The 54,556-nt window shown below is 72.0% G+C and carries 54 protein-coding genes, 1 tRNA gene and 1 pseudogene (1 of these 56 only partly in view); 27 read left to right on the top strand and 29 right to left on the bottom strand.

The window, feature by feature from the left end; genetic code table 11:
* Positions 1-206: the 3' portion of a HelD family protein gene (locus ACZ42A_RS12835; protein ID WP_468527208.1), read on the top strand. Its footprint begins 1,822 nt before the window's first position; only the last 206 of its 2,028 coding nucleotides appear in the window; the start codon falls outside the window, past its left edge; it ends in the stop codon at positions 204-206.
* 3 nt (positions 207-209) lie between these two features.
* Here ACZ42A_RS12835 and ACZ42A_RS12830 read toward each other — a convergent pair whose 3' ends face one another.
* A complete protein-coding gene (locus tag ACZ42A_RS12830; protein ID WP_468527207.1) occupies positions 210-1,052 on the bottom strand; it encodes a nitroreductase/quinone reductase family protein in 843 nt (280 codons plus the stop codon).
* Between the two features lie 191 nt (positions 1,053-1,243).
* On the opposite strand from ACZ42A_RS12830, the gene ACZ42A_RS12825 reads away from it, so the two are divergent.
* Entirely contained in the window at positions 1,244-1,759 is a 516-nt protein-coding gene (locus tag ACZ42A_RS12825; RefSeq protein WP_468527206.1) for an HAD domain-containing protein, read from the top strand.
* Here the strand turns inward: ACZ42A_RS12825 and ACZ42A_RS12820 are convergent.
* The gene (locus tag ACZ42A_RS12820; protein WP_468527205.1) at positions 1,716-2,621 is read right to left on the bottom strand and encodes an NAD(P)-dependent oxidoreductase; all 906 of its coding nucleotides are present in this window, start codon (positions 2,619-2,621) and stop codon (positions 1,716-1,718) included. The genes ACZ42A_RS12825 and ACZ42A_RS12820 overlap by 44 nt on opposite strands.
* A gap of 60 nt (positions 2,622-2,681) precedes the next feature.
* On the opposite strand from ACZ42A_RS12820, the gene ACZ42A_RS12815 reads away from it, so the two are divergent.
* From ACZ42A_RS12815 to ACZ42A_RS12795, 5 genes are all read left to right on the top strand, one after another.
* Complete coding sequence (locus ACZ42A_RS12815; protein WP_468527204.1) at positions 2,682-3,026, top strand: winged helix-turn-helix transcriptional regulator; 345 nt, start codon at positions 2,682-2,684, stop codon at positions 3,024-3,026.
* A 158-nt stretch (positions 3,027-3,184) separates the two neighbouring features.
* Positions 3,185-3,526, top strand: a complete 342-nt coding sequence (locus tag ACZ42A_RS12810; RefSeq protein WP_468527203.1) for a hypothetical protein — start codon at positions 3,185-3,187, stop codon at positions 3,524-3,526.
* Between the two features lie 79 nt (positions 3,527-3,605).
* On the top strand, positions 3,606-4,013 hold the full coding sequence (locus tag ACZ42A_RS12805) for a helix-turn-helix domain-containing protein (protein WP_468527202.1): 408 nt from the start codon (positions 3,606-3,608) through the stop codon (positions 4,011-4,013).
* An 87-nt stretch (positions 4,014-4,100) separates the two neighbouring features.
* The gene (locus tag ACZ42A_RS12800) at positions 4,101-4,700 is read left to right on the top strand and encodes a hypothetical protein (protein WP_468527201.1); all 600 of its coding nucleotides are present in this window, start codon (positions 4,101-4,103) and stop codon (positions 4,698-4,700) included.
* Between the two features lie 125 nt (positions 4,701-4,825).
* Entirely contained in the window at positions 4,826-5,158 is a 333-nt protein-coding gene (locus ACZ42A_RS12795; RefSeq protein WP_468527200.1) for a DUF2516 family protein, read from the top strand.
* An 18-nt stretch (positions 5,159-5,176) separates the two neighbouring features.
* On the opposite strand, the gene ACZ42A_RS12790 is transcribed toward ACZ42A_RS12795, so the two are convergent.
* From ACZ42A_RS12790 to mshA, 3 genes are all read right to left on the bottom strand, one after another.
* Positions 5,177-6,505, bottom strand: coding sequence for a PP2C family protein-serine/threonine phosphatase (locus ACZ42A_RS12790; RefSeq protein ID WP_468527199.1), 1,329 nt, complete (start codon positions 6,503-6,505; stop codon positions 5,177-5,179).
* A gap of 274 nt (positions 6,506-6,779) precedes the next feature.
* Positions 6,780-7,283 (bottom strand): type III secretion system chaperone family protein, encoded by a 504-nt coding sequence (locus ACZ42A_RS12785; RefSeq protein WP_468527198.1) that lies wholly within the window; start codon positions 7,281-7,283, stop codon positions 6,780-6,782.
* Positions 7,276-8,613 (bottom strand): D-inositol-3-phosphate glycosyltransferase, encoded by a 1,338-nt coding sequence (gene mshA, locus ACZ42A_RS12780; RefSeq protein ID WP_468527197.1) that lies wholly within the window; start codon positions 8,611-8,613, stop codon positions 7,276-7,278. Before mshA ends, ACZ42A_RS12785 begins: the two co-directional genes overlap by 8 nt.
* Positions 8,614-8,803: 190 nt before the next feature.
* On the opposite strand from mshA, the gene ACZ42A_RS12775 reads away from it, so the two are divergent.
* The 3 genes from ACZ42A_RS12775 (at position 8,804) to ACZ42A_RS12765 (ending at position 11,860) form a co-directional block, all read left to right on the top strand.
* Positions 8,804-9,655, top strand: a complete 852-nt coding sequence (locus tag ACZ42A_RS12775) for a class I SAM-dependent methyltransferase (RefSeq protein ID WP_468527196.1) — start codon at positions 8,804-8,806, stop codon at positions 9,653-9,655.
* A 178-nt stretch (positions 9,656-9,833) separates the two neighbouring features.
* The gene (locus ACZ42A_RS12770) at positions 9,834-10,925 is read left to right on the top strand and encodes a C40 family peptidase (RefSeq protein WP_468527195.1); all 1,092 of its coding nucleotides are present in this window, start codon (positions 9,834-9,836) and stop codon (positions 10,923-10,925) included.
* Between the two features lie 128 nt (positions 10,926-11,053).
* A complete protein-coding gene (locus ACZ42A_RS12765; protein WP_468527194.1) occupies positions 11,054-11,860 on the top strand; it encodes a hypothetical protein in 807 nt (268 codons plus the stop codon).
* Positions 11,861-11,928: 68 nt separating this feature from the next.
* Here the strand turns inward: ACZ42A_RS12765 and ACZ42A_RS12760 are convergent, their stop codons facing one another.
* Positions 11,929-12,438, bottom strand: coding sequence for a hypothetical protein (locus ACZ42A_RS12760; protein ID WP_468527193.1), 510 nt, complete (start codon positions 12,436-12,438; stop codon positions 11,929-11,931).
* 66 nt (positions 12,439-12,504) lie between these two features.
* The gene (locus ACZ42A_RS12755) at positions 12,505-13,164 is read right to left on the bottom strand and encodes a methyltransferase domain-containing protein (RefSeq protein ID WP_468527192.1); all 660 of its coding nucleotides are present in this window, start codon (positions 13,162-13,164) and stop codon (positions 12,505-12,507) included.
* Positions 13,165-13,343: 179 nt separating this feature from the next.
* Between ACZ42A_RS12755 and ACZ42A_RS12750 the strand changes: the two genes are divergently transcribed.
* Positions 13,344-15,029 carry a glycosyl hydrolase family 28-related protein gene (locus tag ACZ42A_RS12750; RefSeq protein ID WP_468527191.1) on the top strand — a complete coding sequence of 562 codons (1,686 nt, stop codon included), beginning with the start codon at positions 13,344-13,346 and terminating at the stop codon, positions 15,027-15,029.
* On the opposite strand, the gene fxsT is transcribed toward ACZ42A_RS12750, so the two are convergent.
* From fxsT to ACZ42A_RS12730, 4 genes are all read right to left on the bottom strand, one after another.
* A complete protein-coding gene (gene fxsT, locus ACZ42A_RS12745) occupies positions 15,026-17,773 on the bottom strand; it encodes an FxSxx-COOH system tetratricopeptide repeat protein (protein WP_468527190.1) in 2,748 nt (915 codons plus the stop codon). The genes ACZ42A_RS12750 and fxsT overlap by 4 nt on opposite strands.
* Before the next feature lie 361 nt (positions 17,774-18,134).
* Entirely contained in the window at positions 18,135-19,400 is a 1,266-nt protein-coding gene (locus ACZ42A_RS12740; protein ID WP_468527189.1) for an MDR family MFS transporter, read from the bottom strand.
* A 73-nt stretch (positions 19,401-19,473) separates the two neighbouring features.
* Positions 19,474-21,243, bottom strand: a complete 1,770-nt coding sequence (locus tag ACZ42A_RS12735; RefSeq protein ID WP_468527188.1) for a stealth family protein — start codon at positions 21,241-21,243, stop codon at positions 19,474-19,476.
* A gap of 16 nt (positions 21,244-21,259) precedes the next feature.
* Positions 21,260-22,957, bottom strand: a complete 1,698-nt coding sequence (locus ACZ42A_RS12730; RefSeq protein ID WP_468527187.1) for a stealth family protein — start codon at positions 22,955-22,957, stop codon at positions 21,260-21,262.
* A 171-nt stretch (positions 22,958-23,128) separates the two neighbouring features.
* On the opposite strand from ACZ42A_RS12730, the gene ACZ42A_RS12725 reads away from it, so the two are divergent.
* Complete coding sequence (locus ACZ42A_RS12725; RefSeq protein WP_468527186.1) at positions 23,129-23,890, top strand: phosphoglyceromutase; 762 nt, start codon at positions 23,129-23,131, stop codon at positions 23,888-23,890.
* Between the two features lie 80 nt (positions 23,891-23,970).
* Here the strand turns inward: ACZ42A_RS12725 and ACZ42A_RS12720 are convergent, their stop codons facing one another.
* The 6 genes from ACZ42A_RS12720 to phoU all read right to left on the bottom strand — a co-directional run bounded on the left by ACZ42A_RS12720 (position 23,971) and on the right by phoU (position 28,549).
* Positions 23,971-24,165 carry a hypothetical protein gene (locus ACZ42A_RS12720; protein ID WP_468527185.1) on the bottom strand — a complete coding sequence of 65 codons (195 nt, stop codon included), beginning with the start codon at positions 24,163-24,165 and terminating at the stop codon, positions 23,971-23,973.
* A 475-nt stretch (positions 24,166-24,640) separates the two neighbouring features.
* Complete coding sequence (locus ACZ42A_RS12715; RefSeq protein WP_468527184.1) at positions 24,641-25,429, bottom strand: calcium-binding protein; 789 nt, start codon at positions 25,427-25,429, stop codon at positions 24,641-24,643.
* Positions 25,430-25,571: 142 nt separating this feature from the next.
* Entirely contained in the window at positions 25,572-27,026 is a 1,455-nt protein-coding gene (locus tag ACZ42A_RS12710; RefSeq protein WP_468527183.1) for an FG-GAP and VCBS repeat-containing protein, read from the bottom strand.
* A gap of 164 nt (positions 27,027-27,190) precedes the next feature.
* Entirely contained in the window at positions 27,191-27,439 is a 249-nt protein-coding gene (locus ACZ42A_RS12705) for an SCO4226 family nickel-binding protein (protein ID WP_468527182.1), read from the bottom strand.
* A 108-nt stretch (positions 27,440-27,547) separates the two neighbouring features.
* Entirely contained in the window at positions 27,548-27,712 is a 165-nt protein-coding gene (locus ACZ42A_RS12700; protein WP_468527181.1) for a hypothetical protein, read from the bottom strand.
* Between the two features lie 138 nt (positions 27,713-27,850).
* Positions 27,851-28,549 (bottom strand): phosphate signaling complex protein PhoU, encoded by a 699-nt coding sequence (phoU, locus tag ACZ42A_RS12695; RefSeq protein ID WP_468527180.1) that lies wholly within the window; start codon positions 28,547-28,549, stop codon positions 27,851-27,853.
* Positions 28,550-28,784: 235 nt separating this feature from the next.
* On the opposite strand from phoU, the gene phoR reads away from it, so the two are divergent.
* Together phoR and phoP are read left to right on the top strand one after the other, a co-directional pair.
* The gene (gene phoR / locus ACZ42A_RS12690; RefSeq protein ID WP_468527179.1) at positions 28,785-30,053 is read left to right on the top strand and encodes a two-component system sensor histidine kinase PhoR; all 1,269 of its coding nucleotides are present in this window, start codon (positions 28,785-28,787) and stop codon (positions 30,051-30,053) included.
* Complete coding sequence (gene phoP, locus ACZ42A_RS12685; protein ID WP_043502011.1) at positions 30,050-30,730, top strand: two-component system response regulator PhoP; 681 nt, start codon at positions 30,050-30,052, stop codon at positions 30,728-30,730. Before phoR ends, phoP begins: the two co-directional genes overlap by 4 nt.
* Positions 30,731-30,842: 112 nt before the next feature.
* Here phoP and ACZ42A_RS12680 read toward each other — a convergent pair whose 3' ends face one another.
* Complete coding sequence (locus ACZ42A_RS12680; protein WP_468527178.1) at positions 30,843-31,571, bottom strand: copper chaperone PCu(A)C domain-containing protein; 729 nt, start codon at positions 31,569-31,571, stop codon at positions 30,843-30,845.
* A 596-nt stretch (positions 31,572-32,167) separates the two neighbouring features.
* On the opposite strand from ACZ42A_RS12680, the gene ACZ42A_RS12675 reads away from it, so the two are divergent.
* The 7 genes and pseudogenes from ACZ42A_RS12675 (at position 32,168) to ACZ42A_RS12645 (ending at position 38,676) form a co-directional block, all read left to right on the top strand.
* Positions 32,168-32,650 carry a CarD family transcriptional regulator gene (locus tag ACZ42A_RS12675; RefSeq protein WP_003953493.1) on the top strand — a complete coding sequence of 161 codons (483 nt, stop codon included), beginning with the start codon at positions 32,168-32,170 and terminating at the stop codon, positions 32,648-32,650.
* Between the two features lie 300 nt (positions 32,651-32,950).
* Positions 32,951-33,703 carry a 2-C-methyl-D-erythritol 4-phosphate cytidylyltransferase gene (ispD, locus tag ACZ42A_RS12670; protein WP_468527177.1) on the top strand — a complete coding sequence of 251 codons (753 nt, stop codon included), beginning with the start codon at positions 32,951-32,953 and terminating at the stop codon, positions 33,701-33,703.
* Positions 33,693-34,196 carry a 2-C-methyl-D-erythritol 2,4-cyclodiphosphate synthase gene (gene ispF / locus ACZ42A_RS12665; RefSeq protein WP_468527176.1) on the top strand — a complete coding sequence of 168 codons (504 nt, stop codon included), beginning with the start codon at positions 33,693-33,695 and terminating at the stop codon, positions 34,194-34,196. The genes ispD and ispF overlap by 11 nt, the downstream gene beginning before the upstream one ends.
* A 58-nt stretch (positions 34,197-34,254) precedes the next feature.
* Positions 34,255-35,655: a cysteine--tRNA ligase gene (cysS, locus tag ACZ42A_RS12660; RefSeq protein ID WP_468527175.1), complete on the top strand. Its 1,401-nt coding sequence runs from the start codon at positions 34,255-34,257 to the stop codon at positions 35,653-35,655.
* Between the two features lie 89 nt (positions 35,656-35,744).
* Positions 35,745-36,683 (top strand): 23S rRNA (guanosine(2251)-2'-O)-methyltransferase RlmB, encoded by a 939-nt coding sequence (gene rlmB, locus ACZ42A_RS12655; RefSeq protein ID WP_468527174.1) that lies wholly within the window; start codon positions 35,745-35,747, stop codon positions 36,681-36,683.
* A 92-nt stretch (positions 36,684-36,775) separates the two neighbouring features.
* Positions 36,776-36,883 (top strand): annotated as a pseudogene (locus tag ACZ42A_RS12650) (TrmH family RNA methyltransferase); the annotation flags it as partial.
* 128 nt (positions 36,884-37,011) lie between these two features.
* The gene (locus tag ACZ42A_RS12645; RefSeq protein WP_468527173.1) at positions 37,012-38,676 is read left to right on the top strand and encodes a DoxX family protein; all 1,665 of its coding nucleotides are present in this window, start codon (positions 37,012-37,014) and stop codon (positions 38,674-38,676) included.
* A gap of 84 nt (positions 38,677-38,760) precedes the next feature.
* On the opposite strand, the gene ACZ42A_RS12640 is transcribed toward ACZ42A_RS12645, so the two are convergent.
* The 3 genes from ACZ42A_RS12640 to ACZ42A_RS12630 all read right to left on the bottom strand — a co-directional run bounded on the left by ACZ42A_RS12640 (position 38,761) and on the right by ACZ42A_RS12630 (position 41,427).
* Positions 38,761-39,492: a nucleotidyltransferase family protein gene (locus ACZ42A_RS12640; protein ID WP_468527172.1), complete on the bottom strand. Its 732-nt coding sequence runs from the start codon at positions 39,490-39,492 to the stop codon at positions 38,761-38,763.
* Between the two features lie 181 nt (positions 39,493-39,673).
* A complete protein-coding gene (locus ACZ42A_RS12635; RefSeq protein WP_468527171.1) occupies positions 39,674-40,129 on the bottom strand; it encodes a hypothetical protein in 456 nt (151 codons plus the stop codon).
* A gap of 209 nt (positions 40,130-40,338) precedes the next feature.
* Positions 40,339-41,427 (bottom strand): ABC transporter ATP-binding protein, encoded by a 1,089-nt coding sequence (locus ACZ42A_RS12630; protein ID WP_468527170.1) that lies wholly within the window; start codon positions 41,425-41,427, stop codon positions 40,339-40,341.
* Between the two features lie 217 nt (positions 41,428-41,644).
* On the opposite strand from ACZ42A_RS12630, the gene ACZ42A_RS12625 reads away from it, so the two are divergent.
* A tRNA-Thr gene (locus tag ACZ42A_RS12625) sits at positions 41,645-41,718 on the top strand.
* Between the two features lie 50 nt (positions 41,719-41,768).
* Here the strand turns inward: ACZ42A_RS12625 and ACZ42A_RS12620 are convergent.
* Positions 41,769-42,668 carry an aminoglycoside phosphotransferase family protein gene (locus ACZ42A_RS12620; RefSeq protein ID WP_468527169.1) on the bottom strand — a complete coding sequence of 300 codons (900 nt, stop codon included), beginning with the start codon at positions 42,666-42,668 and terminating at the stop codon, positions 41,769-41,771.
* Between the two features lie 109 nt (positions 42,669-42,777).
* On the opposite strand from ACZ42A_RS12620, the gene ACZ42A_RS12615 reads away from it, so the two are divergent.
* A complete protein-coding gene (locus tag ACZ42A_RS12615) occupies positions 42,778-44,175 on the top strand; it encodes an NAD(P)/FAD-dependent oxidoreductase (protein WP_468527168.1) in 1,398 nt (465 codons plus the stop codon).
* A 28-nt stretch (positions 44,176-44,203) separates the two neighbouring features.
* Here ACZ42A_RS12615 and ACZ42A_RS12610 read toward each other — a convergent pair whose 3' ends face one another.
* The 3 genes from ACZ42A_RS12610 to ACZ42A_RS12600 form a co-directional block, all read right to left on the bottom strand.
* Entirely contained in the window at positions 44,204-45,715 is a 1,512-nt protein-coding gene (locus tag ACZ42A_RS12610) for an MFS transporter (protein WP_468527167.1), read from the bottom strand.
* A gap of 71 nt (positions 45,716-45,786) precedes the next feature.
* Complete coding sequence (locus ACZ42A_RS12605; protein ID WP_468527166.1) at positions 45,787-46,767, bottom strand: zinc-binding dehydrogenase; 981 nt, start codon at positions 46,765-46,767, stop codon at positions 45,787-45,789.
* Between the two features lie 78 nt (positions 46,768-46,845).
* Entirely contained in the window at positions 46,846-48,015 is a 1,170-nt protein-coding gene (locus tag ACZ42A_RS12600) for an FAD-dependent oxidoreductase (RefSeq protein ID WP_468527165.1), read from the bottom strand.
* 146 nt (positions 48,016-48,161) lie between these two features.
* On the opposite strand from ACZ42A_RS12600, the gene ACZ42A_RS12595 reads away from it, so the two are divergent.
* On the top strand, positions 48,162-48,827 hold the full coding sequence (locus ACZ42A_RS12595; RefSeq protein WP_468527164.1) for a pentapeptide repeat-containing protein: 666 nt from the start codon (positions 48,162-48,164) through the stop codon (positions 48,825-48,827).
* 33 nt (positions 48,828-48,860) lie between these two features.
* Here the strand turns inward: ACZ42A_RS12595 and ACZ42A_RS12590 are convergent, their stop codons facing one another.
* Entirely contained in the window at positions 48,861-49,361 is a 501-nt protein-coding gene (locus ACZ42A_RS12590) for a hypothetical protein (RefSeq protein ID WP_468527163.1), read from the bottom strand.
* Positions 49,362-49,414: 53 nt separating this feature from the next.
* Between ACZ42A_RS12590 and ACZ42A_RS12585 the strand changes: the two genes are divergently transcribed.
* The gene (locus ACZ42A_RS12585; protein WP_468527162.1) at positions 49,415-50,872 is read left to right on the top strand and encodes a M1 family metallopeptidase; all 1,458 of its coding nucleotides are present in this window, start codon (positions 49,415-49,417) and stop codon (positions 50,870-50,872) included.
* 85 nt (positions 50,873-50,957) lie between these two features.
* Here the strand turns inward: ACZ42A_RS12585 and ACZ42A_RS12580 are convergent, their stop codons facing one another.
* The gene (locus tag ACZ42A_RS12580) at positions 50,958-51,533 is read right to left on the bottom strand and encodes a TerD family protein (protein WP_468527161.1); all 576 of its coding nucleotides are present in this window, start codon (positions 51,531-51,533) and stop codon (positions 50,958-50,960) included.
* A 160-nt stretch (positions 51,534-51,693) separates the two neighbouring features.
* Between ACZ42A_RS12580 and arfB the strand changes: the two genes are divergently transcribed.
* On the top strand, positions 51,694-52,131 hold the full coding sequence (gene arfB, locus ACZ42A_RS12575) for an alternative ribosome rescue aminoacyl-tRNA hydrolase ArfB (RefSeq protein WP_468527160.1): 438 nt from the start codon (positions 51,694-51,696) through the stop codon (positions 52,129-52,131).
* Between the two features lie 142 nt (positions 52,132-52,273).
* Complete coding sequence (locus tag ACZ42A_RS12570; protein WP_468527159.1) at positions 52,274-53,116, top strand: sigma-70 family RNA polymerase sigma factor; 843 nt, start codon at positions 52,274-52,276, stop codon at positions 53,114-53,116.
* Between the two features lie 6 nt (positions 53,117-53,122).
* Here ACZ42A_RS12570 and ACZ42A_RS12565 read toward each other — a convergent pair whose 3' ends face one another.
* Entirely contained in the window at positions 53,123-53,581 is a 459-nt protein-coding gene (locus tag ACZ42A_RS12565) for a GNAT family N-acetyltransferase (protein WP_468527158.1), read from the bottom strand.
* Positions 53,582-53,666: 85 nt separating this feature from the next.
* Entirely contained in the window at positions 53,667-54,272 is a 606-nt protein-coding gene (locus ACZ42A_RS12560) for a flavin reductase family protein (RefSeq protein ID WP_468527157.1), read from the bottom strand.
* Positions 54,273-54,556 lie beyond the last annotated feature (284 nt).

The raw sequence follows: 54,556 nt of genomic DNA, 5'->3' as shown, positions 1-54,556 counted from the left end.
GGATCGAGGCGCCGGACGCGGTGGGCGCGCGGCTCGCGGTGGTGCCCGCGAGCCTGGTCAAGGGCCTGGAGTACGACCATGTCGTCGCCGTCGAACCGGCGGCGATCGCGGAGGCCGAGGAGCGCGGGCTGCACCGGCTGTACGTGGTGCTGACCCGCGCGGTGTCGGCGCTGACGGTGGTGCACGGGCGGCCGTTGCCGCTCTAGCCCTCAGTCGAGCAGCGGGATCAGCTGCTCCTCCTCGTAGGCCAGATGTGCCTCCAGCTCGTCGGCCAGCCGTTCGACCTCCGCGCGGGCGGGCACCGGGTCCGCCGCCGCCCCGTCCACCGCCCGGCGCAGCTCCTCCACCAGGACGGCGACCCGCTCGTGCTCCTCGCGCAGCCGCGCGATGGCCGGGGCGGACTCCGGGTGGCGCTCGGCGAGGAACGGGAAGAGGGCTGTGTCCTCACCGGTGTGGTGGTTGTGCAGGCCGTGGCAGAAGGTGAGGCAGTTGGTGCGGAGCTGGGCGCCGAGGGTGGAACCCGTGCCGCTCATCTCCTGCCGCAGGAGCGCGAGTTCGCGGCGGAAGGCGTCGTGGACGACCTTGAGCGCCTCGCCCATGGAACCGGCGTTGATGTCCCCCGGACCGTTGTCCGCGATGTTGTACAGGCCGACCACGGGGATCACCCGCGTGGTCTTCTCCTGGTACGCCGCCCAGCCCGGGTCGCTCTCCACGGCCCGTGCGAAGGCCTGGTCGCGCTCCTCGCCGGTCAGCGGGACCGCCCGTGCCCGGTAGGTGAACGTACCGTCCTCCACGGTCACTTCGGGATGCGCGAGGAGATTGTGGTACCAGGCCGGATGCCGGGGCGAGCCGCCGGCCGAGGCGATGACCAGGATGCGCTCGGCGCCGTCGGGGAGATAGCCGACGGGGGTGGTGTGCGGGGTGCCGGAGCGGGCGCCGGTGGTGGTCAGCAGGATCAGCCGGGCGTGCTCGAACATGCCGCTCAGGCGGCCGCGGTTGGCCCGGAACTCGTCGATGATCTGTTGGTTGAAGTCGTGGATGGTGTCGGGCAAGTCTCTTCCTCACTCCGTGGTGTTCGCTGGTCGCGGTGTTTCACGGAGAGAGAGGCGGGCCTCTGGCCCGCCGCGGCCTCACTCAGAGGCCGGGCACCCAACTCGCTCACGGCACAAGGCCGACCCGGCAGTCATGGGAAGGACGCTAGCCGCGAAGTCACAGGCGTGGCAAGGTCATTAAGGTCGTGCGGGTGCGCGCACTCCTCTTCCTCGACATCGACGGGACCCTGCTGCCGTTCGGCGGTGAAGGGCCGTACCCGTCGTACGACAGCCCGCACGGCCCCCCGCCCCCCGACCACCCCCTGCTGGACCGCGTCGACCCGGCGCTCGGCCCCCGTCTGCTCGGCCTGGGCTGTGACCTGGTCTGGGCGACGACCTGGCTGGAGGACGCGAACGCTCTGCTGGCGCCGTGGCTGGGCCTGCCGCCGCTGCCGGTCGTGGACCTGGCCGACGCCGAGGAGCCGCCGCGCGGGGGACGGCACGGGAAGACCGCCCCGATCGTCGCGTGGGCGGCGGGCCGGCCGTTCGTCTGGGCCGACGACGAGATCACCGAGGCCGACCGGGCCTGGGTGGCCGCACACCACCCCGGCCCGGCCCTGCTGCACCGCGTGGACCACCGGTACGGCCTGAGGGACGCCGACCTCGCGGTGGTGCGGGCGTGGCTCAGGGACGCCGGGTGCGCCCCAGCACCTCCGCGACCCGCATGAACCCGTCCGTGCCGTGCCCCAGCCCGATCACCCGGCGGGCCTGGCCCTCGACGGCGCGCATCACGCCCGCGTCGATGCCGTGCGCCTCGGAGGCGTGGACGATGTGCGCCATGGAGGAGACGGCCGAGGTGATCGGGTTCAGCTCGCCCGAGTAGGTGCCGCCGTCCACGTCGCCCGCGAACTCCTCGAACAGCGGCGGCAGGATCGCGGCGATGCCCTGCGCGAACGGGGCCAGCTCCCGCGCGGAGACGCCCTCGGCGCGGGCCACGGCCACCGCGTGCGCGTAGCCGGCCATCGCCGTCCAGAAGACGTCCAGCAGCGCGATGTCGTACGCCGCCGCCCGGCCGATGTCCTCGCCGAGGTGGGTGTGGGTGCCGCCGAGCACGTCCAGGACGGGCCGGTGCTCCTGGTGGACGTCCTGAGGGCCGCTGTACAGGAACACGGCCCCGGGGGTGCCGATGGTGTTCGCCGGGGTCATGATCGCGCCGTCCAGGTAGCGGATGCCGTGCCGGGCGGCCCAGTCGCCGGTGTCGCGGGCGCGGTCCGGGGTGTCCGCGCTGAGGTTCACGACCGTGCGGCCCTTGAGGGCGTCGGTGACGGCGTCGCGGCGCAGGACGGCGTCGGCGGCGTCGTAGTTGACGACACAGACGACGACGAGCCCGCTGTGCGCGACCGCCTCCTCCGCGGACGCCGCGCTCACCGCCCCGCGCGCCACCAGCTCGGCGTCCCGGCCCGGGGTGCGGTTCCAGACGGTGGTGCGCACGCCGGCGTCCAGGAAGGCGGCGGCCAGGGCGCGGCCCATGGGGCCGAGGCCGAGGACGGTGACGGAAGCGGAGGCGGGGTCGGTGACGTTCGTAGACATGAAGAAGCTCCTGCTGTCCCTGGAAGTAAAAGTCGACAAAACACAATGAATGGGGCGAAGATGACGCGCAGCCGGGCCCGGGATCTGGATGTCTGCGGAGTGACGGCCGCGATCGCGGTGATCGACGGCAAGTGGAAGACGGCCCTGCTGTGGCTGCTGGAGTCGGGCCCGCACCGCCCCGGCGAGCTGCGCCGGAAGCTGCCGGGCCTCAGCGAGAAGGTGCTGACTCAGGCACTGCGCGAGATGGAGGAGGACGGCCTGGTGCACCGGGAGGTGCATGACGTCCTGCCGCCGAAGACGGTGTACTCGCTCACCGCGTTCGGCCGTGAACTGTCCGAGGCCCTCGCTCCTCTCTCCGACTGGGGTCACCGCCGCCTGGACCGGCTCGCGGCGGCGGCGTCCTGACCGCTCCCGGCCGCCTGCGAACAGCCTCGTACGGCCGCCGGCCGGTGCCAAGTACCCACTTTTTTGTGGGTGTTCCCCCGGGTGCTCCGCCGGGTGTTCCGCCTGCCGGGCGGCCCGGGCGGGCCCGTGCCATGCTGGATCCGGAGGAGGGAGATGCCATGTCAGCGAAGTTCGAGCTGGCGGACGGCGGCATCGCGGTGATGCCCGATCCCGCGGACAACCCCGCCGGTCACGCCGTCCCTCACCACGACGCCGGCACCCGGATCAGCTTCGACCTGCTCAATGTGGGCGACGTCGGCGGCACCGCCCAGGTCACCGTCGAGTGCGACGGCGACGTCGTCGCCTCCGTGTGGACCTCCGGGCAGCTCGCCCCCGGCTGCCCGGACACCGGCCTGGTCAGCCTCGGCCGCCTCGACGAGGGGTCGCACCGGGTGACCGTCCACGTCGATCCCGGGGCGGGCCCGCGGGAGCTCCAGACGAGCGAGTTCCGGGTCGTCTGACCGCGCCCGGGAGCGGCGCGACGCACTTTTGCAAGCGATGTGCTTGCAATTGTTAGCGGGGGTGCGGCATGGTGGACGTATGGCATCGCTCAACGTCGGCAATCTCGGCGAGTACCTGCGCGAGCAGCGGCGTAACGCGCAGCTGTCGCTCCGGCAGCTCGCCGAGGCGGCCGGGGTGTCCAATCCGTATCTGAGTCAGATCGAGCGCGGGCTGCGCAAGCCGAGCGCGGAGGTGTTGCAGCAGGTCGCCAAGGCGCTGCGGATCTCGGCCGAGACGCTGTACGTGCGCGCCGGGATCCTCGACGCCGAACGGGACCACCGGGACGGGGTCGAGACCAGGGCGGTCATCCTCGCCGACCCCACGCTGAACGAGCGGCAGAAGCAGGTGCTGCTCCAGGTCTACGACTCGTTCCGCAAGGAGAACGGCCACGGGGAGGCCGCCCCGGACGACGAGAGCGAAGCCGGTCCGCAGCAGACGGCCGGTTGACCGGACCAGGGAAAGACCGGCCGGCGGCCGCGGACCGCCCACCCTCAGCCGAAAGCGATCGAACATCGATCCGGGAGGACCCTCACCATGGCCATCACCGACGATCTGCGCAAGACCCTCAGCGACCCGACCCCGCTCTACTTCGCCGCCGGTACCGCCGACCTGGCCCTCCAGCAGGCCAAGAAGGTGCCGGGTCTGGTCGAGCAGCTGCGCGCGGAGGCCCCGGCCCGTATCGACGCGGTCCGCAACACCGACCCGAAGGCCGTCCAGGAGAAGGCCACCGCCCGGGTCAGGGAGACGCAGGAGACCATTCAGGCCAAGGTCACCGAGCTGTTCGGCGCCCTCGAGGCCGATCTGAAGAAGGTCGACCTGAAGAAGCTCGGCGAGACCGCCCAGGACCTCGCCCTGCGCGGGGTCGGCGTCGCCGCCGAGTACGCCGTGAAGGCCCGGGAGACCTACGAGAAGGTCGCCGAGCACGGCGAGCAGGCCGTGAAGACCTGGCGCGGCGAGGCCGCCGAGGGCATCGAGGACCTGGCCGTCGCCGTCGAGCCGGACCCTGAGCCCAAGGCCGAGCCCGTCGCCGTCGAGGACGGGCCCGCCGAGGCGCCGGCCGCGAAGAAGGCGCCGGCCAGGAAGGCCCCCGCCCGCAAGACCGCCGCGAAGAAGACGACCCCGGCCGCCGAGTGACGGCACCCCGGGGACGGCCGGGCACTCGGGGGGTGCCCGGACCGTTGTTCGGGTAGCCGGGAGCCGGTTGCGGGTACGGTGACGGCGTAAGGGACGAGCCGAGTCGGGTGGTGGACGTTGTGCTGATGCAGGGTTTCGCTGGGTTCCTGTGGCTGCTGAACCTGGCCCTGATCCTTTTCACCGGCTTCGCGCTGGTCGACGCCGCCACGCGCCGTGAGGACGCCTACCGCGCGGCGGACAAGCAGACCAAGCCGTTCTGGCTGATCATCCTGGGTCTGGCCCTCGTGGTCAGCCTGATCTTCGGCATCCTGTCGTTCCTGCCGATCATCGGCCTGATCGCGACGATCGTGTACATGGTCGACGTCCGCCCGGCTCTGCGCGGCCTGCCCGGCGGCGGCCGCCCCCGCCGCGGCTCCAGCAGCGACGGCCCGTACGGGCCGTACAACGGCGGCCGCTGACCCCCCGGGTGCCGTCGGTTACGGCACCCGGTCCAGCAGCAGCACCGCCACGTCGTCCGTCAGCTCGCCGCCGTTCAGCTCGCGGACCTCGTTCACCGCGGCCCGCAGCAGCTCCTCGCCGCTCAGGCCGGCGGCCAGCTGGCGGCTGATCATGTCCACCATGCCGTCCTGGCCGAGCCGCTCCCGGCCCTCGCCGACGCGGCCCTCGATCAGCCCGTCGGTGTAGAGCATCAGGCTCCACTCGGCGCCCAGCTCCACCTGCATCCGCGGCCAGCGGGCGCCCGGCAGCAGGCCGAGCGCGGGGCCGTTGTTGTCGTACGGCAGAAGCCGCGGCGCACGGCCGGGGCGGGCGACCAGCGGGGCCGGATGGCCGGCCAGGCACAGGCCCGCGCGGCGGCCGTCGGGCGCGATGTCCACCGTGCACAGGGTCGCGAAGATCTCGTCGTCGGACCGCTCGTGCTCCAGCACCTGCTGGAGGGTGTTCAGCAGCTCGTCCCCGCACAGCCCGGCCAGCGTCAGCGCCCGCCAGGCGATGCGCAGCTCCACGCCGAGCGCGGCCTCGTCCGGGCCGTGCCCGCAGACGTCGCCGATCATGGCGTGCACGGTGCCGTCGGGCGTGCGTACGACGTCGTAGAAGTCGCCGCCGAGCAGTGCGCGCGAGCGGCCGGGCCGGTAGCGCGCGGCGAACCGCAGCGAGGACCCCTCCAGCAGCGGGGTCGGCAGCAGGCCGCGTTCCAGGCGCCGGTTCTCCTGCGCGCGCAGGCGTCCCTCGGCGAGCCGGCGCTCGGCCGACTCGGAGCGCTTGCGCTCGACGGCGTACTGGATGGCCCGGCCCAGCAGCCGGCCGTCCAGCTCGTCGCGGAACAGATAGTCCTGGGCGCCCACGCGGACCGCCTCGGCGCCGCGCTCGGCGTCGCCGGAGGCGGTGAGGGCGAGGACGGCGTGCCGGGGCGCGAGCTCCAGCACATGCCGGAGCACGGCCAGCTCGTCGTCGGCCTCGCCCGCCCGGCCGGGGGCCGGCAGCGCGAGGTCCAGCAGGATGCAGTGGACGTCGTCGGTGAGCAGCCGCTCGGCCTCGGTGAGGTTGCGGGCGGTGCGCACCCGGATGGGCTTGCCGGCCTGGTCGAGCAGCTCGGGCACGATCGGCGAGCCGCCGGGGTCGTCCTCGATCAGCAGCAGGGTCAGATTGGTGTGGTTGATGGTGGCGGTGTTGGTGTTCTGGGCCGTGTCGTCCTTGCGAGGGGCCCGGGCGCCGGAGTCTCCGGAGGGGCCGCCTGTCGACGCGGCGGGCGCCTGACCACTCTCCACGGCCGGGATCGCTCTCTGCCGCGGTACGGGTACGGGCATTGTCTTGGGTTCCTTCCCTCCCCCCGAGGGCACGGCGGGGCGAGGGACCTCGACCCACCGACGGGGACCATAGCGGGTGACGGCGGCGCAGCGGAATGGTGTACGGCACGCCGAGTCGCCGCGGGCCGCTGTCATATGCCGCGTTCCGTACCGCAGTTGGACAGGGCGGCCGACCAGCGGGGATGACGAACGTCACGTCGGCCGGGGGTTTGGAATCGGCGTAAGAGTGGAGTGGGTCACGTGGCCCAGGTCACCAACTGGGCCGTGCGGCCGCTCAGTCGGCGGACCGCTCGATCAGATGCGCGAACGCCGCCAGATTCCGCGTCGACTCCCCCCGCGAGACCCGCCACTCGTACTCCCGCCGGATCGCGCTCGCGAAGCCCAGCTCCAGGAGGGTGTTGAAGGCGCCGTCGGCCGCCTCCAGGACCTGGCCGAGCAGGCGGTCCAGCTCGTCGGCGGTGACGGCGGCCAGCGACAGCTTGCCGGTGACGTAGATGTCGCCGAGCGGGTCGACGGCGTAACTGACGCCGTAGAGCTTGAGATTGCGCTCCAGGAGCCAGCGGTGGACGCCCGGCTCGTTCTCGTCGGGATGGCGGATGACGAAGGCGTTCAGGGACAGGGAGTGCCTGCCGACGATCAGCGAGACGGTCGTCGACAGCTTGCGGGTGCCGGGGAGCTTCACCACGTAGTGGCCGGGCTCGGGGCCCTCCCACTCCAGTTCGGCGTCCTTCAGGACACCCTCGATGACCTGCGCCGCCCGCTGCTGTGCCTCACCCATGAGGCGAGCGTACGCGACGCCGGTGGGCCTGCAGCGCGGCCGTGTAGACCTCGGCGGTGGCCGCGGCGGAGGACTCCCAGCCGAAGGACCGGGCGTGGGCGGCGGCCGCCGCGCCCATACGGTCCGACAGGGTGGGGTCGGTCGCGAAGTCGTGCAGCACGCGCGCGTAGGCGGCCGGGTTGTGGCCCTGTACGAGGACACCGGTCCGGCCGTCGCGTACGGCCACGGGCAGGCCGCCGACCGCCGCGGCCAGCACCGGCGTACCGGAGGCCTGAGCCTCTATGGCGACCAGGCCGAACGACTCGCTGTACGACGGCATGACCAGCACCGACGCCGCGCGGAACCAGTCGGCGAGCCGGTCCTGGTCGACGGGCGGGCGGAACCGGACGACGTCGGCGATGCCGAGGCGCGCGGCGAGCTTCTGCAACCCCTCCGGCTTGGCCAGGCCGCTGCCGCTGGGGCCGCCGACGACCGGGACGAGGACGCGGGAGCGCAGCTCGGGGTGCTGGTCCAGCAGGACGGCGACCGCGCGGAGGAGGACGTCCGGCGCCTTCAGGGGCTGGATGCGGCCCGCGAAGAGGGGGATCAGGGCGTCCTGGGGCAGGCCGAGGCGGGCGCGGGCGGCGGCGCGGCCGTCGGCCGGGGAGAAGCGGTCCAGGTTCACGCCGGGGTGGACGACGGCGACCTTGGCGGGGTCGGCGGCGTAGTGCCGGACGAGTTCGTCGGCCTCCTCGGCGGTGTTGGCGATCAGCCGGTCGGCGGCGGCGACGATCTGGGTCTCGCCGATGACCCGGGCGGCGGGCTCGGGGGTGTCGCCGTCGGCGAGGTTGGCGTTCTTGACCTTGGCCATGGTGTGCATGGCGTGCACCAGTGGGACGCCCCAGCGCTGGGCGGCGAGCCAGCCGACGTGGCCGGAGAGCCAGTAGTGGGAGTGGACGAGGTCGTAGTAGCCGGGGCGGTGGCCGGCCCAGGCCTGCATCACGCCGTGGGTGAAGGCGCACAGCTGGGCGGGCAGATCCTCCTTGGCCAGGCCCTCGTAGGGGCCCGCGTCGACGTGCCGGACGAGGACGCCGGGGGCGAGTTCCACGGTGGGCGGGAGGGCGGCGGTGGTGGCCCGGGTGAAGATCTCGACCTCGATGTTGATCGCGGCGAGTCGCTGGGCGAGCTCCACGATGTACACGTTCATGCCGCCGGCGTCGCCCGTGCCGGGCTGGTGCAGCGGGGAGGTGTGCACGGAGAGCATCGCGACGCGGCGGGGCCTGCGGTGCAGCCTCAGCCGCGGGGGCGTGGCCGGGGAGCGACGTCCGAGCCTGCCGATGTACTGGCTCACGTGCCGTTCCTCCTTGCTGCGGGCATGCCTGCGGGAGGACGTGCGGGCCCTCCACGAGGGGGCAACACCGGATCCGGCCACTCCATTTCCGCCGCACCCTTCTTTACCGAATCATTACCCGAGATCGCTCAACCGTTCGAGCGCGCCGGGCGTACCTCGCGAGGCTGCCTGCCCTCGTACCCTCGTATGCATGACATCCCGCGCGACGACCCTCCGCCACTCTCGGCGCTCGAGCGGGGGGACCCCCGTCGTGGGAACGGTGACGCGCGGGACGACCAACCCCAACCGGCTGCGCCGCATGGACCGCTGGATCGCGGCCACGCACGGCGCCGAGCTGCGCCGCGCCGCCGATCCGGTGGCCGTCGACCTCGGCTACGGCGCGGCCCCCTGGACCGCCGTCGAGCTGCTGCTGCGGCTGCGGACCACGGCTCCACGCGCGCGCGTGGTCGGCATCGAGATCGAACCCGCCCGGGTCGCGGCGGCGAAGCCGTACGAGCGGGCGGGGCTGCACTTCCGGCACGGCGGCTTCGAGGTGCCGGTGCCCCAGCGCCCGCACCTCATCCGCGCGGCCAACGTGCTGCGCCAGTACGACGAGGCCGAGGTCGCCGCCGTCTGGGAGCGGCTGTGCGCCCGGCTGGCCCCGGCCGACCCGGCCACAGGCACGCGCGGCGGGCTGCTGGTCGAGGGCACCTGTGACGAGATCGGCCGCCGGCACGTGTGGGTCGCGCTCGGCCCCGAGGGCCCGCGCACGGTCACCTTCGCCACCCGCCTGGGCTCCCTGGAACGCCCCTCGGATCTGGCGGAACGGCTCCCCAAGGCGCTGATCCACCGCAACGTCCCCGGCGAGCCGGTGCACGCCTTCCTGCGCGACTTCGACCGCGCCTGGGCCGCCGCCGCGCCCTACGCCTCGTACGGCGCCCGGCAGCGCTGGATCCGCGCGGTGCGGGACCTGACGGCGGACTGGCCGGTGACGGACGGCCCGGTGCGCTGGCGGCAGGGTGAAGTGACCGTGAGCTGGGGTGCGTTGGCGCCGCGCGGCTGATCCGCGCCGGACTCCGGAACGATCTCCGTGAGTCGTTCGTCACACAGGCGGGGGGACGGTCGTACCGCGGCCGGAATCGGGGAGTGATTCACCGCCTCTGTCGTTTTGCGCCACGGCATGGCACGATCCCTCAGGCGTCCGTAAGTTACTGACGGTAAATCAGTTTGGGGGCAGAGGTATGGCAAGGGGCAAGCGTGGCTTGATCTCGGTGGCTGTGGCCGTGGTCTGCGCGGTCACCGTGCTGGCGGTACCCGGCACGGCGTTCGCGGCCTCCAGCGCTCCCCAGCCCACACCCACTCCTTCCGCCTCCCCCTCCCCGACTGCCGGTCCCGGCAAGGACCTTGAGGCCGTCCGCCAGAAGCTCGAGAAGCTCTACCGCGAGGCGGCGTCCGCCACCGACGCCTACAACGCGGCGGAGGAGAAGGCCGAGACGCAGTCGAAGCAGATCGTCGAGCTGGCGAAGAAGATCGCCGAGGGCAAGGAGAAACTGGCCGAGCTGAAGAAGCGCGCGGGTGCCGCGGCCCGCGCCCAGTACCGCTCCGGCGGCCTCCCGCCCGAGGCCCGTCTCATGCTCAGCGACGACCCCGGCGAGTTCCTGGACGGCACCGGCCGGATCCTCCAGGGCGAGCGCGCCACCCAGCACCTGATCGAGGAAACCAGGCGCACCCAGCAGGACTTGGCGCAGTACGCCGAGGACGCCTCCGCCCAGTGGAAGAAGCTGGAGGCCAACCGCAAGGCCAAGGCCGCCGCCCAGAAGAGGATCGAGAAGCAGATCGCGGCGGCCGAGAAGCTGGAGTCCCAGCTGGAGAAGGAGGAGAAGGAGCGGCTGGCCGAACTGGAGCGCGAGGCCGCCCGCAAGGCGCAGAACGACTGGCTGGACACCGGCATCCTCGACGACCTCCACGGCAAGGCCACCGCCCAGGGCGAGCAGGCCGTGAAGTACGCCACGGCACAGATAGGCAAGCCGTACGTCTGGGGCGCCGAGGGCCCCGACTCCTTCGACTGCTCCGGACTGACCTCACAGGCCTGGGCGAGTGCCGGCCGCGCGATCCCGCGCACCTCGCAGGAGCAGTGGAAGCAGCTCCCGCGCGTCGACGTCGAGGACATGCGCCCCGGCGACCTGGTCGTCTACTTCGACGACGCCAGCCACATCGGCATGTACATCGGCGACGGCGCGATCGTCCACGCCCCGCGCCCCGGGCGGACGGTGACGATCGCGGGGGCCGGTTCGATGCCGATCCTGGGGGTCGTACGGCCGGACGCGGGCTGAGCGGTACGTACGCGCGCCGGAGCTGCGTGGGCCGGCCGAGCGGTCGGCTGTGATGGGCTGAGCCGTACAACCTCCGGGGGCCTGCCGCGGTCTAGTCGCCGTAGGCCCTACCAGCGAAGAGGTTGTGCATGCGCACAGGCAGAACCGGCACCGCGGCCGCGCTCGCGGGAGCGCTCGCCTTCGTGGCGTTCACCGCACCGGCCGCGGAGGCGGCGGACACCGGCATCACGGTGACCGACTTGGTCGTGAACAACGGCAAGCCCATCGTCGTGGGCATCAGCGAGGAGAAGACCCCCGATTTCAGCTTCCGCGTGACCTGGCCCTCGGGCTACACGCCCGAGAGGGTCGACGCCTTCCCGTACCTGTACCACGACACCACGGCCGCCGCCGGTGCCGAGGACGGCGGCATCTACATGTCGAGCGTCACGTTCTACGACGACAGCCCGACCTCCGCGGACTGCGAGGGCGAGCTGTACATCGACCCGCCGTACACCCTGGACTCCAACAACGACGCGACGACCTGGAAGATCGCCGTCGCGGCGCGGCTGTGGGACAAGACGGACACCAAGATCGTGGCCGAGGAGTACCAGACCGGCTTCGGCAGCGTGCAGGTCAAGCGCGCGGCACGGGTCAGCGTCAACGCCTCGCCCGAGCCGGTGACCAAGGGCAAGGCGATCACCGTGACGGGCCGTGCCACGCGCGCGGACTGGGTGAAGGACGCCTACGTCGGCTTCGGCGACAAGCTGGCCAAGCTGCAGTTCCGCAAGGCGGGCACCAGCACCTACACGACGGTCAAGTACGTGCGGGCGAACTCCACCGGTTACCTGAACACCACGGTCACCGCCTCCGCCGACGGCTACTGGCGCTGGAGCTTCGGCGAGACGTCGACGACGGGCGGCGCGACCGCCGCGGGCGACTACGTCGACGTCCGCTGACGCCACGCTCCGACTCCGCCGGACGGGCAGTCCCCGCCCGTCCGGCCCCTGTCTGACCCGCGCCTCGGTCACTCCTCCTTGTCGAGTTCGTCGGCGAAGGCGCGCAGGGCGTCGGCCAGCTCCTTCTTCGTGGGCAACTGGTCGACCTTCTCGTCGAGTTCCTCGATGCGCCGGTTCAGCTCCTCCAGATCGGCCGGCGCGGAGGGGTCGGCGGTGGGCGGCTCGCTGGGATCGGGATCGTCGGGGACTGGCGGGTCGCTCGGCTGCGCGGTGGGGCTGGGCTGGGGGCTCGGGTCCCAGCCGCCCGTGCTGCCGCCGTCGGTGTCGCCACCGCCGGTCGTGCCGCCGTCGGTCACGCCGCCGGTGTCGGGCGGCACGGGGGTCTCCTCGGACGGCGGCTCGCTGTACGAGGCGGTCGGGGTGGGATACGGCTCGCCCTCCGAGCCGGCCGCGAGCGCGACGCCCACGCTCAGCGCCACCAGGGCCGCCGCCCCCACGACGGCGGCCGAGAGGCGGCGCAGTCGCGGGGTGTGCGCGGTGGCCTGTGCTTCCCGTCTGTCTTCCGGTGCGTTCTCCATGGCGGCGACGCTATCCGAACGCGTGTGCGGACGGGTGTCTTCCGGTGATGTCCGGTGTCCCGCCCCTCAACTCGCCTGTACGGGCAGGAGATCGCTGCCGTGCAGCACGTCGTAGCCGACGAAGTCGAACATGCGCCGCCCGCGCGGCAGCGGGCCCGGCGTGCCGGTGAAACGGTGGGCGCCGACGCCGTACGGCACCTCCCGGCCGGAGACCCACACGGGCTCGAAGTCGCGCTTCTCCAGCCATGCGCACACCTGGGTGTCGTAGTGCCGGGTTCGCGTCCACACCAGCGTCCCGCCCGTGCGGCACAGCTGGGTGCAGTGGTCGAGGGCGCGTTCGACGTCGGCGTCGGTGAGGTTGCCGAGCACGCCGCAGAGCAGGACCAGGTCGGCGGGCGCCAGGTCGGCGTAGTGGTCGGTGAGCGCGGCGTCGCCCTGGACGACGTCGACCCCGGTCAGCCCGGCGGCCTCGGCGGCCCGCCGTGCGTACGCCACGTTGCGCCCGTCCAGCTCCACGAGCCGCGCCCGGACGTCTTCCCGCCGCGGATGCCCCGCCACGACGCCGATCAGGTCCCTCCCCTGTCCCGCACACAGGCTGACGGCCCGTAAGGGCCCGGACGGAGCGGTGTCGAGCGCGTGCCGGACGCGTTCCTGGACGAGCGCGAGGCGCCGGACGAGATAGGAGTCGGGGATGTCGTACGCGTTGTGCCACGCATGCCAGTCCATGAGTGAACAGGGTAGGGACGCGTACGGTTTTCAGCCATGGCGCGTGCGGGCGAAGCGGCCGAGGCCGCCGTGACCCGTGCGCGACCCCTTCCGTGCCCGGGAGTGTCATGTCATGCTCACCGCCGACGCGTAGCTGAACGTCGTTCACGAATATGAATCGACGAAGGGGTCGGCGGGCCATGAGCGAGGCGACGAGACACCACGGCATCACCAGACGCACCCTGCTGAGCGCCGCGGCGGCGGTCGCGGCGACGGCGGGAACGGCGGCGGGACCGGTGACGGCGGCGGCCGCGTCTCAGGCCGCCGAAGTCCCGGACATCTGGCGGGAGTTCACCCGCGCCCCGTACACCCACCCCCAGATCCCCTACATAGCCCGCTCCGGCTACCGCGCGGGCACCCGCCGCTTCCCCCGCCGCCCGGTCGTCGCCGACGCCCGCGCCTTCGGTGCCGTTCCGGACGGCGTGACCGACTCCGCCCCCGCGATCAACCGTGCCCTCGCCGCGGCCGGAGCGGCCGGCGGCGGCACGGTCACCCTCCCGCCGGGCACGTACCGCATCGACGACGTCCTTCGCATCGGCCACTCGAACGTGGTCCTCCGCGGCGCGGGCAGCGGCCGCACGACCCTGCGGGCCACCCGGCCCCTGAGCGAGCTGATCGGCCCCTACGGCTCCCGCTACGGCGGCGACAAGTCCGCCTGGTCCTGGGCGGGCGGCCTGATCTGGCTGGCGCCGAAGGCCCGCTGGGACTCCCTGATCGCGGCCGTCAGGGCGAAGGAGTGGCCGTACGAGGGCTGGACGGGCAACCGGCGCGACGAGTGGCGCACGCTGACGACGATCGCCCCGGCCCGCCAGGGCTCGGCGACGATCACCGTCACCGACCCCTCCGGTCTCCGCCCCGGCGCCCTCGTCCTCCTCCGCCTCGCCGACGACCCCGACCACACGCTGCTCAGGCACATGGCGGGCGACGGCCCCGGCACGGAGACGTACGCCTGGGACGAGAAGACGAAGCTGACGTCGTACGTCCCCTACGAATGGCCGGTGCGCATCGCCCGCGTCCACGGCCGCGAGGTCACCCTCGAACGCTCCCTCCCGCTCGACCTCCGCCCGGCGTGGGACCCGCGACTGACCACGCACGTCCCGGAGTTGACCGGCGCGGGCGTGGAGTCCCTGACCCTGGAGGCGCCCGAGCTTCCCCAGTCCCCGCACCTCCTCGACCCCGGGTACAACGGCGTGGTCTTCCAGTGCGCGTACGACTGCTGGGCGGACGACGTGACCGTCCGGCACGTCGACAACGGCTTCGGCCTGGTCGCCGCCTCGGCCTGCAGCCTGCGCCGCACCCGCGTGACCGGCCGGGGCGCGCACCACCCGTACTTCTGCCGCGAGGGCTCCCACGACAACCTGGTCGAGGACTTCACGATCGACGCCCGCACGACCCCGGCCCCGCCCGGCACCCAGCTCCACGGCATCAACGTCGAAGGCCTGTCCTCCTACAACGTCTGGTCCCGCGGCCACATGGCGGAAGGCACCTTCGACAGCCACCGCGGCCTCCCCTTCGCCAACGTCCGCACCGACATCACCATCGACAACACGGGCCGCCACGGCGGCGACGCGACCGCGGGCCCGCTGTTCGGGGCCCGGTTCACCCACTGGAACATCCGGGTCACGAACCAGCGGGCGGGGATGATCCGGATCGACGGGCTGGCGCCGTACTCGGCGACGGTCGGGATCAACGAGGTGCGGGAGTTCGGCCAGGTGGATGTGCCGGACTTCGCGGGGGAGTTGGGGGCGCGGCTGGAGCTGTACGGCACGGAGGGTGTCGTACGGCCTGCGAACCTGTACGACGCGCAGCGGGAGGTGGGAGGCTAGCGGCGGCCGTACCAGGACCTGAACTTGCGCTTGGCGGCTGCCCTCAGCTTCTGGGCCTCGAACTGCCTTCCCTGAGCTGCCAGTGCGTCGGCCAAGGCCAGATCCACGGCCTGGTTGAGTGCGTGGATGTCACCCATGACCTGGGGGATACGCGCTCGGGTCGCTCTCAGCAGCTGTTCGGCCTCGGAGTGCCTGCCGAGCTCGTTGAGTGCCCGGCCCAGGCTGTGCGCCGCGTCGAGACTGTGCGGGTGGTCGTCACCGTACATCTGCCGATGCCGTTCCAGGGCATCCGACAGCATGCGGTGTGCGTCTTCGGACCGGCCGATGTGAAGCAGTGCCAATCCAACGCCATGAGCGGCGCGCAGGGTCTGCGGATGCTTCTCTCCGAACACCGCGCGGCATCGCTCCAGCGCATCGGTCCCCACACGGTGAGCCTCTGCGAACCGGCCGAGCGAGAACAGGACGGTGACCAGCGTCCTGACACTGCGGAGGGTTTGGGGGTGGTCGTCGCCGAATACCGCGCGGGATCGCTCGAGCGTGTCGGTCGCCAAGCGGTGGGCCTCCTTTCCCTGGCCCAGATAGCTCAGGCAGTTTGCGAGGTTGTCGCTGGTCCCGAGGGTATGCGGGTGGTTGTCGCCGGAAGCGCTGCGCCGCCGTTCCAGGACGTCGAGGGTCACGCGGCGAGCCTCTTCGAGCCGGCCGAGGTCGCCCAGGGCCCCGGCCAGGGCGTCAGCGGAGCGGAGCGTGTCCAGGTGGTCGTCGCCCAGCGTCGCCCGGCGCCGGGCCAGGACGTCCTGCAGGATGGAATGTGAGATGGCGGGTCTGCCCAGATGGCCGTGGGTGATGCCGAGATCGTATGAGGAACGCAGGGTGTCGGGATGGTTTTCGCCGAGCACTCTGCGGCGCCTTTCCAGGACATCTTCGACCAGGGGTAGCACCTCGGCGTGGGCCGCCAAGCCGTCGAGCGCCCACGTCACCATGTGAGCCGCGTGCAGGGTGTCCGGATCGTCCTCGCCGAGTGCCGCCGCCCACGTCTTGTGCAGGGTCTCCGCGAGCTGCCGCGCCGCCTGAGGTTGAGCGCTGCGGACCAGATAGGTGGCGGCCTTCAGCAGGACGGGTCGCAGCTGGGCCCGGTCGCCAAACGTCTCCGCTCCGGAGATCAGGTGCGGAGCCAACGCCGCCCAACCTGGCCACGTCTCGGGCAACTCCGGATCCCCCGGGTCGACGGCCGTCAGCAGCGCCGCCACGTCGTCCCACAACGCCCTCGCGTCACCGGCACCCATCGCCCCCTGCCGTACGACCGCTTGCGTCAGCCGGTGCACCTGGAGTGCGTTCGGCACCACCACCGCCAGCCCGTACCGGGCGAGCGGATTGAGGGCGTTCTGGGGCCAGCGGAAGTCGTCCGGATCGCCTGGCACCGTGGACAGCCGGGGCCGCGCGGCCACCAGCCAATCCGTCGGCACCGGCTCCGGCCCGAGGAGCGAGGCGAGCCGGAGCAGGGCGTAGGCGTCCTGATGGCCGTCCCTCAGCCGCCTCTGGGCGATGCCGATGCTCGCGGCCAGCGAGGCCGGATAGCCGTGGACCTTTCCGTGGTCGAGGAGTTGAGCGGTGTTGGTCTCCAGCACGCGCAGATACTGGTCGACCGGCATGCCGTCGCTCAGCACCCCCGCCGCCTGCGCCAGCGCCAGCGGTAGATCGCCGAGTGCCTCGGCCAGCGCGTCGGCCCGTTCCTCGGTCAGCGACGGCAGTTGACCGGTGAGGTGGGCCACCGACTCCCCGCGGCTGAAGACCCCGAGCTGAAGCCCGGGCACGATCTTCCCCCAGGCCGGGTTCCGGGAGGTGATCAGCACATGCCCGCGCCCGTCCGGCAGCAGTGTCTCCAGCCGGTCCGGGTCCTCCGCGTTGTCGAGGACGATCAGCCACCGCTCCCGGGACCGCAGAAACTCCAGGGCGTAGCGGGCGTTGGCCTCGACGCCCGCGTCCGGCTTGGCCACCCCGACCCGCCCGGCGAGTTCGGCGTAGTGGACGGGGATCTGCTCGGCCTGCTCCGCGTCGATCCACCAGACGATGTCGTACTGCTCGGCGAACCGGTACACGTACTCCAGCGCCACCTGCGTCTTGCCGACGCCGCCGGTGCCGTGCAGCGCCTGGACGGCGGCGTGCCGATCGGCGAGCAGTTTGCGCCGTACGTCGCCGATCACGTCGTCGCGGCCGGTGAAGTGCGGATTGCGCCGGCGCCGTACCTCCCACACCGCCGACGTGGCGGCCGTGGCGGGGAAGCGGGGTTGCGGGCCGTGCGCGGCCGTCGGCGGATACACCGGCGGGTGCTCGGGGCGGGCCGGGCCCCGGACCGCCTCCGTCAGCGCCTCGACCGCCGCCGTCTCGTCCGGCAGCTCGTGCAGGTCCACACGGATCAGGGAGGACAGGATCGCGGGCATCTGCCCCTGTTCCAGCGGCTGGACGACCAGCGGGATGAACCGGCCCCGGCGGGCGACGGCGGCCCGCCACTCCTCCTCGGTGTAGCGGCCGGGCTCGAAGTAGTGCGGGGAGAGCACGGCGACGACGGCGGACGCCTGCTCCAGCGCCGCGTTCATCCTCGTCACGAAGTCGTCGCCGGCCCGCCAGTGCCACAGCCCCAGCTCGACGCGGTACCCGGCTTGCTCCAGGTGCCAGGCGACCCACTCCGCCCACTGGTCGTCCCGCCCGGCATGGCTGACGAAGATCAGTTCGGACTCGTCGGACATCCCATCCCCGTCTCCCACCCCGGTGGCCCCAACGGGCCCAGTGCCACACCTACTTCTCCATCGTGCCGCACAGGACGCGAGGTGTTCAGCAGTCCGTATCGGCTACGTCGGAGAGCGGGCGGTTCGGGGGCCCGGTGACAGCGTCTAGTCAGCGGCTGAGCCGGACCCCGCCCAGGCGGATGCCGACGGCGGCGCGGGAGGGTGCGGGGTCGGCCTCTTCAGCTCGACGGGTCGCGTTGCTCATGCCCTTGAGTGTGCGCGTAGCGGGTAGGCGGTCGGTGGTGATCAGACCGCGCGAGAGGGCTGTGGGCAGCGAGAACGACGCTTTGTGGTCATGGGACCCTCCCCCGGGGACCGCGGACTAGACGGCTTCCGTCGCGGCCTTGGGCGAGGCGGGCGCGGGGTCCGGGGCGGGCTGCTCCTGTTCCTCGTCCGGCAGCCGTCGCATCAGCAGCCCGTACCCCAGCCCCGCCACCGTCCCGACCACCGCGCACATCCCCCACAGCCACTCCGCGCCGAACCGGTCGATGACGTAGCCGGACATCAGGGGGGCGACCAGCCCGGCGACGGACCAGGACATGGTGTACATGCCCTGGTAGCGGCCGCGGCCGTGGACGGGGGAGAGGCGGACGACGAGGCCGGTTTGGGTGGGTGCGTTGACGATCTCGGCGAGGGTCCAGACGCAGACGGTGAGGGCGATCGTGGCGACCGAGCCGGCGAAGGCGGTGAGGCCGAAGCCGTAGCCGGCGAGGAGGGAGGAGATCACGAGGAGGCGGCGCGGGTCGCGGTGCTGGATGAAGCGGGTGACGGGGATCTGCAGCGCGACGATGAGGACGCCGTTGACGGCGATCGCCATGCCGTACTCCGCGGGCGTGAACCCGGCCGAGCCCATCGCGACCGGCAGTCCGACCGAGCCCTGCTGGAAGATCAGCGCGATGAGGAAGGAGAGGCCCACGACGCTCATGAAGCGGCCGTCCCGGAGGACCGTGCCGAGGCCGACCTCCGCCTCGGCCTTCTCGACCGGGGTGCGCTCCGGTCGGGACTCCGGCAGCTTCACGAAGACGAGGATCGCGCAGGCCATCGTCATCGCGGCCTCGATGAGGAAGCCGGCGAGGTAGCTGGTCTCGGCGATGAAACCGGCGGCCATGGAGGAGACGGCGAAGCCGAGGTTGATCGCCCAGTAGTTGAGGGAGAAGGCGCGGACCCGGTCCTCGGGGCGCACGATGTCGGCCATCATCGCCTGCACCGCCGGGCGGGAGGCGTTGGAGGCCATGCCGACCAGGAAGGCGACGGCGGCGATGGCGACCGGGTCGCGCATGAAGCCGAGCAGCGCGACGGACAGGGCGGTCGACGCCTGGGCGATCAGCAGGGTGGGGCGCCGGCCGAGGCGGTCGGTCATCACACCCGCGCCGAGGGAGGAGATGACTCCGCCGAGGCCGTGCAGGGCGGCGACCAGTCCGGCGTAGGAGGCGGAGTAGCCGCGGTCGAGGGTGAGGTACAGGGCCATGAACGTTGCCACGAAGGCGCCCAGGCGGTTCACCAGGGTGCTGGTCCACAGCCACCAGAACTCTCGGGGGAGTCCGGAGACGGTCTCCCGGACGGCACGTCTGAGCGTTGCTGGTGACATCGCGGTTCCCCCACAGCTGTAAGCGGCTCAAGCAGCCGTCACAACTTACGAACGCCGTCGCCGCGTACGCCACTCAATTAACAGGAAGCGTCAAACGTGATGGCTGGGGTGCGATCCGCGCGGCGCGTTCCCAGCGGCTCGGGAACGGATACTTCCGCTCCAGGAAGGCACGGATGGCCGCCTGCGCCGCCGCCCGCTGCGCCGGGGCGGTGTCCACGTCGTTCAGGCAGAAGAAGTCGACGTCCTCGCCGGCCGCGAGCCGGTCCAGCCGCCGCCGCATGTCCGGGGTGCCCAGCTGTACGTAGCGGAAGCGGTAGTCGGCCGGGACCGCGCGGCCGGTCGCGATCGCCCAGTGGTGGTGCAGCGTGGAGGCGGGAGCCACGTCGGTGGTGGAGCGGAAGCGCGAGTACGACGTCCGCTCCAGCTCCTCGATCCCCAGGCTCTCCATCTCCCGCATCACGGCCTGGATCTGGGGGTGCGGGGTGTGCAGCGACTTGTGGGTGATCCGGCGGCCGTGGAAGCGGCGGATCACCTCGCGGGTGTTCTTGCCGGCCGAGTTCGGCGCCGGCTCCAGCGGGTGCGGGTCGCCCACGCCCAGCTTCAGCGGGGACAGCGGGATCCGGGCGATGCCGTTGCCGTGGAAGAAGTGCTCGGCGCGCACCGGGCGGTTGATGAAGACGTCGTCGTTGAAGTAGAGGTAGCGCTCCGACAGGCCCGGTATGCGGTGCAGCCGGCTCTCTATCGCGTGCGAGTTGAAGACGGGCAGCGCGTCCGCCGGGAGGATGTCCCGGTGATCGACCACGGTCAGACCCGCCGCGTCCGGGTCCAGCCAGTCGGGGATCTGCGCGTCGGTCACCAGGTAGACGTGCCGGACGAAACCGGCGTACATCTCCAGCGAGCGCAACGCGTACTTCAGCTCGTCATGGCTGGTGTAGCGGGAGGCGCCGGTCTCGCGCGGGGCGATGACGTTGTCGGACAGCACCTGGTGGGCGCGGCGCTTCGCCGCCATCGCCGGGTCGTCACCGTCGACCCAGGTGTACACGGCGTCGACCGGGAAGCACACCTCGTCGATGCCCGGCTCGGCGAACGCGGCGAACGTCGGCACAGCGCGGCGTCCCGCCATGGGGACCTCGGCCGGCCGCTGCGCCGCCACCGGCAGCACCTCCGAGACCGCGTTGCGGCGCGGGGCCACGAGCGCGGTTCCGAAGACGTCCGGCAGCCGGTCGCCCGGCACGGTGAGATGCGCGGGGTCCCTCCCCAGGTCCCGGCCGTGCCGCCAGAACTCGATGTCGCACCCCGTCTCCAGACCGGCGAGCACCTGCCCCTGCGGGCCCAGGCGCACCACACCGGTCCGCAGCACGTCCGCCCGCCGCAGCGCCCGCGGCAGCCTCCCGTCGGCCCACAGCACCGCGCTCGTCACGGCACCGTCCGGACCGACGACGCCGACCCACCCGGCGGTGCGGGCGAAGTGCCGCGCGGCCCGCGCGAGGACCGTCCCGCGGTACGACTCGGCGACCCCGATCACCTGCCGCGGACCGCCGGGTCCGGGCTCGCCGGGGACCAGGAAGTACGGCACGCCGGCCGCGTCCAGCAGGTCGCACACCTGCTCCACATCGGTGGCGGCGGCGTCCGACGCGGTGTACCCGGCGACCGTACGGCCGTACAGCCGCACCGGCCCGCAGGCGACCCGGCGCAGCCCGGGCACGGCGGCCCGCAGCCGACGGCGGGCCCGGACCGCGCGCAGCGCCCAGAGCCGGGCCGACAGCCAGATCCGGAGCCGCACCCCGAGATCCCGCGCGGCCCGCAGGCCCGGCGGTGCCGCGAAGCGGTGACGGATGTCCATGGCCGGGGCCGCCCCGTCAGCTCTGCTTCTCGAAGGGGCTCGGGAACGGGAAGTAGTTCTCCAGGAACGCGTGCATCCGGACGCTGACCTGCTCGCGCTCCTCCGGCGGTACGTCCACGTCGTTGAGGCAGAAGAAGTCGAAGCGGCGGTTGCGGCGCAGGTCGGCCAGGCGCCGCTCGGCGTCCGGGCGGCTGATGTTCACGTACCGGAAGCTGAACTTGCCGGGCACGCCGCGGCCGGTCATGAGGGCGTACTGATAGAGCAGCGGGGCCGTCATCGCGATGTCCGTCGGCGAGCGGAAGCGGGACGCCGTGGTGCGGGCGATGTCCTCCGGGAACAGCTCCTCCAGCGCGCGCAGCGCCCCGCGCTGCTGCGGCAGCGGGGTGTGCATGAAGTTGTTCGTCGTGATCCGCCCGAACTTCTCCAGCAGCAGCCGGCGGACGTTCTTGCTGGCGGAGTTGGTGGCGGTCTCCTCGGCGTGCGGTTTGCCGATGCCGATCTTCAGCGGGGAGACGGGGATCTTCATCAGCCCGCTGCCGTGGAAGAAGTGCTCGGGGGTGATCCGGCGGCCGACGAAGACGTCGTCGTTGAAGTACAGGTAGTGCTCGGACAGCCCCGGGATGTGGTGCAGCCGCGTCTCGATCGCGTGCGAGTTGAAGACGGGCAGCACGCCCTCGGGAAAGATGTCGCGATGATCGACGACGGTGATGCCGTCGACGCCGTCGTCGAGCCAGTGGGGCTTCTGCCCGTCGGTGACGATGTAGATGTGCCGGACGAAGTCGGCGTACATCGCGAGCGAGCGCAGCGAGTACTTCAGCTCGTCGTGGCTGGTGTAGCGGGAGGCGTTGGTCTCCTTGTCCAGGATCTCGGCGGTGCCGCGCTCCTGGTACCGGGCCCGCTTGGCCCGCATCTCCGGCTCCTCGCCGTCCACCCAGGTGTAGACGACGTCGACGGGGAAGGTGACGCGGTTCACGGTCGGCAGGGTGAAGGGGGCGAAGGTCGGCAGTTCCCGCTCGCCGACCCGGACGGTGGCGGGCTGCTGCTCGGTGGCGGGCAGGACGTCGGTGAGACCGTTGTTGCGCGGCGTGACGAGTGACTCCCGGAAGATGTCCTCGGACGCCTGCGGCTGCACCTTGGCCAGCCGCCGGGGCCCGTCGGCGGAGGCCAGCAGCTCGCCGCCGTCCTCCCAGAACTCCACGTCACAGGCCAGCTCGGGCCCGGCGAGCAGCTGACCGGCGGGACCCAGGTGGTTCTCGCCGATCCGCAGCACGGGCGCGGAACGCAGTGCCGTGGGCAGCACCCCGTCCATGAACATCGCGGGGTGCTTGAGCTGGCCGCCGGGCAGCGGCCGCCCGATGAACACGGCCTTGCCCGCGTTCCGCGCCTCCAGGGCGGTGAGGAACCGCTCCCGGTCGACGGCGTTCACGCCCACGATGTGGCGCGTACGGGAGGTGGGCACGAGGAAGTACGAGACCCCGGCCTCCTCCAGCGCCGCGATGACGATGTCCAGGTTGGACGCGGCCGCCTCCGCGGCGGTGAACCGGGACACGACCCGGCCGTAGAGCTGCTGGCCGCGCACCGCCACCGGACGCAGCACCGGATCGGTGACCGCCGCCTTGCGGCGCCGCCGCATGGTGCGCAGCTGCCAGACCCGCTCGGCGGCCTTCCGCTCGACTCGCGGTCGCATCCGCCGCGCAAAGGAACGCACGGTCACGTTCTGTGCTCCTCTTCAGCCCTACACCCTGTCCTGCGTTAACGAGACAGGCGAAAGTGAGAAAAGGTTGTGGAGGAGTTCACCGGAACTTAACCGGACGTGACGAGGGGGTCGACGGAGGCCGGGGAGCGTGGGCCTCGTCCCCCATACCCCTTAGGTAGGCTCGAAGCCATGGCCGACGCACCGTACAAGCTGATCCTCCTCCGCCACGGCGAGAGCGAGTGGAACGAGAAGAACCTGTTCACCGGCTGGGTGGACGTCAACCTCACCGCGAAGGGCGAGAAGGAGGCGACGCGCGGCGGCGAGCTGCTCAAGGACGCCGGCCTGCTGCCCGACGTGGTCCACACGTCCCTCCAGAAGCGCGCGATCCGCACCGCCCAGCTCGCCCTGGAGGCCGCGGACCGCCTCTGGATCCCGGTCCACCGCAGCTGGCGCCTGAACGAGCGGCACTACGGCGCCCTGCAGGGCAAGGACAAGGCCCAGACCCTCGCCGAGTTCGGCGAGGAGCAGTTCATGCTGTGGCGCCGCTCCTACGACACCCCGCCGCCGGCGCTGGACCGCGACGCCGAGTACTCCCAGTTCTCCGACCCGCGCTACGCGACGCTCCCGCCGGAGCTGCGCCCGCAGACGGAGTGCCTGAAGGACGTCGTCAACCGGATGCTCCCGTACTGGTTCGACTCGATCGTCCCCGACCTCCTCACCGGCCGCGTCGTCCTGATCGCCGCCCACGGCAACTCGCTCCGCGCCCTGGTCAAGCACCTCGACGGCATCTCCGACGCCGACATCGCGGGCCTGAACATCCCCACCGGCATCCCGCTCTCCTACGAACTGGACGCCGACTTCAAGCCGGTCAACCCCGGCGGCACGTACCTCGACCCGGAGGCGGCCGCTGCGGCGATCGAGGCTGTGAAGAACCAGGGGAAGAAGAAGTAAGCGCCCACGAACAAGCCCCCTGCCTGTGGGTTCCCCGCTGGTAGGGGGCTTGTTCGCACTCTGGGGCCGCCTGCGGGCCGTCAGGGCGACGGGGCCGTGCGCTCTCCGGGCTCCGGCTCCGCCAGGACCCGGCTGTGCCACAAGCTCAGCCCGGTCACCTTGCGCACTGCTCGGATCACATCCATCTCGCGGGGCCCGCAGTCGATGAGCACCACCTCGTGGGACGGGTCGTCGCAGAGCAGCATGTAGTGCTCGGTGGACTCTTCGTCGGACATCTCGCCCTCCTGCCTCAGCGCACGGGAGCGTATGCGTCCTCCCAGACGGCAGCCATGGCTTTTCGAGTGCGCTCGCGCAGAAGTAAGCGGTACTGATCAAGCCCCCCGCCTGCGGGTTTCTGTGGGTGGGGGGCTTTTCGACGTGTCCGCAGCACCAACCGAGAACCCTCAGCACCCACCGGTGCCCGGCCTGGGCTGTAAGTGCTGAAGGGCGGGTCCGCGGCGCGCCTGCCGGTACTCCTCGTAGAGCCGGTCGCCGGTCGAGCAGAGGGCCGCTGCCCCCCCCCGGTGGTCCTGTGCGATCCGGCAGGCCGGGCAGCCGGGGTAGTGCTCCAGCATGGCCGAGCGAGGTGAAGGGCTCTGCCCGCTGATGCCAGTAGGGGCGCAGCAATGAGACCGCCGAGCCCCACTGGTCAAGCCCCCCGCCCGCGGTTCCCCGCACCGACAGGGGGCTTGGCGCTTGCTGGGCCCTCGCCTACTGGACGTCCACGAAGTCGCCCGTGGCCTTCACAGCCGGGGTGGTGGAGGTGCCGGTGAAGTACCAGCGCCAGTAGCCGTCCTCGGACGCGGTGACCGTGGTGGTCAGGGTGCCGGTGGTGGAGGTGTTGACCGTCTTGACGGTGGTGTAGGTGGTCGCGCTCGCCTTGCGGAACTGGAGCTTGACCGGCTGGCCGGCGTAGCCGCGGTAGTCGAGGGTGTCCCAGTTGGCCCGGCTGAGTTTGCCGGTGACCGTGAGGGGCTTGCCCTTGATGACCGGTTCGGGACCGGCGTCGGCGGTCAGCTTGGACAGGCGCTGGAGACGGGTGGTGGTGTGGGCCCAGCGATTCGTCCAGCTGCCGTCGTTGGCGGACACGTGCACCCCGACCTTCCACGTTCCCGCGTCGGCGTTGGTGACCCACCAGTCCGGCTCGAAGGTGAAGGTCTTCGAGCAGGTGGAGGTCGTAGCGCTGGACGCGACGCAGTCCGCGGGCGTGGTGTCCTCGTTCGGAGTGACGTAGTCGGTGGCGCTGAAGTAGGGGTCGCTGCCGTCCGGGCCGCGCCAGAGGTAGAAGTCGGCGTCCCAGATGCCCGACGGGTCGGTGGCGGTCACGGACACCGTGACGGTCTTGTCGGTGACGCCGACGACGATGTCCTTGTCACCGTTGACGGAGACGTCGGTGATCTGTACGTCGCCTACGCCGTCGTCCGCGTGCGCTGCCGGGCCGGTGAATCCGCCCAGCAGGCCCGCGGCGGCCAGCACGGTGAAGAGTGCGCGCTTGCGCATGGGGCTCCCTTGCGAGGGTGAAGACGCCCCACCTGATGTGTACACGGCGGGGCGCAGGAAAGGGCACACCGTAGTGAGCGGCCCCGCCGGTCACAAGCAGACGCTGATGTCCGTCATGTCCGGACAGACATCAGTGGCGCGCTCAGCGAGCGAACGGCCCGCCCATCCGCGAGTACGACAGCTTCAGCGAGTCCACCGAGTACGTCTTCGACCCCGTGGTCGTGATGCCCGAGCCCGAGCCCTTGAGGAAGTGGACGAGGCCCCAGCGGTCCTCGTAGCCCAGCTGCTCGTTGGTGTCGACCATCAGGTCGGCGCGGCCGTCGCGGGTGTAGTCGGTGAGCTTGAGGTGGGCGCCGAACTGGTCCTCGGTCTCCGGGGTGCCCGCGATGCCGGAGGTGTCCTGGGAGTAGGACTTGGCGCCGGTGGCGGACAGGCCGCCCGCGCGGCCGAGGAGGACGGTGACCGAGCCGGCGTTGCGCTTGGTGCCGAGGTCCTCGCCGCGGGCGCCGATGGCGAGGTCGGCGTAGCCGTCGCCGTTGACGTCACCGGCGGCGACGGCCGAGCCGAAGTAGTCCTCGTTCTCGGAGGAGCCGGGCACGCCGGTGGTGTTCTGGGTGAACGTGACCTGCTTGCGGGCCGTGTTGGGGCCGGTGGAGCCGCCGTACTGGACGGTGACGTAGCCCTTCTCGCCCTCGGTCTGCTCGTAGCCGCGGCCGATGGCGAGGTCGCCGTAGCCGTCCTTGTCGAAGTCCCCGATGGTGAGGATGTCGCCGCCCTGGTGGCCGCCGTCGTCGGGCACCCGCAGCTCGCCCGCGCGCTGGGTGAAGGTGCTGCCGCCGCGGTGGAAGTAGGCCCGCAGGTCCGTGTCGTCGTTGCCGTCCTGGAGGTCCAGGCCGAGCACGTACAGGTCGGTGGCGCCGTCGGCGGTGACGCGGCCCGCGACCAGGTTGGGGGCCCACAGGTAGCCGTAGGCGCCGCCCAGGGTGTCCGAGCCGCTCTTCCCGCCGGTGCGGGTGAAGGGGCCCTTGAGGAGGACCACGCCCGCCCGGCTGTTGCTGGTCACCGCGAGGTCCACGTCGCCGTCGCCGTCGAAGTCCCCGGAGACGAGGTCCTCACCGAAGTGGTCGCCCTGGTTCTCGTACTCCTGCGGGACGGGCGAGTTGAAGACCGTGCCGGAGCCGAGGCCCGTGGCGCTGCCCCAGACGACGGTCAGCCCGCCGCGGGACTGGATGGTGCCGGCGTCCTCGCCGGGGGAGGAGACGACCAGGTCGGCGTAGCCGTCGCGGTCGAGGTCGGCGGTGGTGGCGGCGGCACCCCACCAGTCGCCCTCCTCCACCGCGCCGGGGATGCCGGCCGAGTCCTGGTGGATGGTCTGGACGCGGGTGCCGGGGCCGGCCGAGGTGCCGTAGACGACGGTGACCCGGCCGTCCTTGCCGTGCGAGCCGCCGAGCATGACGAAGTCGCGGTAGCCGTCGCCGTTGAAGTCGTCGGACAGCTTGGCGGGGGCCGCCGACGCCGAGGGGGCCGTCAAGAGCGGTGTGCAGACCGCTGCCGCGAGGGCCACGGCAGCGGCGAGGGCGGGACGTCTGGCGCGCATGGGTCTCCGTTGTCCAAGAGCGTGCTGGGATCGTGCTGAGCTGTGATCAACCGCGCTCTTGGACCTGCGCGACAGGCGAATGGTTGTACGGAGAACGACAGCAGGTCTGCTCTGGATTGCAGGTCTGCTCCGGATGCAGGTCTGCTCCGGATTGCGGGTCTGCTCTAGATGGTCAGCGGCACCGGGTGGACCTCGTCCGCCTTGTGCCCGGCCCGCTCGTGGATGCGCTGGACCGCCTCGGCCGACGGGGCCTCGGACAGGCAGTAGACGACTCCGGACTCCGGATCGGCCCAGGCCTGCTTGAAGTGGACCCTCTCGTCCTTCTCTATGGCGAGGTCAGCCTGGTGGGCGTCGCGGAGCTGGTCCTCGGTGATGCCCTTCATGTTGTGGTGGACGTCCATGAACTCGGGCATGGCCTCCACCTCCTTCCCCTTGGTCCCTTCCGTGGTCCCATTCCATGCTGCGCCGAAGGGCCCCCGGCAGCACGCCGGGGGCCCTTCCACGTGGTCACGGAGTCGCGGTCACCCGCACTGGCACGGATTGCCCGACTGGCACCCGCAGCCGCAGCCCGAGCCGCAGCCGCAGGCGCCGATCAGCATGAGGTTCCTGATCTCCGCGGGCTGCTCGGTCGGGCGTTCCTGCGTGGGGTCGGGCGTCGCGGCGGGGGTGCCGGGGGATTCGGCCATGGATCCTCCTCGAGGCTGGAGCCTGTGCCCATTGCATGCCCGGTTCTCTGGGCGCATCAACGGCGCACAGTGGCTCGCACGCGCCCCCGCCGCACCCCGAGGCGCCCGATGCCCCCCGCCAGGCCCGATCAGGCCGGGTCAGGCCCCTTCCGTCCCCGCCGGCTGGATCTCCGCCTGCAGCTCCTGCTGGAGCTCGTCCGCGTGCTCGCCGGTCACCAGGAACACGACGCGCTTGGCGACCGCGACCGCGTGGTCGGCGAACCGCTCGTAGTAGCGGCCCAGCAGGGTCACGTCGACGGCGGTCTCGATGCCGTGCTTCCAGCGGTCGTCCATCAGGTGCTGGAAGAGGGTGCGGTGCAGCAGGTCCATCGCGTCGTCGTCCTGCTCCAGCTGGAGCGCCAGGTCGACGTCCTTGGTGACCAGCACCTCCGCGGCCTTCGCCATCAGCCGCTGGGCGAGCTGGCCCATCTCCAGGATGGTGGCGTGCAGGTCGTGCGGGACCGCCCGCTCGGGGAAGCGCAGCCGGGCGAGCTTCGCCACGTGCTGGGCGAGGTCGCCGGAGCGCTCCAGGTCGGCCGACATACGGAGCGACGTGACGACGATCCGCAGGTCCGTCGCCACCGGCTGCTGGCGGGCCAGCAGGGCTATGGCCCGGGCCTCCAGGTCGTGCTGGAGGTCGTCGACCTTCTTGTCGCCTTCGATCACATGCTCGGCCAGCTTCAGATCGGCGTCGAGGATGGCCGTCGTGGCGCGCCCGATCGCCGACCCGACCAGGCGGGCCATCTCGACCAGCCCGTCGCCGATCGAGTCCAGTTCCTCGTGGTACGCGTCCCGCATCAGGGTTCCCTCTCGTGCGTTGTTCCGGGGAGTCCGGGGAGTTCAGGGGCCGCCGGGCCCTTTGCCGAAAACCCGCGTCATCAACCCCACGCTCCCACGTTCCGTCCCCTACGCGTCCGTTTCCGCCACCCCAAATGAACCGGTACTGGCTCCTAGGTGAACTCTGGGCGACGAGTGTTCTAGCTCCCTCACGGATGGCTGTGGCCACGCCTCGCACCATGCCTAACCTGGATGCATGGACGTGAACGCGGCGGTCGCCGCAGCGGCAGCGATCGCCGGGGTACTGACCGGCGTCATCGCCATGCTGGCGTTCCGCTGGAGCGAGCGCGACCTGAAACGCCCCACCCGCACCTCCCTGCACACCGATCCGGTCCTCCCGCCCGGCGTGGACACGGTCCTGTCCGTACTCCGCTCGTCGGCCGTCGTGCTCGACGAGGCCGACGCCGTCGTCAAGGCCAGCTCGGCGGCGTACGCCCTCGGCCTGGTCCGCGGCGGCAAGCTGGCCGTGGAGCCGATGCTCCAGATGGCCCGCGACACCCGCCGCGACGGCGAGATACGCCAGGTGGAGCTGGACCTGCCCCGGCGCGGCACCGGCCGCGGCGAGGCCCTCGCGGTCTCCGCGCGGGTCGCCCCGCTCGGCTCCCGTCTGGTGCTCCTGCTGGTCGAGGATCTCACGGAGGCCCGCCGGATAGAGGCGGTACGGCGTGACTTCGTCGCCAATGTGAGCCATGAGCTGAAGACGCCGGTCGGCGCGCTCTCCCTGCTCTCCGAGGCCGTCATGGACGCCTCCGACGACCCGGAGGCCGTGCAGCGGTTCGCCGGGCGGATGCAGATCGAGGCGACCCGGCTGACCAACCTCGTGCAGGAACTGATCGACCTCTCCCGGGTGCAGAACGACGACCCGCTGGAGGACGCCGAGCCGGTCGCGGTGGACGAGCTGGTCGCCGAGGCCGTCGACCGCTGCCGGCACGCGGCCTCCACCAAGCAGATCACCATGGCCGCCGGCGGCACCGACGACCTGAGCGTCTGGGGCAACCGCGGCCAGCTCGCGGCGGCCCTCGGCAACCTCGTCGAGAACGCAGTGAACTACTCGCCCGCCCGTACCCGCGTCGGCATCGCCGCCCGCCGGGTGACCGCTCCGGGCGGCGACATGATCGAGATCGCCGTGACCGACCAGGGGATCGGCATCTCCGACAAGGACAAGGAGCGCATCTTCGAGCGCTTCTACCGAGTCGACCCGGCCCGCTCCCGCGCCACCGGCGGTACGGGTCTGGGCCTGGCCATCGTCAAGCACGTGGCCGCCTCGCACGGCGGGGAGGTCACGGTGTGGAGCTCCGAGGGACAGGGCTCCACCTTCACCCTGCGGCTGCCGGAGGCGGGCGCCGCCCGCGACCGGGCGCACCAGAGCTCCACCGGCGGCGGGCAGAACGGCCGCACCCGCAGCATGTCCCCTGACGCACCCCCGTACGAAGAAACACTTCCCGCCCCGGAGGTCCTTCCGTGACCCGTGTGCTCGTCGTCGAGGACGAGGAGTCCTTCTCCGACGCCCTGTCGTACATGCTCCGCAAGGAGGGCTTCGAGGTCGCGGTCGCGACCACCGGGCCCGACGGACTCGACGAGTTCGAGCGCAACGGCGCCGACCTCGTCCTCCTCGACCTGATGCTGCCGGGCCTGCCCGGCACCGAGGTGTGCCGCCAGCTGCGCGGCCGCTCCAACGTCCCCGTGATCATGGTGACCGCCAAGGACAGCGAGATCGACAAGGTGGTCGGCCTGGAGATAGGAGCCGACGACTACGTCACCAAGCCGTTCTCGTCGCGTGAGCTGGTCGCCCGGATCCGGGCCGTCCTGCGCCGCCGCGGCGAGCCGGAGGAGGTGGCCCCGGCCGCCCTCGAGGCGGGCCCGGTCCGGATGGACGTCGACCGGCACGTGGTCACCGTCGGGGGCTCCAAGGTCGACCTGCCGCTGAAGGAGTTCGACCTGCTGGAGATGCTGCTGCGCAACGCCGGCCGCGTCCTGACCCGGATGCAGCTCATCGACCGCGTCTGGGGCGCGGACTACGTCGGCGACACCAAGACGCTGGACGTCCACGTCAAGCGCCTGCGCGCCAAGATCGAGCCGGACCCGGGCGCCCCGCGGTACCTGGTGACGGTGCGCGGCCTCGGCTACAAGTTCGAGCCGTAAAGCCGGACGGACACGGACACACGAAAGGGCGGAGCCTCTCCGGAGGCCCCGCCCTTCGTCATACGGCTGTGAGGTCTACGGCCGTGAGATACGGCCGTGAGGTCTACGACCCTCAGTGCCCGGCCGCGTCGTGACCCGCCGCCGACTCACCGGCCGGCGCGGACGCGGAGGCCGCGTCGCCCGGGGTGGCGGCGCCGCTCGGCGTGCCCGTGGCGCCCTCACCGGCGTGGCCGGCGCCCTCACCCGCGTGGCCGGTCGCCTCGCCGGACGGGGTCGCCGCGCCCGACGGGGTGGCCTCGCCGGACGGCGTGGCGCCCGGGGCGGCGGGAACCTTGGTCGGGCCCCACTCGGCGAAGTAGCTCTCGGCCGGGACGACGAACGCCTGGAGGCTCACGTCACCGGTCTCGCTGAAGGAGAAGGTGACCTTCTGGGCGTCGCCGTCGGTCAGGCCCTCGCCGTCCTGCAGCACGGCGGAGGCGTTGTCCTTGCCGCCGATGACGACGGAGCCGCCGGCCGGGATGGTCAGCTCGCCCTTGCCGCCGGCGGGCTTCAGCTCGACGGGCTGGTCCATCCCGTCCACGGTGATCGACTCCAGCGTCTGCGCGCTGTCGCCGGCGTTGAAGACGGTGGCGGAGACGACCGCGGGACCGGTCGCCTCGGGGTCGGGCTGGGTGATGACGACGGCGTTCTGGATCTTGATGTCGCCGACGCTGGTGGCCGCGTTGTCCGGCTTGATCCCCAGGGTCTGCGAGTTGTTGCCGGCGCCGCAGGCGGCGAGCGAGGCGATCGAGAACGCGATGGCGGAGGCGGCGAGGGCGCCGCGTCGAAGGCTGCTGCTCACGGCGGCGGCAACTCCTTGAACGCAGGGGCAGCTCTCCTTGTAAAGCCGCCCTAAGTGGCTGTCAGCGGCCCCAGGTTACCGAGCCGTTCCCGCGCCGCCGCACCCGACCCTCCCCCTGGGGCGCGGTTCGCTCAGCCGGGGGGTACCGCCCGGCTTTCCCATAAGACCCCCGGTAAGACCCCGGTCAAACGGTTCGGCATACGGCCGACGACGGCGCGCGAATTTTCCGTGAAGGAATGCGCGACCGCCCCCGGAATTGATCACGCCGGGCGACGTGAGCGAGTGGCGTGATCAATTCCGGATTCGTCTCGTACCCGCCTCCACGCACCGAACGGAGTAGCGGAAGTCGAGCACTTGCAACCGGACATATCGGGACGTTCGGCCGCTTGGAGCGGGCGTCGGCGGCGTGTGACGTGCCCGTTTCGCCCGGCCCGGACAGCCGCTCCCACCTGCGAATACCTTCTTCCGCCGGCCCCGCGAAGCACGTTCCTGTTGCTGTTGTCAAGCCCCGAGATATGCCCTGACCTGCGAAAACGCCATTCAGAAGACGCCGTATCCGTGTTACCCTGGATAGCCACGGAAGGGGTACCTGTCACATGACGTTCAAGGTTGGCGACACCGTGGTCTATCCCCATCACGGGGCCGCGCTGATCGAGGCCATCGAAACTCGCCAGATCAAAGGCGTGGACAAGACCTACTTGGTGCTGAAGGTCGCCCAGGGTGACCTGACGGTGCGTGTGCCAGCGGACAATGCGGAGTTCGTCGGCGTGCGTGATGTGGTCGGTCAGGACGGACTGGACCGGGTCTTCGAGGTGCTGCGCGCGCCGTATGCCGAGGAGCCCACGAACTGGTCCCGTCGTTACAAGGCAAACCTGGAGAAGCTCGCCTCCGGCGATGTCATCAAGGTCGCGGAAGTCGTGCGTGACCTGTGGCGTCGCGAGCGCGAGCGTGGACTCTCCGCCGGTGAGAAGCGCATGCTCGCCAAGGCCCGCCAGATCCTGGTGAGCGAGCTGGCCCTCGCGGAGAACACGAACGAGGACAAGGCCGAGGCCCTGCTCGACGAGGTTCTCGCCTCCTGACGCGTGGCAGCAGCCCGCTGAAGCCCGGTACATCTCAGTACACCGAAATGCCGCGGTGCCCGATGACGCAAGCGACGTCGCCGGGCGCTGCGGCATGTTCGTCTCACGGCACGCCACGCGCCATACGCCGAGGGGAGCTCCCCCCGGTACTGTGCGTGCCGGGCCCTGGCTGCCGGCTCGACCGGTGTCACGGAAGGGTCCGGTCAAGGCTGCGCGCCCGGCACTCCCCACGCTCGGTGAGCGGGGGGTACCCCCAGGCCATACCCAACCAGGCCGAGCACACAAACCTGACAGGAAACGATGTCTGACGTTTCGCGACCTTCGCCGGGGGCGGCCTCCGTCGCCGCCGTGATTCCGGCCGCCGGGCGGGGCGTACGCCTCGGCCCGGGCGCCCCCAAGGCGCTTCGCGCGCTGAACGGCACTCCCATGCTGGTCCACGCGGTGCGGGCGATGGCGGCCTCCCGCGCGGTGTCCCTCGTCGTGGTCGTGGCACCGCCCGACGGCGCCGCCGAGGTCAAGTCGCTGCTCGACGCGCACGCGCTGCCCGAGCGGACCGACTTCGTCGTCGTCCCCGGCGGCGACTCACGGCAGGAGTCCGTACGGCTCGGGCTGGACGCGGTGCCGCCCGGGCACGAGATCGTGCTGGTGCACGACGCCGCACGCCCGCTGGTGCCGGTGGACACGGTGGACGCCGTGATCGACGCGGTACGGGCCGGCGCGGCCGCCGTGGTGCCGGCGCTGCCGCTCGCCGACACCGTCAAGGAGGTCGAGCCCGCGCGGACGCCCGGCGAGCCGGAGCCGGTGCTGGCCACGCCGTCGCGTGCGCGGCTGCGCGCGGTGCAGACGCCGCAGGGCTTCGACCGGGCGACGCTGGTGCGGGCGCACGAGACGGTCACCGACGACGTCACCGACGACGCGAGCATGGTCGAGCAGCTGGGTGTCCAGGTCGTGGTCGTGCCCGGCCACGAGGAGGCGTTCAAGGTGACCCGGCCGCTGGACCTGGTCCTTGCGGAGGCGGTCCTGGCGCGCAGGAGGCTCAACGATGGCTTCTGAGGCACCCGTGGAGATGCCGCTGCCCCAGGTCGGCATCGGCACCGACATCCACGCCTTCGAGGAGGGCCGCGAGCTGTGGTGCGCGGGCCTGAAGTGGGAGGGCGAGGGGCCGGGGCTGGCCGGGCACTCCGACGCGGACGTCGTCGCCCACGCCGCCTGCAACGCGCTGTTCTCCGCGGCCGGCCTCGGTGACCTCGGCCAGCACTTCGGCACGGGCCGTCCCGAGTGGTCCGGCGCGTCCGGCGTGACCCTGCTGACGGAGGCGGCCCGCATCGTCCGCGCGGCGGGCTTCCGGATCGGCAACATCGCGGTACAGGTCGTCGGCCCGCGCCCGAAGATCGGCAAGCGCCGCGACGAGGCCCAGAAGCTCCTCTCGGAGGCGGCCGGGGCGCCGGTCTCGGTGTCCGGCGCGACGACGGACGGGCTCGGGTTCCCGGGGCGCGGGGAGGGCCTGATGGCGGTGGCGACGGCGCTGGTCGTACGGACGACGTGACCGCGGCGAAACCGCCGTACGGCGCAACCCACTGCCCAGGGCCCACTACCCTGGAGTGGTGACTATTCGCCTGTACGACACCAGCGCCCGGCAGATCCGTGACTTCACCCCGCTCAAGCAGGGTTGTGTCTCGATCTACCTGTGTGGTGCCACCGTGCAGGCCGCGCCGCACATCGGCCACATCCGGTCGGGTCTGAACTTCGACATCATGCGCCGCTGGTTCGCCTACCGCGGCTATGAGGTGACGTTCATCCGCAACGTCACCGACATCGACGACAAGATCATCGCCAAGGCCGCCGACCAGGGGCGGCCGTGGTGGGCGATCGGGTACGAGAACGAGCGCGCGTTCACCGACGGCTACGGCGCGCTCGGCTGCCTGCCGCCGACGTACGAGCCGCGGGCCACCGGGCACGTCACCGAGATGGTCGAGATGATGCGCGGGCTCATCGAGCGCGGGCACGCCTACGAGGCCGACGGCAACGTCTACTTCGACGTGAAGTCCTTCCCCGGCTACCTCCAGCTCTCCAACCAGGAGCTGGAGAACCTGCTCCAGCCCTCCGGCGAGGGCGAGACCGGCAAGCGGGACCCGCGGGACTTCGCCATGTGGAAGGCCGCCAAGCCGGGCGAGCCGACCTGGGAGACGCCGTGGGGCCGGGGCCGGCCGGGCTGGCACCTGGAGTGCTCCGCGATGGCGCACAAGTACCTGGGCAGCGCCTTCGACATCCACGGCGGCGGACTCGACCTGATCTTCCCGCACCACGAGAACGAGATCGCCCAGGCCAAGGCCTACGGCGACGAGTTCGCCCGGTACTGGGTGCACAACGCCTGGGTCACCATGAGCGGCGAGAAGATGTCGAAGTCGCTCGGGAACTCGGTGCTGGTCTCCGAGATGGTCAGGAAGTGGCGGCCCATCGTGCTCCGCTACTACCTGGGCACCCCGCACTATCGCTCGATGATCGAGTACAGCGAGGAGGCGCTGCAGGAGGCCGAGGCCGCGTTCTCGCGGATCGAGGGCTTCGTACAGCGCGTGGTCGAGCTGGCCGGCGGCGCGGTGGAGCCGTCCGCCGAGGTGCCGCCCGCCTTCGCCGAGGCGATGGACGACGACCTGGGCGTGCCGCAGGCGCTCGCCGTCGTGCACACCACGGTCCGGCAGGGCAACTCCGCCCTGGCCGCCGACGACAAGGAAGCCGCGGTGGCCCGCCTCGCCGAGGTGCGCGCCATGCTCGGCGTGCTCGGCCTCGACCCGCTCGACCCGCACTGGGCCGGCGAGAACGAGCGCGGCGAGGACCTGCACAGCGTCGTCGACAACCTCGTACGCCTCGTCCTGGACCAGCGCGAGTCCGCGCGGGCCCGCAAGGACTGGGCGACGGCCGACGCCATCCGCGACCAGCTCAAGCAGTCCGGCCTGGTCATCGAGGACAGCCCGCAGGGGCCGCGCTGGAGCCTCGGCTCCCGCTGAGCGCCTGATGATCGACTGTGCCGCCCGGCTCCCCGGGCGGCACACTGCATACACGTACGTATCCGACGCACCACAGAGACAGGTAGGTCATGGCCGCGAACAACCGTCGCATGTCCGGCAAGAAGGGCGCGCAGGTCGGCAGTGGCGGCAAGCGGCGCCGGGGCCTGGAGGGCAAGGGGCCGACGCCGCCCGCCGAGATGCGCAAGGGGCACGTCAAGCAGCGGGCCGCCGCCGCGAAGGCCCGCCGCGCGCAGGGCCGCACCCAGCGCCGCCCCGGCGGCAAGGGCACCAGCGAGCTGGTCGTCGGGCGCAACCCGGTGTTCGAGGCGCTGCGCGAGGGCGTGCCCGCCACCACGCTCTACGTCCAGCAGTTCATCGACAACGACGAGCGGGTCCGCGAGGCGCTCCAGCTGGCCGCCGAGCGCGGCAACATCAACCTCATGGAGGCGCCGCGTCCCGAGCTGGACCGGATGACGAACGGGCTCAACCACCAGGGCCTGGTCCTCCAGGTGCCGCCGTACGAGTACGCCCACCCCGAGGACCTGCTCGACGCCGCCGCCGAGGAGGGCGAGGACCCGCTGATCGTCGCCCTCGACGGGGTGACCGACCCGCGCAACCTGGGTGCCGTGGTGCGCTCCGTCTCCGCGTTCGGCGGGCACGGCGTCGTCGTACCGGAGCGGCGCGCCGCCGGGATGACCGCGGGCGCGTGGAAGACCTCCGCCGGCACGGCCGCCCGCACGCCGGTCGCCCGGGCCACCAACCTCACCCGCGCGCTGGAGCAGTACAAGAAGGCCGGTGTCGTGGTCGTCGGGCTCGCCGCGGACGGCGAGGTCGAGCTGGGCGAGCTGGAGGCGCTGGAGGGGCCGGTCGCGATCGTCGTCGGCAGCGAGGGCAAGGGCCTGTCCCGGCTGGTCGGCGAGACGTGTGACTTCCGGGTGCGGATCCCGATGCCGGGTGGCGCCGAGTCGCTGAACGCGGGTGTCGCGGCGGGCATTGTCCTGTACGAGGCCGCGCGTCGGCGAGCTTGACGGTGGTTGGCTCGGGCAGGTGGAGCCGTCGGCCGGAGGCCGGCGCAGCCGTCCGAAGCCGCGTAGCGTGCGAGGGCGGCAGACAGGAGGGGTCGTGTGACTTCCGGGTGCGGATCCCGATGCCGGGTGGCGCCGAGTCGCTGAACGCCGGTGTGGCGGCGGGCATCGTGCTGTACGAGGCGGCGCGCCGACGGGCGTGATGCGCCGGGAACGGGTGTGCGGACGAGTCACCCGTAAGGCGTATTCGGGGCTGTCCGGGCAAGCTTGACGCGGTCCGGACAGATCCGGCGGGTCAAAGCAGTGTCCTAACCACACGTCACTCGGTTAGATGAGTGTGGACACCAGAACACCCCGCACACCCACGGGGGACCGCTCGTCGGGATTCGACGACGCTCCCGCGCTGAGCATGGTGAAGGTGCCGAGCGATCCGGCGCAGGTCATCGTCAATCACGCGAGCTTCCGCGTGCAGCTGGGCGCCTCCTCGGGACGCGCGCAATCCCCGCGGGTCGCACGGCACATGACCACCGCCGAGAACACCGCCCGCATCCCCGTCGTGGGGACGGCGGCGGGCAGAGCGGCCCCCGCCGGCACCCGCCGCCGCCCGGTGGTCTGGAGCGGCAGGTCCGCCCCCGACGACACCGGCGCCCACCGCCTGCTCCAGGCCGTGCACGGTGCGGGCGTCCGGCCCGTCGAGGAACCCTCGGCCGCCGACGCCGGAGCCACCCAGGTCATCCCGCGCGTCGAGGCCGAGACCGGCGGATACGACGGCTACGACGGCGACGGCTACACCGCGTTCGACCAGACCGTCGAGACTCCCGTCGTCGGCGCCCAGCGCACCCCCGGCGACGGCACCCGGCTGCTGCCGCACATGCGGACCGTCGAGGGCGCCTACGACGAACTCCCCTACGAGGACGAGCGGTTCGACGGCGACCCGGACACCGACCCGGCCGACGGCGAGGCCCGCGGCCGGCGGCACGGCGGCGACCCGGCACGGCACGCGTACTATCCCGGCCGCCGGATGAACCTCGGGGTCGTGCTGCTCCCGCTGCGGATCTTCCTCGGCTTCATCTCCATCTACGCCGGCATGGGCAAGCTCTGCGACCCCGTCTACTTCGACGGCGGCAAGCGCGGCTCCATGGTCAAGTGGCTCAACACCCTGCACCCCTGGGAAGTCGCCGAGCCGCTGCGCCAGTTCGCCCTGGAGCACCCGGTCGGCTCCGGGCTCGTCATCGCCTTCGCCCAGGTCATCGTGGGCGTGCTGACGGTCTTCGGCTGCTGGCAGCGGGTCGCCGCCGTGGGCGGTGCGCTGCTGTCGGCCGCGCTGCTCGTCACCGTCAGCTGGAAGAGCGTCCCCGCCTACGAGACGCCCGACATCATCTACCTCGCCGCCTGGTCGCCGCTGATCATCGCCGGTGCGCCGGTGTACTCCGTCGACGGGCGGCTCGCCGGCCTCGCCTGGCGCCGGCTCGGGCCGCGGGCCGACATCTGGGAGCTGCGGCAGTACGTGCTGCGCCGCGGCGCCCTCGTCACCGCCGTCATGATCGGGCTGACCCTGCTGATCGGCTCCCTGCTGGGCGGTGCCGTACGCGACGCCGACCGGGTGGTCGTGCCCGGCCCCGGCGAGCCGCCGCGCAACGAGCTGCCCGGCTCGCCGCTGCCGCAGGAGCCCCGCGAGCGCCGGGCCGGCACCAGCCCGTCCGCCACCACCTCCTCGCCCACCCAGGGCGCCACTTCGGCCGCGCCCACCGCGGGCGCCGCGACCACGCCGGGGGCCACCCGGGACACCGCCACCGGGGGCGCGCCCAGCCAGACGCAGGGCACGGCGGGACAGGCGCCGCCGCAGCAGTCCTCCCCGGCGCAGCAGGCCCCGAGCACCACGGCCGGGCCGACGTCCAGCGGCGGCAGCACCACCGGCGGCGGCAGCACCGGCTCGCCGGGCGGCGGGGAGACCTCGTCGGGCCAGCCCGGGCTGGTCGGCGGGCTGCTCGGGTAGCGGCTCCGCGAGCACTCCGCCGTACGGCAGAGGGGCCCCGCACGATGATGTGCGGGGCCCCTTCGTCGTACGGCGAGGAGGCGCTCAGCGGCCCAGCGCCGCCAGTTCCTTCGCCGCCTCAGTGAGGTCCTTCGCCGTGTCGATGGCGCGCCAGTACGCGCCGTGCGGGATCGGGAAGCCGGCCAGCCGGCGCTCCCGGGCCAGGTGCGGGAAGGTGGTGCGCTCGTGGTCGCCGCGCTCGGGGAGCAGGGCGGCGAACTCGGGGGAGAAGACGTAGACGCCCGCGTTGATCTCGAAGGTGGACGGCGGGGCCTCGATGAAGTCGGTGATGTGACCGAAGCCGTCGGTGCGGACGGCGCCCCAGGGGATACGCGGGCGGGCCAGGGCGAGGGTCGCGACGGCGTCCCGCTCGGTGTGGAAGTCGGCCATCTCGCGCAGCGAGAAGCGGGTCCAGATGTCGCCGTTGGTGGCGTACCAGGGGCGGTCGGGGTGGGGCAGGTGGGCGGCGGCGTACTTCAGGCCGCCGCCGCGGCCGAGCGGCTCCTTCTCCACGACGGTGGTGACGGAGACCGGGAGGTCGGCGGCGTCCAGCCACTCCTTGAGGACCTCGGCGAGGTGGCCGCAGCTCACCACGACGTCGGTGACGCCCTCTTCCGCGAGCCAGGTGAGCTGGTGACCGATGATCGGCGTCCCCGTCCCGGGGATCTCGACCATCGGCTTGGGCCGGTCGTCGGTGTAGGGGCGCAGCCGTGAGCCTTGGCCTCCGGCCAGGATGACCGCCTGGGTGGGGCGGGCGGCGGCGTTCGGATCAGTCATGGCCGAACTGTACGTGCTGGGTTCTAAGGGCCGGGCGCCTACCAGCTCGGGAGGTGCGGTGCGTTTGCGGGTGCGGGCCGTCTGTGGTTGTTCGCAGTTCCCCGCGCCCCTTGAGCGAGTTCCCCTGGACGGCGCTTGAGCCGTGCCGGAGTGTCTCCCCGACACGGCCCCGTACCTCATCTCAGCCGTGGGCCGCCAGGACGCCCGAGGCGAAGGACGTGTCGCAGACCGGGCGGGCGTAGGACTGGGCGCGGGTCGGGCCGTAGGCGGCCACCGCGGCGCGGCCGAGGGCGCGGGCGATGGAGACGCAGTGCTTGGCGAGCGAGGGGCGCTCGTCCACGGCCTGCTGGAGGTGGGTGAGGGCGACGCCCGGGTCCTTCTGCTGCAGCTCGGTCAGGAGCTGGTCGCGCAGCACCTCGTGGGCGGCCTTGCGGTCGGCGCGCGTGGAGGCGTCGGCGGCCGAGATGTCCGAGGCGGCGAGCACCGAGCCCTCGGGGTTCCCCGACCAGTTGACATGCGTCACCGCGAGGGTCCCGGAGAGCACCAGGACGACGGGCAGGACGAGGGCGAGGGAGCGGCCGATCCGGCGGGCGGGGCCCCGGCCGCGTCGCGTCTGTTGGGTGGTGGAGTGCTTCACGCTCGTGAGGGTAGCGCCCGGTAATGATTTGGCGACATTTGGTCACCGGTTCGGGGGACGGGCAGATGCCTTTTCCGGGGTGTGGAGTTGACGAACGGTGGTCGAAATGGGCGGGTGTGCCGGGGTATTTGTCGACAACGAGAAGGGCCCCGCAGCGCTCTGCGGGGCCCTCTTCGTCAACCTGGGTGAATTACCCGGGGTTGTTCCGCTCAGTCGGACAGGCGCGCGCCGGTCGACGTGGAGAAGACGTGCGTCTCGCCGGAGCGCGGGACGACGTGCAGCTGGCTGCCCTTCTCCGGGACCTCACGGCCGCCGACGCGGACCACCAGGTCCTTGGACTCGCCGCCGACCTGCGCGGTGCCGTAGACGTACGCGTCGGAGCCCAGCTCCTCGACGACGTTGACGGTGACCGCGACACCGAGGTCGGAGTCCGGGCCGGCCACGTCGAAGTGCTCGGGGCGGACGCCGACGGTGACCGTCTTGTCGGTGGTGGCGGAGAGCGCGTCACGCTGCACCGGCACGACCGAGTTGCCGAACTTCACACCGCCGTCGGTGATCGGGACCTCGACCAGGTTCATGGCCGGGGAGCCGATGAAGCCGGCGACGAAGAGGTTCGCGGGCCTGTCGTACATGTTGCGCGGGGTGTCGACCTGCTGGAGCAGACCGTCCTTGAGGACCGCCACGCGGTCGCCCATCGTCAGGGCCTCGACCTGGTCGTGGGTGACGTAGACGGTGGTGATGCCGAGGCGGCGCTGGAGCGAGGCGATCTGCGTACGGGTCGACACGCGGAGCTTGGCGTCGAGGTTCGACAGCGGCTCGTCCATGAGGAAGACCTGCGGCTCACGCACGATGGCGCGGCCCATGGCGACACGCTGGCGCTGACCGCCGGAGAGCGCCTTCGGCTTGCGGTCCAGGTACTGGGTGAGGTCGAGGATCTTCGCGGCCTCCTCGACCTTCTGCCGGATCTCCGCCTTGTTGACGCCGGCGATCTTGAGCGCGAAGCCCATGTTGTCGGCGACCGTCATGTGCGGGTAGAGCGCGTAGTTCTGGAACACCATGGCGATGTCCCGGTCCTTGGGCGGCAGGTGGGTGACGTCGCGGTCGCCGATGCGGATGGCGCCGCCGTTGACGTCCTCCAGGCCGGCGAGCATGCGCAGGGAGGTGGACTTGCCGCAGCCGGACGGGCCGACCAGGACGAGGAACTCGCCGTCCGCGATCTCGATGTCGAGGGCGTCGACGGCGGGCTTGTCGGAACCCGGGTAGATCCGGGTCGCCTTGTCGAACGTGACAGTGGCCATGGTGAATGGGCCCCCTTCTACCGGCAGGAACGTGCCGGACGATCCGTTGTAGGAAGGTGGTTGGTGTAGTCCACACGCGTGAACTGGGTCAGGACGGTACCTGCCGTTCACCTGTTCTGTCAGTAGCCGGACGGCTGTGAACTTCGCGGAAATTTTCGACAGGGGCGGGCACCGGGCTGGGTACACTGCACGGGCGCGGTGCACCGCACGCGCGCGTGCCTCCTTAGCTCAGCTGGTTAGAGCGCCGCTCTTGTAAAGCGAAGGTCGTCGGTTCGAATCCGACAGGGGGCTCCCCGGCAGAGGCCCGGTGGCTGTGGTCAGCCCCGGGCCTTTCGCGATGATCAGCTTCGGGCGGCCCGCAGTCGCCGGGCGATCTCCAGTTGCTCCGCCTCCGGCGGGCGGCCGTCCTCGATCTCCCACAGGCAGTTCTGCAGGACCCGGGCGAGGGTCCAGGCGCGGGCCCGGTCCCGGTCCAGGGCGAGGGCGTCGGTCATCGCGTCGAAGCGCCAGCGGACCTCGTCGGGGTCGAAGCGGTTGTCGATCGCCGGGAGCAGGTCGAAGCCGGGGTTGCCGGCGAGGGGCTTGGGGTCGATGGCGAGCCAGTCCGCGCGGTCGGCGGCGAGGACGTTCTCGTAGTGCAGGTCCCAGTGCAGGAGGCGGTCGCCGGGCTCGTCGGCGACCTCGCGTACGGCCGCCGCGCAGTCGGCGATCAGGCTCCGCGCCTCCCGGTCGGGGATGCGGTTCAGGGCCCACGGGGTCTGGTCCTGCATGGCGTGCGCGATGTCGCCGAGGCGGCGCAGCTCCGCCGGGGCGGGGAGGGAGGTGAGGTGGGCGAGCAGGCGGGCGATGACCAGGACGGCCTCGCGGCTGTCGGGCACGTGGGAGAGCATCCGGGCCGGGTCGAGGCGTTCCAGCAGCATCGTGCCGGTGTCCGGGTCGTGGTCCAGCAGCCGGACCGCGCCGTCGCCGTTCCAGGCGCGCAGGGCGACGGGCTCGCCTTCGCTCTCCTCGTCCAGGAGCTGGAGCTTGAGCACGGCCGGGGTGCCGTCCGCGCGGAGCACCGGCAGCACCAGCGCGCACCAGCCGTACATCGAGGGCCCGTCCAGCCGCAGCTCCCAGCGCTCCAGGAAGGTCTCGGCCAGCTCCGGCAGCCGGGCGATGAAGGCGCGGCCCTCGTCGCCGTTGAACTTCTCCTGGGACGCGGCGAGTTCCTCCGGGACATGGATCACGTCAAGCGACACTACGCGCGCGCGTGCGGGCCCTCACCTGAATTACGGGCCCCTGAGGAGCCCCGGTTCCACGGAATCCGAAGGAGACAGCGGCGCTCCGCGCGGGTTACCGTCCGGGGCCATGAGCAGCGGTGTCGTGAACGGCGGAGTCTCCTTCTGGTACGCGTCCGACGGCTTCCCGGAGGCGCGGAGGCCGCTGGACGGGGACGCGTCCGCCGACGTGGTGATCGTCGGGGGCGGATACACCGGGTTGTGGACCGCGTACTACCTGAAGAAGGCGGCCCCCTTTCTGCGGATCACCGTCCTGGAGCAGAAGTTCTGCGGCTACGGCGCCTCCGGGCGCAACGGCGGCTGGCTGTACAACGGCATCGCGGGCCGTGACCGGTACGCGAAGCTGCACGGCCACGAGGCCGCCGTACGGCTCCAGCGGGCCATGAACGACACCGTCGACGAGGTGATCCGGGTCGCCGAGGCCGAGGGCGTCGACGCCGATCTGCACAAGGGCGGGGTGCTGGAGGTGGCGCGTACGCCCGCGCAGCTCGCCCGGCTGAAGGCCTTCCACGCGGCGGAGCTGGCCTTCGGGGAGAAGGACCGGGAGCTGTACGGCGCGCGGGAGACCGCCCGGCGGATCCGGGTCGCGGACGCGGTGGGGGCGGCGTGGACGCCGCACGGGGCGCGGGTGCATCCGGTGAAGCTGGTGAAGGGCCTCGCGGCGGCCGTGGAGGCGCTGGGCGTGGTCATCCACGAGTCGACACCGGTGACGGAGATCCGGCCGAAGCACGCGGTGACGCCGTACGGCACCGTCCGCGCGCCGTATGTGCTGCGCTGCACCGAGGGCTTCACCGCCTCCCTGAAGGGGCAGCGGCGGACCTGGCTGCCGATGAACTCCTCGATGATCGCCACCGAGCCGCTGACCGAGGAGCAGTGGGCGGCGATCGGCTGGGACGGCCGGGAGACGCTGGGCGACATGGCGCACGCGTACATGTACGCGCAGCGCACCGCCGACGGGCGGATCGCGCTCGGCGGGCGCGGGGTGCCGTACCGCTTCGGGTCGCGGACGGACAACGACGGGCGCACCCAGGCGGAGACCGTGGAGGCGTTGCGCGACATCCTGGTCGGGTTCTTCCCGCAGCTCGCGGGGGTGCGGATCGAGCATGCCTGGTCGGGGGTGCTGGGGGTGCCGCGCGACTGGTGCGCGACCGTCACCCTGGACCGGTCGACGGGCCTCGGCTGGGCGGGCGGCTACGTCGGTTCCGGGGTCGCCACCGCCAACCTGGCCGGCCGTACGCTGCGGGACCTGGTGCAGCAGGACTCCGGGCAGGGCGGCCGGACGGAGCTGACGGAGCTGCCGTGGGTCGGGCACAAGGTGCGCAGGTGGGAGCCGGAGCCGCTGCGCTGGCTGGGTGTGCACGGCATGTACGCCACCTACCGCGCGGCCGACCGGCGGGAGACCGTGACGCACAGCGCCGAGTCGTCACGGCTGGCGCGGTGGGCGGACCGGGTGGCCGGGCGCCACTGAGGGCGCCGTCGGGCCACGCCCGGCGCGGTCAGGCCACGTACTCCTCCACCGGCGGCTTCTCCGGTGCCCCGCGCCTGGCGGGCTTGCCCGTGACCATCAGGGCGGCGATCAGACCGGCGAGCAGCATGATGCCGGCGGCCCACCAGATGGCGACCGTGTAGCCGTGGACGAGGCCCTCCCTGGTGATCGGCTCGCGCTGGGCCGGGTCGGTCAGGCGGGCGGCGATGTAGCCGGCGGCGCTGGTGGTGGCGACGGTGTTGAGCAGGGCGACGCCGAGGGAGGCGCCGACCTGCTGCGAGGTGTTGAGGGTGGCCGAGGTGATGCCGGCGTCCCGGGGGGCGACCCCGGCGGTCGCGGTGGCGAACACCGGCGTGTAGGTGAGGCCCATGCCGAGGCCCACGAGGATCAGCGCGGGCAGGACCTCGGTGGCGTACTCGGCGTCCACCGTCAGCCGCGTGAGGATCAGCATCCCGGACGTGGCCAGGAGCATGCCGGGGGCCATGAGCAGGCGCGGGGCGACGCGCGGGATGAGCCGGGCGGAGATCTGGGTCGAGCCGATGATGATCGAGCCGGTGAGCGGCAGGAAGGCCAGGCCGGTCGTGACGGGGGAGTACTCCTGGACGACCTGGAAGTAGTAGGTCATGAACAGGAACATGCCGAACATGCCGATCACGGCCAGCCCCAGGGTCAGGAAGCAGCCCGCGCGGTTGCGGTTCCTGACGATGTGCAGCGGCAGCAGGGGCGTACGGGCCCTGCTCTGCCACCACACGAAGACGGCGAGCAGGGCAAGGCCGCCGGCGAGCAGGCCGAGCACCCGGACGTCCGCCCAGCCCCTCGGCTGCGCCTCGCTGAGCCCGTAGACGATCGTGAGCAGCCCGCCGCAGCCGAGCAGCACGCCGGGCACGTCGAGCCGGGCCGCCTTCGGACCGGGGCGGTCGCGCAGCAGGGCGTACGCGCCGATGACCGCGACGATCGCCATGAGCACGTTGACGTACAGGCACCAGCGCCAGCCGAGGTACTCGGCGAGCAGCCCGCCGAGGACGAACCCGATGGCGGCTCCGCTGCCCGCCAGGGCGGAGTTGATGCCGAAGGCCTTCCCGCGCTCCTTGGGGTCGGTGAAGGTCGTGGTGAGCAGGCTGAGCGCGGACGGGGCGAGCACGGCGGCGAACATGCCCTGGAGGGCGCGGGCGCCGAACAGCATGCCCGGGCTGGTGGCCGCGCCGCCGAGCGCGGAGGCGGTGGCGAAGCCGACCAGTCCGATGACGAAGGTGCGCTTGCGGCCGACCAGGTCGGCGATCCGGCCGCCGAGCAGCAGCAGTCCGCCGAAGGCGAGGGTGTAGGCGGTGATCGCCCACTGCCGGTTGCCGTCGGTCATGCCCAGGTCGCGCTGGGCGGAGGGGAGCGCGATGTTCACGATGGTCGAGTCGAGGACGACCATCAGCTGGGCCATGGCGATGACCACCAGGCTCCACCAGCGGCGGGGGTCCGCGGCCGGAGGAGCCGTCGTGGCGGAGGGTGGGTCACCTCGGGGGACGCTCATGCGGGTCAGAAGACCATGAAACGGTACGCACCGCACCCCGGCCGCTCACTCTGAGTGAACGCTCCGCGTGGTCAGGGCTCCAGGACCACCTTGCCGGTCGTCCCCCGGGTCTCCAGGGCGCGGTGCGCGGCGGCCGCCCCGGCGAGCGGGAAGCGCTGCACGGCGGGGACGAGCCGGCCGGCGGCGGCCTCGGCGAGGGCGCGAAGCTCCAGGGTGCGGACCGGGTTGGGCCCGCCGGCCTTCTGCATCATCACCGGGCCCAGCACCTGCTCGGAGACGCCCTCGACCAGGTATGCCGAGCCGTCGTGCAGGCCCTCCCCGGACCAGCCGAAGACGATGTGCCGCCCGCCCGGCCCGAGCAGGGCGACGGACGCGCGGGCCGCGTCCCCGCCGACGCCGTCGAAGACGATCGTCGCGGGCCGGCCGCCCAGCCAGGCGCGCACCTTCTCCGGCCAGCCCGGGTCCTTGTAGTCGACGGCGAGGTCGGCGCCGTTCGCCTGGACGCGGGCGGCCTTCTCGGGGCCGCCGGCCAGGCCGACGACGGTGGCGCCGGCGTTCTTGGCGTACTGCACGAGCAGGGTGCCGATTCCGCCGGCGGCGGCCGGGATCACCACCACGTCGTCCGGGCCCGGCTCGGCGAACTGGACGATCCCCATGGCCGTACGCCCCGTCCCGATCATGGCGACGGCCTGTGCGAAGTCCAGGTTCTCCGGGACCTCGTGGACGCGCTCGACGCCGGTGACGGCCAGTTCGGCGTAGCCGCCGGGCGCGAAGCCGAGGTGGGCGACGACCCGCTTGCCCAGCCATGACTCCGCGACGTCCGCGCCGAGCGCGTCGACCACTCCGGCGACCTCACGGCCCGGAACGGTGGGCAGGGCGGGCAGCTCGGGCAGCGGCCCCCGCATGCCCTCGCGGATCGCGGTGTCGAGCAGGTGGACACCGGCCGCGGCGACCGAGATCCGGATCTGCCCGGGGCCGGGGACGGGGTCCTCGACCTCTTCGTAGGTGAGGTTCTCGGCGGGGCCGAAGGCGTGGAGACGGATGGCGTGCATGGGATCCCCCCGGAGGCTGTCGGGTCTGTCGTCCGGTGGCGGACGGTGGCGGACTTTGACGGACCCGACTCTCCGACCTCAAGCATGCTTGAGGTCAAGCGGCTTCGATCCGTGCCGGCCCAGCGCCAGCGACACCGCGGTCAGCGCGCTGGTGAAGGACACCTCCGACAGCACGCCCGGCGCGGCCACCTGGTCGCCCGCCAGATACACCCCGTCGCCGCGGTCCACGGCCGGACGGTCCCGCCAGGTGGTGCCGGGCAGGTCGACGGCGCCGGTACGGCCGTTCGCGATCGCCTCGCGCCGCCAGGTGACGCGCTCGCGCCAGCCCTCGAAGGCGAGGTCGAGCAGCTGCTCGGCGCGCGCGATGCCGTCCGCGCGGGACTCGTCCGGGGCGATGGGGATCTGCCCCTGGATCAGCTGCTCCCCCGCCGGGGCGAGGGTGCGGTCCTGCGCGGTGAACCGCTCGATCCAGCCGGGCGCGTCCAGGTCGGAGACGGCGAACGCGTCGCCGCGCCGGGTGCGCACCGCCAGGTCGATCAGGGCCGTACGGCCGCTCGGCCAGGTCAGCGAGTCGTCCCGGAGCAGTCGGCGGGCCGCGTCCAGGGAGGTGGCGACGACGACGGGCGTGTCGGTGGGCAGGGTGTCCACGCGGGACAGGGTCTCGATCCGCACCCCCAGGTTCCAGGCCCGCCCGGCCATCCGGTCGATGACACTGGCCCAGCCGCCGCGCGGGTAGTGCGCCTCCGGCGGCAGCTTGGTGGCCCGGCGCAGCCGTTCCTGCACGAAGGCCGCGGACAGGGAGCCCGGGTCGTGGTGGAAGAGGGCGACGGCGGAGTAGTGCGCGGCCGCGCGGGCGCCCTCCTCGCCGGCCTGCTCGGTCGCCCACGTCAGGAAGTCGGTGTCGACCGGGGCCTGCCGGGCGCCGCGGCGCAGCAACTTGAGCATGGCGAACGGCGGGGTGCGGCGCAGCACGCCGTGGTGGCGCAGCCGCAGCCGGGCGGCCTCCAGGGGCGGGATCGGGGCGAGCGGGCCGATCAGATCCCGCTGCCTGAGCCAGGTCCAGTGCGGGCCGCCGTTGTAGAGCGCGTGCGGGCCCTCGTTCGTGCGGTACGGCCCCTCCGCGGTCCGGGCCCGTCCGCCGAGCGTGTGGTGCGCCTCGTACACGGTGACCTTGGCGCCCGCTTCGGCGGCGGTGATCGCCGCGGTGAGGCCGGCGAAGCCGCCGCCGATGACGGTGATGCGGTGCATGGGTCTCCCCTAGGGTCGCTGCTCTGTCTCCCTCTAAGACCGATGGACCGGCCCTGAATGTGACATCGCGGCGTTTTCCCTGGTCAGAGGGATGGCCAGAAGGATGGTCAGGGGGACTGTCAGTGGCGGGGTGGAGCATGGGGGACATGGTGCGGAACGCGAGTGACCCGAAGCCGGCGCGACGACCGGAGCTGCGGCTGCCGCCCCTGGAGCCGTACGACGGCGCGGGCCTGGAACCCGACGGGGACTACGACGGCCTGGAGTTCCGCGGGGCGGACCTCACCGGTCAGGACGGCGGCGGGGCCCGCTTCCTGGACTGCGCCCTCGCGTCCTGCACGGTGACGGAGACCAGGCTGAGACACGCCCGCTTCCTCGACTCGGTGCTCAGCGCAGTCCAGGGCGTCGGCACCGACCTGGCCGAGGCGACGCTGCGGGACGTGGAGGTGACGGAGCCCCGCCTGGGGGGAGTGCAACTGCACGGCGCGGTGCTGGAACGGGTGGTGATCCGAGGCGGCAAGCTGGACTTTCTCAACCTGCGCACGGCACGCCTGAGAGACGTCGTCTTCGAGAACTGCGTGCTGGTGGAGCCCGACTTCGGGGGTGCGCGGCTGGAGCGCGTGGAGTTCGTGGGCTGTGCCCTGAAGGGCGCGGACTTCACCGCGGCCACCCTGAGGGACGTGGACCTGCGCGGCGCGGAGCCCCTGGAGATCGCCGGGGGACTGGACCGGCTGTCGGGGGCGGTGATCAGTCCGGGCCAGCTGATGGACCTCGCGGGGGTGTTCGCGGCGGCGTTGGGCGTGAAGGTGGTGTGAGGCGGCCTCGCGCCGCACTTCCCACCCCGTTCCTCACCCCAACCGGGGGAACTTCGCCTGCAACGTCCAGATCGCCGGGTTCTCCGCGAGGTCCTCGTGCAGATCGCACAGGTCGGCGATCAGGTCGTGCAGGAAGTCGCGGGCCTCGCGGCGGAGTTCGGTGTGCGAGAAGGTCAGGGGCGGCTCCTCGGCCGGCATCCAGTCCGACTCGATGTCCACCCAGCCGAACCGGCGCTCGAAGAGCATCCGGTCGGTGGACTCGGTGAAGTCGAGCTCCGCGTGCTGGGGGCGGGAGGCGCGGGAGCCCGCCGGGTCGCGGTCCAGCTGCTCCACGATGTCGCACAGCGCCCAGGCGAAGTCGAGCACCGGCACCCATCCCCAGGCTGTGGACAACTCCCGGTCGGCCTCGGTGTCGGCGAGATACACATCGCCGCAGAACAGGTCGTGCCGCAGAGCGTGGACGTCCGCCCGGCGGTAGTCCGTCTGGGGCGGGTCCGGGAAGCGGTTGGAGAGGGCGTAGCCGATGTCGAGCACGTAGCCGATGGTGTCACGGCGCGCGGCCCCGGAATCCGCCGCGTACCGGAGCGATGATCTGCTGCCGCCCGGCTCCGGAACCCTCCCGCCATAGGATCACGCACGTGTCCCGTTTCGTGCCCGTTGTCCCCGTCGCCGGATCTCTGTCCCTGGCTCTCGTCCTCACCGCCTGCGGGGGTGTCGAGGGCACCCCCGGCGGTTCCGGTGTGCGCGACCCGTACTTCCCCAAGGCGGGCAACGGCGGCTACGACGTCAGCCACTACGCCCTCACCGTCGACTACACCCCGGAAAGCCGCCGGCTCACCGGGCAGGCGATCGTCACGGCCCGGGCCACCCAGGCGCTCTCGGCCCTCAATCTCGACCTCGACGGCCTGGACGTCCGTTCCGTCACCGTGAACGGCACCGCCGCCCGCTGGAACCACACCGGCCAGGAGCTGACCGTCCGCCCGCGCGAGGAACTCGACGAGGGCGCGGCCTTCCGCGTCACGGTGCGCTACTCGGGCACCCCGGTCACGATCAACGACCCCGACGGCTCCGCGGAGGGCTGGCTGCCCACCGCCGACGGGGCGCTGGCGCTCGGCGAACCGGTCGGCTCGATGGCGTGGTTCCCCGGCAACCACCACCCCTCCGACAAGGCGGCGTACGACCTCTCGGTGACCGTGCCGCAGGGCCTCGTGGCCGTCTCCAACGGCGAGCCGACGGGCGAGGGGACCGCGGGCGGCCGGACGACGTACACCTGGCGCACCGCCGAGCCGATGCCGAGCTATGTCGCGACGCTCGCGATCGGCCGGTACGAGATCCGGCGCGGCCGGACGCCGGACGGCCTGCCGGTGTACAGCGCCGTGCACCCGGCGGAGGCGAACGCGAGCCGTGCGGTGCTGTCCCGCCTCCCCGAGGTGATGGCCTGGGCGGAGCGCACCTTCGGCCCGTACCCCTTCTCCTCCACCGGCGCGATCGTCGCCCCCCTCGGCTCCGCCGGGTACGCCCTGGAGACCCAGACCCGCCCCGTCTTCCCCGGCACCCCCGACGTCACGCTCCTCGTCCACGAACTGGCCCACCAGTGGTACGGCAACTCGGTCACGCCGAAGAGCTGGCGGGACATGTGGCTCAACGAGGGCTTCGCGACCTACGCGGAGTGGCTCTGGCAGGAGGAGCAGGGCGGGGACAGCGCCCAGCGGATCTTCGACGCGCTGTACGAGGGCGCGTACGACGACGGCGCGGCGCCCGGCGAGGAGATCTGGGCCTTCCCGCCGGCGAAGCCGCCGACCGCCGCCGACATCTCCGGGCGGCCGGTGTACGAACGGGGCGCGATGGTCCTGCACAAGATCCGGCAGACGGTCGGCGACTCCGCCTTCCGCCGCCTCCTGCGCGGCTGGGCCGCCGAGCACCGGCACGGCAACGCGTCCACCGAGGACTTCACCGCCTACGTCGAACAGCAGGCGCCGGACCACGACTTCACCGTCATCTGGGAAGACTGGCTCTACGGCGAGGGCCGCCCCGACCGGCCCTGATGCCGGCGTGGTCGTGTTCCACGCGCCGTCGGGCCCCCCGACAGAGGTCGAGGGGCCCGACGGGCAGGTGGTCGGCGCGTGTGGCTCAGACGTTCACGCCGAAGTCCTGGGCGATGCCCGCGAGGCCCGAGGCGTAGCCCTGGCCCACGGCGCGGAACTTCCACTCCGCGCCGTTGCGGTACAGCTCGCCGAAGACCATGGCGGTCTCGGTGGCCGCGTCCTCGGACAGGTCGTAGCGGGCGATCTCGGTGCCGCCGGCCTGGTTGATGATGCGGATGTAGGCGTTGCGGACCTGGCCGAAGTTCTGCGAGCGGGACTCCGCGTCGTAGATCGAGACCGGGAAGACGATCTTGTCGACGTCGGCCGGGAGGCCGGCCAGGTTGACGTTGATGGCCTCGTCGTCGCCCGCGCCCTCGCCCGTGCGGTTGTCGCCGGTGTGGACGATGGTCTGGTCCGGGGTCTGCTTGTTGTTGAAGAACACGAAGTGGGCGTCCGAGTAGACCTTGCCCTGAGAGTTGACCGCGATCGCGGAGGCGTCGAGGTCGAAGTCGGTGCCGGTCGTGGTCCGGACGTCCCAGCCGAGGCCCACGGTGACGGCGGTCAGGCCCGGAGCCTCCTTGGTGAGCGAGACGTTGCCACCCTTGGACAGGCTTACAGCCATGGTTCGGGAGTCCCTTCCTCGTTTACATTCGGCAAGAAGCTACAGCTACCCCTATGAACGCGAAGAGGGGTACGCGAGGTTCCTGGAGTCTTTACTTTCTTTACCCCGGTTGCCGCACGGGCGGATATTCGGATGACGTGAGCCCGTCATCACGGGGAACATGGACCGCATGTCCGGTCCCTACGTCATCCGCGGCTCCGTCTCGCTCCCCGAGGCCGAGCTCATGTGGCGTTTCTCCCGCTCGTCCGGGCCCGGCGGGCAGCATGTCAACACCAGCGACTCCCAGGTCGAGCTGCGGTTCGACCTCGCGCGGACCGAGGCGCTGCCCGAGGTGTGGAAGCAGCGGGCGCTGCAGCGGCTGGCCGGGCGGCTGGTCGACGGGGTCGTCAGCGTGCGCGCCTCCGAGCACCGGTCCCAGTGGCGCAACCGCGAGGCGGCGGCCGTACGCCTCGCCGCGCTGCTCGCCGAGGCGAGCGCGCCGCCGCCCAAGCCGCGCAAGCCGACCCATATCCCGCGCGGGATCAACGAACGCCGGCTCCGGGAGAAGAAGCAGCGCTCCGAGACCAAGCGCGGGCGCTCCCGGCAGAACTGGGCGTGAGCGGTCCCGCGGCCAAGTCCCAGCAGGCACGTCCCCGTGGGCAAGCCCTCGCGGCCACGTCCCCGTAGCCCTGTCACATCTCCTCCCCGCGATCCGTCATCCCGGTGACGAGTGATCCGACCGCGACGAGAGGCCGCGCCCCATGAGCGACACCGACTTCCTCGCCGAGCGTTTCGAGGCGCACCGCCCCCACCTGCGGGCCGTCGCGTACCGCATGCTCGGCTCGCTCGCCGAGGCGGACGACGCCGTCCAGGAGGCGTGGTTCCGGCTGAGCCGGTCGGAGTCGCGGGGGATCGACAACCTGGGCGGCTGGCTGACCACCGTGGTGGGCCGGGTCTGCCTGGACATGCTGCGTTCACGCTCCTCCCGCAGGGAGGAGCCGCTGGAGTCGGAGCGGCAGCCCATGCCCGTCGCCGGGCCCGAGCAGGACGCCCTGCTCGCGGACTCGGTGGGCGTCGCCCTGCTCGTCGTCCTGCAGACCCTCACGCCCGCCGAGCGGCTGGCGTTCGTGCTGCACGACCTGTTCGGGGTGCCGTTCGAGGAGATCGCCGCGATCGTGGACCGTACGCCGGCGGCCGCCCGGCAGCTCGCCAGCCGGGCCCGGCGCCGGGTGCGCGGGGCCGAGGCGCCGGACGCGGATCTGGCGCGGCAGCGGGAGGTCGTGGACGCGTTTCTCGCCGCCGCGCGGGACGGTGATTTCGACGGGCTGCTGAAGGTGCTGGACCCGGATGTGGTGGCCCGCGCGGAGAACTGGGTCAACGTGGGTGCGGAGGCGGTGGCCCGGGGCGCCGCGAGCTTCGCCCACGCCGCCCGCGTCGCGCGCACCGCGCTGGTCGGCGGGCTCCCCGGAGCGGTCGTCCTGGATGCCGCGGGGCGGCCGGAGCGGGCGCTGGCCTTCACCGTCGTACGGGACCGGATCGCCGTGATCGAGTTCTTCACCGAGCCCGAGCGGCTGGCCGCGGTGGACATCGTTCCGGTGCCCTGACCCCCGTCACGTCAGGTCCAGCACCCCGACGGTCTGCCCGCCGCTGACCTCCCCGGTCTCGCCGAACCCGAGGCCCAGGTAGAAGCCCTCGGGGCCGTCGGGGCCGGGGTGCCAGGTGACGTACAGCTCCGTGCCGCCGCGGCGGCGGATCTCGGCGGCCACGGCGTCGACGGCGAACCGGCCGTAACCCTTGCCCTGTTCCCCGGCGGCGATGTTCAGCCGCCACAGGCCGGAGCGCAGGACGCTGCCGTCCCCGTGCCAGTCGATGTCGAGGAAGGCCATCAGGAAGCCGACCGGGCGGCCCTCGTCGGTGATCAGGCGGGGCCAGGCGACGCCCTCGGGATGGACGTAGGCCTCGGCGAGGGACTGCATCACCGGGGAGACGGCGTGTTCCTGGTCGGGGCGGACGCGGATGCCGGTGGCGGCGTCGAAATTGCGGGGGGTTATCTCTTCCAGACTGATCATCCGGGCACCGTACGGGGAGCGGTTCCGCCCGGCCAGCGAAATTCCGGGGCGGCGAAAGGGGCGGTATACCGGCCCGGCCGCCGGCTCAGCCCAGCTGCCGGTACCGCCCGCGGAAGTACGCCAGCGGGCCGCCGTCCGCGCTCGGCACCTTCGCCGTCAGCACCCGGCCGATCACCAGGGTGTGGTCGCCGGCGGTCACCCGCTGCTCGGTGCGGCACTCCAGGGTCGCGAGGGCGCCGCCGACCAGCAGCGCGCCGGAGGCCTCGCCGCGCCGGTAGGGGATGTCGGCGAACAGCAGCCGGTCGCTGACCCTGCCCTTCATGGCGAAGCGGCCCGCGATGTGCCGCTGGCTCTCGGAGAGGACGGAGACCGCCCACAGCGGCTGCTCGGCGAGCAGGTCGTCCATGCGGGAGCCCTCGCGCAGGCTGATCAGGACCAGCGGCGGATCGAGGGAGACCGACATGAAGGCGGTCGCGGTCATGCCGACGTCCTCGCCGCCGGGTGCCGTGGGGTCGTCGGGGTCCAGCGGCGGCTCCACCGCGGTCACCAGGACCACACCGGCGGCCAGCCGGGACATGGCGGCCCGGAACTCGTCGTTGCTCACCCCCTCAGCATGCCCGGCGGGGGAGGGCTGGGCGGGCACCGCGGGCGTGGCCGAGGCGGAGGAGGCGGAGGGGGGAGTCTTCAGCACGTTCGAAACGCTAGTCTCCGGTGCGAACACGCCGCATCGGACCTCGGCCCGAAGCCGGTCCTAGGGCTGGAGTCGGACAACCGCGGACAGGGGACGACCACGTCGCAAAACCTGCGTTCGGTAAACGCACGGGAAAAACGCAGAAACCCCACTCAATTGTTCACGTTCTACTGTGACTTGAGTCACAAGGGGCATGAATTGTTGACCCTGTGTACCGAGTGGGCAGCGCGCTGTGATTCAGTGGCGGGAAGATACGAGGCACCATCCGGAAAAGGCGCCGAAGA

This window comes from Streptomyces sp. NPDC030838 (genome assembly GCF_055572035.1).
This window is presented reverse-complemented; position numbering and strand designations above follow the sequence as displayed.

What these genes read in the sequence shown, in the direction of transcription:
- ACZ42A_RS12705 (WP_468527182.1), bottom strand. Translation starts at nt 27,439, where the DNA reads ATGCCCGAGTTCATGGACGTCCACCACAACATGAAGGGCATCACCGAG.
- phoR (WP_468527179.1), top strand. Translation starts at nt 28,785, where the DNA reads ATGGACGTGAACGCGGCGGTCGCCGCAGCGGCAGCGATCGCCGGGGTA.
- ACZ42A_RS12800 (WP_468527201.1), top strand. Translation starts at nt 4,101, where the DNA reads ATGGCCATCACCGACGATCTGCGCAAGACCCTCAGCGACCCGACCCCG.
- ACZ42A_RS12725 (WP_468527186.1), top strand. Translation starts at nt 23,129, where the DNA reads ATGGCCGACGCACCGTACAAGCTGATCCTCCTCCGCCACGGCGAGAGC.
- ACZ42A_RS12775 (WP_468527196.1), top strand. Translation starts at nt 8,804, where the DNA reads ATGACATCCCGCGCGACGACCCTCCGCCACTCTCGGCGCTCGAGCGGG.
- ACZ42A_RS12720 (WP_468527185.1), bottom strand. Translation starts at nt 24,165, where the DNA reads ATGTCCGACGAAGAGTCCACCGAGCACTACATGCTGCTCTGCGACGAC.
- ACZ42A_RS12810 (WP_468527203.1), top strand. Translation starts at nt 3,185, where the DNA reads ATGTCAGCGAAGTTCGAGCTGGCGGACGGCGGCATCGCGGTGATGCCC.
- ACZ42A_RS12755 (WP_468527192.1), bottom strand. Translation starts at nt 13,164, where the DNA reads ATGGACTGGCATGCGTGGCACAACGCGTACGACATCCCCGACTCCTAT.
- ACZ42A_RS12710 (WP_468527183.1), bottom strand. Translation starts at nt 27,026, where the DNA reads ATGCGCGCCAGACGTCCCGCCCTCGCCGCTGCCGTGGCCCTCGCGGCA.
- ACZ42A_RS12790 (WP_468527199.1), bottom strand. Translation starts at nt 6,505, where the DNA reads ATGCCCGTACCCGTACCGCGGCAGAGAGCGATCCCGGCCGTGGAGAGT.
- ACZ42A_RS12750 (WP_468527191.1), top strand. Translation starts at nt 13,344, where the DNA reads ATGAGCGAGGCGACGAGACACCACGGCATCACCAGACGCACCCTGCTG.
- ACZ42A_RS12565 (WP_468527158.1), bottom strand. Translation starts at nt 53,581, where the DNA reads ATGATCAGTCTGGAAGAGATAACCCCCCGCAATTTCGACGCCGCCACC.
- ACZ42A_RS12675 (WP_003953493.1), top strand. Translation starts at nt 32,168, where the DNA reads ATGACGTTCAAGGTTGGCGACACCGTGGTCTATCCCCATCACGGGGCC.
- arfB (WP_468527160.1), top strand. Translation starts at nt 51,694, where the DNA reads ATGGACCGCATGTCCGGTCCCTACGTCATCCGCGGCTCCGTCTCGCTC.
- ACZ42A_RS12570 (WP_468527159.1), top strand. Translation starts at nt 52,274, where the DNA reads ATGAGCGACACCGACTTCCTCGCCGAGCGTTTCGAGGCGCACCGCCCC.
- ACZ42A_RS12820 (WP_468527205.1), bottom strand. Translation starts at nt 2,621, where the DNA reads ATGTCTACGAACGTCACCGACCCCGCCTCCGCTTCCGTCACCGTCCTC.
- ACZ42A_RS12610 (WP_468527167.1), bottom strand. Translation starts at nt 45,715, where the DNA reads ATGAGCGTCCCCCGAGGTGACCCACCCTCCGCCACGACGGCTCCTCCG.
- ACZ42A_RS12615 (WP_468527168.1), top strand. Translation starts at nt 42,778, where the DNA reads ATGAGCAGCGGTGTCGTGAACGGCGGAGTCTCCTTCTGGTACGCGTCC.
- ACZ42A_RS12715 (WP_468527184.1), bottom strand. Translation starts at nt 25,429, where the DNA reads ATGCGCAAGCGCGCACTCTTCACCGTGCTGGCCGCCGCGGGCCTGCTG.
- fxsT (WP_468527190.1), bottom strand. Translation starts at nt 17,773, where the DNA reads ATGTCCGACGAGTCCGAACTGATCTTCGTCAGCCATGCCGGGCGGGAC.
- ACZ42A_RS12795 (WP_468527200.1), top strand. Translation starts at nt 4,826, where the DNA reads ATGCAGGGTTTCGCTGGGTTCCTGTGGCTGCTGAACCTGGCCCTGATC.
- ACZ42A_RS12770 (WP_468527195.1), top strand. Translation starts at nt 9,834, where the DNA reads ATGGCAAGGGGCAAGCGTGGCTTGATCTCGGTGGCTGTGGCCGTGGTC.
- ACZ42A_RS12640 (WP_468527172.1), bottom strand. Translation starts at nt 39,492, where the DNA reads ATGACTGATCCGAACGCCGCCGCCCGCCCCACCCAGGCGGTCATCCTG.
- ACZ42A_RS12605 (WP_468527166.1), bottom strand. Translation starts at nt 46,767, where the DNA reads ATGCACGCCATCCGTCTCCACGCCTTCGGCCCCGCCGAGAACCTCACC.
- ACZ42A_RS12735 (WP_468527188.1), bottom strand. Translation starts at nt 21,243, where the DNA reads ATGGACATCCGTCACCGCTTCGCGGCACCGCCGGGCCTGCGGGCCGCG.
- ACZ42A_RS12760 (WP_468527193.1), bottom strand. Translation starts at nt 12,438, where the DNA reads ATGGAGAACGCACCGGAAGACAGACGGGAAGCACAGGCCACCGCGCAC.
- phoU (WP_468527180.1), bottom strand. Translation starts at nt 28,549, where the DNA reads ATGCGGGACGCGTACCACGAGGAACTGGACTCGATCGGCGACGGGCTG.
- ACZ42A_RS12645 (WP_468527173.1), top strand. Translation starts at nt 37,012, where the DNA reads ATGAGTGTGGACACCAGAACACCCCGCACACCCACGGGGGACCGCTCG.
- ispD (WP_468527177.1), top strand. Translation starts at nt 32,951, where the DNA reads ATGTCTGACGTTTCGCGACCTTCGCCGGGGGCGGCCTCCGTCGCCGCC.
- ACZ42A_RS12580 (WP_468527161.1), bottom strand. Translation starts at nt 51,533, where the DNA reads ATGGCTGTAAGCCTGTCCAAGGGTGGCAACGTCTCGCTCACCAAGGAG.
- ACZ42A_RS12585 (WP_468527162.1), top strand. Translation starts at nt 49,415, where the DNA reads ATGATCTGCTGCCGCCCGGCTCCGGAACCCTCCCGCCATAGGATCACG.
- ACZ42A_RS12740 (WP_468527189.1), bottom strand. Translation starts at nt 19,400, where the DNA reads ATGTCACCAGCAACGCTCAGACGTGCCGTCCGGGAGACCGTCTCCGGA.
- ACZ42A_RS12765 (WP_468527194.1), top strand. Translation starts at nt 11,054, where the DNA reads ATGCGCACAGGCAGAACCGGCACCGCGGCCGCGCTCGCGGGAGCGCTC.
- ACZ42A_RS12700 (WP_468527181.1), bottom strand. Translation starts at nt 27,712, where the DNA reads ATGGCCGAATCCCCCGGCACCCCCGCCGCGACGCCCGACCCCACGCAG.
- ACZ42A_RS12630 (WP_468527170.1), bottom strand. Translation starts at nt 41,427, where the DNA reads ATGGCCACTGTCACGTTCGACAAGGCGACCCGGATCTACCCGGGTTCC.
- ACZ42A_RS12785 (WP_468527198.1), bottom strand. Translation starts at nt 7,283, where the DNA reads ATGGGTGAGGCACAGCAGCGGGCGGCGCAGGTCATCGAGGGTGTCCTG.
- ACZ42A_RS12600 (WP_468527165.1), bottom strand. Translation starts at nt 48,015, where the DNA reads ATGCACCGCATCACCGTCATCGGCGGCGGCTTCGCCGGCCTCACCGCG.
- ispF (WP_468527176.1), top strand. Translation starts at nt 33,693, where the DNA reads ATGGCTTCTGAGGCACCCGTGGAGATGCCGCTGCCCCAGGTCGGCATC.
- ACZ42A_RS12815 (WP_468527204.1), top strand. Translation starts at nt 2,682, where the DNA reads ATGACGCGCAGCCGGGCCCGGGATCTGGATGTCTGCGGAGTGACGGCC.
- rlmB (WP_468527174.1), top strand. Translation starts at nt 35,745, where the DNA reads ATGGCCGCGAACAACCGTCGCATGTCCGGCAAGAAGGGCGCGCAGGTC.
- ACZ42A_RS12805 (WP_468527202.1), top strand. Translation starts at nt 3,606, where the DNA reads ATGGCATCGCTCAACGTCGGCAATCTCGGCGAGTACCTGCGCGAGCAG.
- ACZ42A_RS12595 (WP_468527164.1), top strand. Translation starts at nt 48,162, where the DNA reads ATGGTGCGGAACGCGAGTGACCCGAAGCCGGCGCGACGACCGGAGCTG.